The sequence below is a fragment of the Lunatibacter salilacus genome (genome assembly GCF_009797935.1).
GTDB classification, from domain to species: domain Bacteria; phylum Bacteroidota; class Bacteroidia; order Cytophagales; family Cyclobacteriaceae; genus Lunatibacter; species Lunatibacter salilacus.
In genome coordinates, this window is the sequence record NZ_VOLC01000022.1 from 57672 (window position 1) to 113180 (window position 55509).

At 42.1% G+C, this 55509-nt stretch carries 54 protein-coding genes and 1 pseudogene (1 of these 55 cut by a window edge); 33 read left to right on the forward strand and 22 right to left on the reverse strand.

Annotated elements, in window-relative coordinates:
- On the forward strand, positions 1 to 90 hold the final stretch of the coding sequence (locus tag FQ608_RS23160) for a hypothetical protein (RefSeq protein ID WP_158860877.1). 345 nt of this gene lie to the left of the window's left edge; the window shows 90 of its 435 coding nt (coding positions 346–435); the start codon falls outside the window, past its left edge; it ends in the stop codon at positions 88 to 90.
- A gap of 6 nt (positions 91 to 96) precedes the next feature.
- Positions 97 to 738, forward strand: a complete 642-nt coding sequence (locus tag FQ608_RS23165) for an AlbA family DNA-binding domain-containing protein (RefSeq protein WP_158860878.1) — start codon at positions 97 to 99, stop codon at positions 736 to 738.
- Here the strand turns inward: FQ608_RS23165 and FQ608_RS23170 are convergent.
- Positions 719 to 1231 (reverse strand): regulatory protein RecX, encoded by a 513-nt coding sequence (locus FQ608_RS23170; protein WP_158860879.1) that lies wholly within the window; start codon positions 1229 to 1231, stop codon positions 719 to 721. The two genes, FQ608_RS23165 and FQ608_RS23170, sit on opposite strands and share 20 nt — an antisense overlap.
- A 73-nt stretch (positions 1232 to 1304) precedes the next feature.
- Here FQ608_RS23170 and tpiA point away from each other — a divergent pair, with 73 nt between their 5' ends.
- Positions 1305 to 2066 (forward strand): triose-phosphate isomerase, encoded by a 762-nt coding sequence (gene tpiA, locus FQ608_RS23175; protein WP_158860880.1) that lies wholly within the window; start codon positions 1305 to 1307, stop codon positions 2064 to 2066.
- A gap of 99 nt (positions 2067 to 2165) precedes the next feature.
- Entirely contained in the window at positions 2166 to 2999 is an 834-nt protein-coding gene (prmA, locus tag FQ608_RS23180; RefSeq protein ID WP_158860881.1) for a 50S ribosomal protein L11 methyltransferase, read from the forward strand.
- Between the two features lie 17 nt (positions 3000 to 3016).
- Here the strand turns inward: prmA and FQ608_RS23185 are convergent, their stop codons facing one another.
- Positions 3017 to 4417 (reverse strand): DUF4270 domain-containing protein, encoded by a 1401-nt coding sequence (locus tag FQ608_RS23185; protein ID WP_234364353.1) that lies wholly within the window; start codon positions 4415 to 4417, stop codon positions 3017 to 3019.
- Positions 4356 to 5171: a glycogen/starch synthase gene (locus FQ608_RS23190; protein ID WP_158860882.1), complete on the reverse strand. Its 816-nt coding sequence runs from the start codon at positions 5169 to 5171 to the stop codon at positions 4356 to 4358. The genes FQ608_RS23185 and FQ608_RS23190 overlap by 62 nt, the downstream gene beginning before the upstream one ends.
- Before the next feature lie 127 nt (positions 5172 to 5298).
- Here FQ608_RS23190 and panC point away from each other — a divergent pair, with 127 nt between their 5' ends.
- From panC to FQ608_RS23220, 6 genes are all read left to right on the forward strand, one after another.
- Entirely contained in the window at positions 5299 to 6147 is an 849-nt protein-coding gene (gene panC / locus FQ608_RS23195) for a pantoate--beta-alanine ligase (RefSeq protein WP_158860883.1), read from the forward strand.
- A 21-nt stretch (positions 6148 to 6168) separates the two neighbouring features.
- Positions 6169 to 6516 carry an aspartate 1-decarboxylase gene (panD, locus tag FQ608_RS23200; RefSeq protein ID WP_158860884.1) on the forward strand — a complete coding sequence of 116 codons (348 nt, stop codon included), beginning with the start codon at positions 6169 to 6171 and terminating at the stop codon, positions 6514 to 6516.
- Between the two features lies 1 nt (position 6517).
- Complete coding sequence (locus FQ608_RS23205; RefSeq protein WP_158860885.1) at positions 6518 to 7519, forward strand: lysylphosphatidylglycerol synthase transmembrane domain-containing protein; 1002 nt, start codon at positions 6518 to 6520, stop codon at positions 7517 to 7519.
- Between the two features lie 33 nt (positions 7520 to 7552).
- Complete coding sequence (locus FQ608_RS23210; protein ID WP_158860886.1) at positions 7553 to 8245, forward strand: zinc metallopeptidase; 693 nt, start codon at positions 7553 to 7555, stop codon at positions 8243 to 8245.
- Positions 8246 to 8338: 93 nt separating this feature from the next.
- Positions 8339 to 9487, forward strand: coding sequence for an acyl-CoA dehydrogenase (locus FQ608_RS23215; protein WP_158860887.1), 1149 nt, complete (start codon positions 8339 to 8341; stop codon positions 9485 to 9487).
- Positions 9488 to 9617: 130 nt separating this feature from the next.
- Positions 9618 to 10550, forward strand: coding sequence for a helix-turn-helix domain-containing protein (locus FQ608_RS23220; RefSeq protein WP_158860888.1), 933 nt, complete (start codon positions 9618 to 9620; stop codon positions 10548 to 10550).
- Here the strand turns inward: FQ608_RS23220 and FQ608_RS23225 are convergent.
- The 5 genes from FQ608_RS23225 to FQ608_RS23245 form a co-directional block, all read right to left on the reverse strand.
- Positions 10530 to 11306, reverse strand: coding sequence for a phosphoglycerol geranylgeranyltransferase (locus FQ608_RS23225; RefSeq protein WP_234364355.1), 777 nt, complete (start codon positions 11304 to 11306; stop codon positions 10530 to 10532). The genes FQ608_RS23220 and FQ608_RS23225 overlap by 21 nt on opposite strands.
- The gene (locus FQ608_RS23230; RefSeq protein WP_158860890.1) at positions 11293 to 11619 is read right to left on the reverse strand and encodes a hypothetical protein; all 327 of its coding nucleotides are present in this window, start codon (positions 11617 to 11619) and stop codon (positions 11293 to 11295) included. Before FQ608_RS23230 ends, FQ608_RS23225 begins: the two co-directional genes overlap by 14 nt.
- Positions 11620 to 11973, reverse strand: a complete 354-nt coding sequence (locus FQ608_RS23235) for a phage holin family protein (RefSeq protein WP_158860891.1) — start codon at positions 11971 to 11973, stop codon at positions 11620 to 11622.
- 317 nt (positions 11974 to 12290) lie between these two features.
- Positions 12291 to 12869 carry a GDP-mannose pyrophosphatase NudK gene (gene nudK, locus FQ608_RS23240; RefSeq protein ID WP_158860892.1) on the reverse strand — a complete coding sequence of 193 codons (579 nt, stop codon included), beginning with the start codon at positions 12867 to 12869 and terminating at the stop codon, positions 12291 to 12293.
- A gap of 49 nt (positions 12870 to 12918) precedes the next feature.
- Positions 12919 to 14493, reverse strand: coding sequence for a serine hydrolase domain-containing protein (locus tag FQ608_RS23245; RefSeq protein ID WP_158860893.1), 1575 nt, complete (start codon positions 14491 to 14493; stop codon positions 12919 to 12921).
- 249 nt (positions 14494 to 14742) lie between these two features.
- Here FQ608_RS23245 and FQ608_RS23250 point away from each other — a divergent pair, with 249 nt between their 5' ends.
- Positions 14743 to 16062, forward strand: a complete 1320-nt coding sequence (locus tag FQ608_RS23250; RefSeq protein ID WP_158860894.1) for a DUF5690 family protein — start codon at positions 14743 to 14745, stop codon at positions 16060 to 16062.
- Positions 16063 to 16149: 87 nt separating this feature from the next.
- Here the strand turns inward: FQ608_RS23250 and FQ608_RS23255 are convergent, their stop codons facing one another.
- Positions 16150 to 17250: a lysylphosphatidylglycerol synthase transmembrane domain-containing protein gene (locus FQ608_RS23255; protein WP_158860895.1), complete on the reverse strand. Its 1101-nt coding sequence runs from the start codon at positions 17248 to 17250 to the stop codon at positions 16150 to 16152.
- An 85-nt stretch (positions 17251 to 17335) separates the two neighbouring features.
- Positions 17336 to 18091, reverse strand: a complete 756-nt coding sequence (locus FQ608_RS23260; RefSeq protein WP_158860896.1) for a segregation and condensation protein A — start codon at positions 18089 to 18091, stop codon at positions 17336 to 17338.
- Positions 18092 to 18273: 182 nt separating this feature from the next.
- Between FQ608_RS23260 and dxs the strand changes: the two genes are divergently transcribed.
- From dxs to FQ608_RS23275, 3 genes are all read left to right on the forward strand, one after another.
- Positions 18274 to 20184 carry a 1-deoxy-D-xylulose-5-phosphate synthase gene (dxs, locus tag FQ608_RS23265; protein WP_158860897.1) on the forward strand — a complete coding sequence of 637 codons (1911 nt, stop codon included), beginning with the start codon at positions 18274 to 18276 and terminating at the stop codon, positions 20182 to 20184.
- 130 nt (positions 20185 to 20314) lie between these two features.
- Positions 20315 to 21478: a cellulase family glycosylhydrolase gene (locus tag FQ608_RS23270; protein WP_158860898.1), complete on the forward strand. Its 1164-nt coding sequence runs from the start codon at positions 20315 to 20317 to the stop codon at positions 21476 to 21478.
- Complete coding sequence (locus FQ608_RS23275) at positions 21471 to 22241, forward strand: alpha/beta fold hydrolase (protein WP_158860899.1); 771 nt, start codon at positions 21471 to 21473, stop codon at positions 22239 to 22241. The genes FQ608_RS23270 and FQ608_RS23275 overlap by 8 nt, the downstream gene beginning before the upstream one ends.
- Positions 22242 to 22252: 11 nt before the next feature.
- On the opposite strand, the gene FQ608_RS23280 is transcribed toward FQ608_RS23275, so the two are convergent.
- Complete coding sequence (locus FQ608_RS23280; RefSeq protein WP_158860900.1) at positions 22253 to 23125, reverse strand: UbiA family prenyltransferase; 873 nt, start codon at positions 23123 to 23125, stop codon at positions 22253 to 22255.
- Positions 23126 to 23213: 88 nt separating this feature from the next.
- On the opposite strand from FQ608_RS23280, the gene FQ608_RS23285 reads away from it, so the two are divergent.
- From FQ608_RS23285 to FQ608_RS23295, 3 genes are all read left to right on the forward strand, one after another.
- Positions 23214 to 24293 carry a type III polyketide synthase gene (locus FQ608_RS23285; protein ID WP_158860901.1) on the forward strand — a complete coding sequence of 360 codons (1080 nt, stop codon included), beginning with the start codon at positions 23214 to 23216 and terminating at the stop codon, positions 24291 to 24293.
- Entirely contained in the window at positions 24290 to 24994 is a 705-nt protein-coding gene (locus FQ608_RS23290) for a methyltransferase domain-containing protein (RefSeq protein ID WP_158860902.1), read from the forward strand. The genes FQ608_RS23285 and FQ608_RS23290 overlap by 4 nt, the downstream gene beginning before the upstream one ends.
- A 72-nt stretch (positions 24995 to 25066) precedes the next feature.
- Positions 25067 to 25915, forward strand: coding sequence for a mechanosensitive ion channel family protein (locus FQ608_RS23295; protein ID WP_158860903.1), 849 nt, complete (start codon positions 25067 to 25069; stop codon positions 25913 to 25915).
- 242 nt (positions 25916 to 26157) lie between these two features.
- Here FQ608_RS23295 and FQ608_RS23300 read toward each other — a convergent pair whose 3' ends face one another.
- The 3 genes from FQ608_RS23300 to FQ608_RS23310 all read right to left on the reverse strand — a co-directional run bounded on the left by FQ608_RS23300 (position 26158) and on the right by FQ608_RS23310 (position 28919).
- Positions 26158 to 26943: a hypothetical protein gene (locus FQ608_RS23300; protein ID WP_158860904.1), complete on the reverse strand. Its 786-nt coding sequence runs from the start codon at positions 26941 to 26943 to the stop codon at positions 26158 to 26160.
- A gap of 334 nt (positions 26944 to 27277) precedes the next feature.
- Complete coding sequence (locus FQ608_RS23305) at positions 27278 to 28471, reverse strand: GTP-binding protein (protein ID WP_158860905.1); 1194 nt, start codon at positions 28469 to 28471, stop codon at positions 27278 to 27280.
- Positions 28464 to 28919 (reverse strand): hypothetical protein, encoded by a 456-nt coding sequence (locus tag FQ608_RS23310; RefSeq protein ID WP_199856457.1) that lies wholly within the window; start codon positions 28917 to 28919, stop codon positions 28464 to 28466. Before FQ608_RS23310 ends, FQ608_RS23305 begins: the two co-directional genes overlap by 8 nt.
- A 235-nt stretch (positions 28920 to 29154) precedes the next feature.
- On the opposite strand from FQ608_RS23310, the gene FQ608_RS23315 reads away from it, so the two are divergent.
- The 4 genes from FQ608_RS23315 to purE all read left to right on the forward strand — a co-directional run bounded on the left by FQ608_RS23315 (position 29155) and on the right by purE (position 32978).
- On the forward strand, positions 29155 to 30912 hold the full coding sequence (locus FQ608_RS23315; RefSeq protein WP_158860906.1) for a MutS-related protein: 1758 nt from the start codon (positions 29155 to 29157) through the stop codon (positions 30910 to 30912).
- A 66-nt stretch (positions 30913 to 30978) separates the two neighbouring features.
- Entirely contained in the window at positions 30979 to 31131 is a 153-nt protein-coding gene (locus FQ608_RS23320) for a lmo0937 family membrane protein (RefSeq protein WP_158860907.1), read from the forward strand.
- A gap of 189 nt (positions 31132 to 31320) precedes the next feature.
- Complete coding sequence (locus FQ608_RS23325; RefSeq protein ID WP_158860908.1) at positions 31321 to 32463, forward strand: 5-(carboxyamino)imidazole ribonucleotide synthase; 1143 nt, start codon at positions 31321 to 31323, stop codon at positions 32461 to 32463.
- Positions 32463 to 32978: a 5-(carboxyamino)imidazole ribonucleotide mutase gene (gene purE / locus FQ608_RS23330; RefSeq protein ID WP_158860909.1), complete on the forward strand. Its 516-nt coding sequence runs from the start codon at positions 32463 to 32465 to the stop codon at positions 32976 to 32978. Before FQ608_RS23325 ends, purE begins: the two co-directional genes overlap by 1 nt.
- A 148-nt stretch (positions 32979 to 33126) precedes the next feature.
- On the opposite strand, the gene FQ608_RS27840 is transcribed toward purE, so the two are convergent.
- Complete coding sequence (locus tag FQ608_RS27840) at positions 33127 to 33258, reverse strand: hypothetical protein (RefSeq protein ID WP_262885536.1); 132 nt, start codon at positions 33256 to 33258, stop codon at positions 33127 to 33129.
- A gap of 122 nt (positions 33259 to 33380) precedes the next feature.
- Here FQ608_RS27840 and FQ608_RS23340 point away from each other — a divergent pair, with 122 nt between their 5' ends.
- Positions 33381 to 33527 carry a hypothetical protein gene (locus FQ608_RS23340; protein ID WP_158860910.1) on the forward strand — a complete coding sequence of 49 codons (147 nt, stop codon included), beginning with the start codon at positions 33381 to 33383 and terminating at the stop codon, positions 33525 to 33527.
- Positions 33518 to 34241: pseudogene (locus FQ608_RS28225) on the forward strand (transposase); the annotation flags it as partial. The gene FQ608_RS23340 and the pseudogene FQ608_RS28225, both read left to right, overlap by 10 nt.
- A 261-nt stretch (positions 34242 to 34502) precedes the next feature.
- Here FQ608_RS28225 and FQ608_RS23355 read toward each other — a convergent pair.
- Entirely contained in the window at positions 34503 to 34856 is a 354-nt protein-coding gene (locus FQ608_RS23355) for a DUF3127 domain-containing protein (RefSeq protein ID WP_158860912.1), read from the reverse strand.
- Between the two features lie 292 nt (positions 34857 to 35148).
- On the opposite strand from FQ608_RS23355, the gene FQ608_RS23360 reads away from it, so the two are divergent.
- On the forward strand, positions 35149 to 35727 hold the full coding sequence (locus FQ608_RS23360; RefSeq protein ID WP_158860913.1) for a YqaA family protein: 579 nt from the start codon (positions 35149 to 35151) through the stop codon (positions 35725 to 35727).
- A gap of 10 nt (positions 35728 to 35737) precedes the next feature.
- Here FQ608_RS23360 and FQ608_RS23365 read toward each other — a convergent pair whose 3' ends face one another.
- The 3 genes from FQ608_RS23365 to FQ608_RS23375 form a co-directional block, all read right to left on the reverse strand.
- Complete coding sequence (locus FQ608_RS23365) at positions 35738 to 37309, reverse strand: FG-GAP repeat domain-containing protein (protein ID WP_158860914.1); 1572 nt, start codon at positions 37307 to 37309, stop codon at positions 35738 to 35740.
- A 147-nt stretch (positions 37310 to 37456) separates the two neighbouring features.
- Positions 37457 to 37897: a nucleoside deaminase gene (locus FQ608_RS23370; RefSeq protein WP_158860915.1), complete on the reverse strand. Its 441-nt coding sequence runs from the start codon at positions 37895 to 37897 to the stop codon at positions 37457 to 37459.
- A gap of 14 nt (positions 37898 to 37911) precedes the next feature.
- The gene (locus tag FQ608_RS23375; protein ID WP_158860916.1) at positions 37912 to 38670 is read right to left on the reverse strand and encodes a metallophosphoesterase; all 759 of its coding nucleotides are present in this window, start codon (positions 38668 to 38670) and stop codon (positions 37912 to 37914) included.
- Between the two features lie 113 nt (positions 38671 to 38783).
- Here FQ608_RS23375 and FQ608_RS23380 point away from each other — a divergent pair, with 113 nt between their 5' ends.
- Positions 38784 to 39386 (forward strand): hypothetical protein, encoded by a 603-nt coding sequence (locus tag FQ608_RS23380; RefSeq protein ID WP_158860917.1) that lies wholly within the window; start codon positions 38784 to 38786, stop codon positions 39384 to 39386.
- Positions 39387 to 39438: 52 nt separating this feature from the next.
- Here the strand turns inward: FQ608_RS23380 and FQ608_RS23385 are convergent, their stop codons facing one another.
- Together FQ608_RS23385 and FQ608_RS23390 are read right to left on the reverse strand one after the other, a co-directional pair.
- Positions 39439 to 41826, reverse strand: a complete 2388-nt coding sequence (locus tag FQ608_RS23385; RefSeq protein WP_158860918.1) for a ribonucleoside-diphosphate reductase subunit alpha — start codon at positions 41824 to 41826, stop codon at positions 39439 to 39441.
- A gap of 30 nt (positions 41827 to 41856) precedes the next feature.
- On the reverse strand, positions 41857 to 42837 hold the full coding sequence (locus FQ608_RS23390; RefSeq protein ID WP_158860919.1) for a ribonucleotide-diphosphate reductase subunit beta: 981 nt from the start codon (positions 42835 to 42837) through the stop codon (positions 41857 to 41859).
- Between the two features lie 607 nt (positions 42838 to 43444).
- Here FQ608_RS23390 and rplU point away from each other — a divergent pair.
- The 8 genes from rplU (at position 43445) to FQ608_RS23430 (ending at position 54370) form a co-directional block, all read left to right on the forward strand.
- Positions 43445 to 43756 (forward strand): 50S ribosomal protein L21, encoded by a 312-nt coding sequence (rplU, locus tag FQ608_RS23395; RefSeq protein WP_158860920.1) that lies wholly within the window; start codon positions 43445 to 43447, stop codon positions 43754 to 43756.
- A gap of 33 nt (positions 43757 to 43789) precedes the next feature.
- Entirely contained in the window at positions 43790 to 44050 is a 261-nt protein-coding gene (gene rpmA, locus FQ608_RS23400) for a 50S ribosomal protein L27 (protein WP_158860921.1), read from the forward strand.
- 156 nt (positions 44051 to 44206) lie between these two features.
- Complete coding sequence (locus FQ608_RS23405; RefSeq protein WP_158860922.1) at positions 44207 to 44515, forward strand: HPF/RaiA family ribosome-associated protein; 309 nt, start codon at positions 44207 to 44209, stop codon at positions 44513 to 44515.
- A 764-nt stretch (positions 44516 to 45279) separates the two neighbouring features.
- Positions 45280 to 46311, forward strand: a complete 1032-nt coding sequence (locus tag FQ608_RS23410; RefSeq protein ID WP_158860923.1) for a DUF4421 domain-containing protein — start codon at positions 45280 to 45282, stop codon at positions 46309 to 46311.
- Between the two features lie 431 nt (positions 46312 to 46742).
- Positions 46743 to 50174 carry a SusC/RagA family TonB-linked outer membrane protein gene (locus tag FQ608_RS23415; RefSeq protein ID WP_158860924.1) on the forward strand — a complete coding sequence of 1144 codons (3432 nt, stop codon included), beginning with the start codon at positions 46743 to 46745 and terminating at the stop codon, positions 50172 to 50174.
- 31 nt (positions 50175 to 50205) lie between these two features.
- Complete coding sequence (locus tag FQ608_RS23420) at positions 50206 to 51864, forward strand: SusD/RagB family nutrient-binding outer membrane lipoprotein (RefSeq protein ID WP_158860925.1); 1659 nt, start codon at positions 50206 to 50208, stop codon at positions 51862 to 51864.
- Positions 51865 to 51942: 78 nt separating this feature from the next.
- Positions 51943 to 53220, forward strand: coding sequence for a hypothetical protein (locus FQ608_RS23425; RefSeq protein ID WP_158860926.1), 1278 nt, complete (start codon positions 51943 to 51945; stop codon positions 53218 to 53220).
- Between the two features lie 88 nt (positions 53221 to 53308).
- On the forward strand, positions 53309 to 54370 hold the full coding sequence (locus FQ608_RS23430) for a DUF6340 family protein (protein WP_234364357.1): 1062 nt from the start codon (positions 53309 to 53311) through the stop codon (positions 54368 to 54370).
- Between the two features lie 462 nt (positions 54371 to 54832).
- On the opposite strand, the gene FQ608_RS23435 is transcribed toward FQ608_RS23430, so the two are convergent.
- A partial coding sequence (locus tag FQ608_RS23435; RefSeq protein WP_158860927.1) for a hypothetical protein occupies positions 54833 to 55509 on the reverse strand: 677 nt, incomplete at its 5' end.

Below are 55509 nucleotides of genomic sequence, written 5' to 3' on the forward strand. Positions count from 1 at the left end.
TACCGGGTGAGGTTGGAAGGAATGTCAGATTACTACTTGGTATCCAATGTTGTTGGCTTTCGTATAGGTATAGCGGTATTGATAAACTAGAACTGTATGACACTTCAGGAAATTTCCAAACTTGCCCAGCAGGGAGAAGGTCTTCATATTGAGTTTAAGAAAAAGGCGGCGCATCCCGAAAAAATCGTCCGTGAGATTGTAGCCATGGCCAATACCGATGGGGGCTATTTGCTTATTGGCGTGGATGACAATGGGACAGTAAGCGGGCAGCGGTTTATAGAGGAGGAGGTGTTTGTTATGGACAAAGCAATTAATGAGCTTATATTTCCTCCCATCGTACCTGAAAGGCACCTTTTGCATCTAAATGCCAAAAAGGGAATTGCCGTTTATCAGGTTAGGAAGAGCAGCCAACGGCCTCATTTTATTGTGGAAAATGCCAAGAGAAAAGCTTATGTCCGAGTCAGTGACAAAAGCATACAGGCCAGTAGGGAGATGTGGGAAATTCTCAAAAGAGAAAAAAAACAAGAAGATGTTGTCTTTCAGTATGGAAGAAAGGAGGAAATCCTTGTGAAGGCTTTAGAGAATCAACCTTCAATTACTCTGAAAGAATATATGCAGCTTGCTAAGCTTCCCGTTTACGTGGCTTCTAGAACTTTGGTGAAATTGGTATTGGCAAACGTTCTTCAAGTCATCCCCCAAGAATCGGAAGATATCTTTGTCAGGAAGGGTCTTTCGTGATTTGCTCGATAACGTCCCGAATCAAATCATTTTCGAAACCTCTAAATACAAGAAAACGCTGCACTTTGGCCCTCTTTTTCAACTCATTTGTTTCCTGGGTTAATTTCCATTTTCGTTCGGCCAAGAATTGCAGAACGGCCCAATATTCGTCACTATCAATTAGATTCAGCGCCATCTGAATGGTATCCTCCGGAATATCCCTCATTTTCAACTCTTGCCGTATGCGCACCCTCCCCCATTTTTTAAGCGTGAACCTTCCTCTGACAAATGCTTCGGCAAAGCGGTTTTCGTTGAGGAAGCCTTCTTCGGCGAGTTTCTCCAAAATCGGGTCAATTTGGGAAGGGTTTAGCCCGAATTCCTCAAGTTTGTTCCTGACCTCGGAAATGCATCTTTCCTGATAGGCGCAATATGCCGCAATCCTTTCTTTTGCTTTGGCAAGAGAAATTTTCTTTTTAGGTACATGACCTGAATTTTCTTTTTCTGAGAGTGACATTTTGCCTATTTTTGAGATTCCTTAGAAAAACGGGAATTTGTGTCCAAATATATAAAACCTAACAGAATTTATCATGCGAAAAAAAATAGTAGCTGGAAACTGGAAAATGAACTTAACCTTGGAAGAAGGGCAAAAGCTCACTTCTGAAATTGTACATATGGTCAAGGATGAATTGAATCAGCCTGTCACTGTGGTGATTAACCCGCCATTTACCCATTTGCAATCAGTAAAAAAACTGATAGAAGGGGCAAAAGATATTTTTTTAGGCGCACAAAATTGTTCCGATAAAGCTTCCGGTGCCTATACAGGAGAGGTTTCTGCGGGTATTTTGACTTCATTCGGAGCTTCCTATGTCATTATTGGCCACAGTGAAAGACGGGAGTATTTTAAAGAAACCAATGAACAGTTAACAGAGAAGGTCAAGCTGGCTCTGGCTAATGGACTGACCCCAATTTTCTGCTGTGGCGAGCCGCTTGAAATCCGTGAAGCCAACACGCAAGATGCCTATGTCACTGAGCAACTTACTGCCAGTTTGTTCGGATTAAGTGAAGATGAAATCAAACAACTTGTTTTGGCCTATGAACCCATCTGGGCAATCGGAACCGGCCGAACTGCTTCATCAGATCAAGCGCAAGAAATGCACGCCTCAATTAGAAAGCATTTGGCATCCAAATACGGGCAAGCCATTGCAGATGGCATATCCATTTTATACGGTGGAAGCTGCAAGCCGGACAATGCCCAAGAAATATTTAGCAAAGCAGATGTGGATGGTGGCCTGATTGGCGGAGCATCTCTGAAATCCAGGGACTTTGTGGATATTGTCAAATCCTTTTAAATTCAGTAACTAGCTTACAGGCTTGGTAGGTGAACTCTCACTAATATGTAGGGATTACTATCAAGCCTTTGTTCATTTTATACAATTCAATCCGCTCCTATGAATTACCTAGTTTGTAAGATTACCTGTTTGCCGGAATATGGGGAAATTTTAATGGCTGAATTGGCTGATATTGGGTTCGATTCCTTTATGGAGTCTCCACAGGGCATAGAGGCCTATATACAGGAGGGGACCTTTGACCAGGCAGCATTGGATGAGGTGATCGCTAAATATGCCGCTCAGACAGCGCTTTCTGTCGTAACGGAGTTGATGCCCCGCATTAATTGGAATGAGGAATGGGAAAAGAACTATGATCCTATCATGGTGGGTAAGCAAGTTTACGTGAGAGCCTCCTTTCATCCGGAGCGAACCGATTTCGCCCACGAAATCATCATCAACCCAAAAATGTCTTTTGGTACCGGCCATCATGCGACCACTCATCTCATGTTGGAGTTTTTATTGGAGCTAGATCTCGCTGGAAAAACGGTACTGGATGTAGGCTCGGGAACAGGTATCTTGGCCATTATGGCGCATAAGATGGGAGCAACTACTGTGGAAGCTTTCGATATAGACGACTGGTGTGTGGATAATGGCAATGAGAATTTTACCCTTAATGGGTTACACGACCTCAAGATGGGTTTAGGAACTATCAGGGAAGTTTCTCCTTCAGGTCCTTATGATGTAATATTAGCCAATATCAATAAAAATGTATTGCTCGATGAAATGGGACAGTATGCCAGCATATTGAGCCCAACAGGTATGTTGTTAATCAGTGGATTTTATGAACATGATATACCTGATATTATGCAAAAAGCCCAATTACTTGATCTGAAGATTAATCACCAACGAATCAGAAATAATTGGGCTGCTATAGCACTTAAGAAAACGGTATAATAGTTTTTTACTTAGAGTTATCGAATTCGGGTATAGTAGACTTTAAGCATAATCCGATCTTGATTCACCTTATATTGACGTAAGGTTCTTTTGGATTCATCCGAGCTTACAGCGTTGTTTGGTGCGCTGGGGAAGTTCGGGTAGAGAAACAAATCTGTTCGGATCAGGCCATTTCTGTAGATGGCATTGATATACGAGGTTATCTGATTTCTGAACAGCCGGGTTTCCGGATTTATTGATAAAGAGTTTTGGCTGCCCGAAGAAGGAACGACATTCCCATTCGGATCAATACTTGTTTGGCTTGCATTTTCGGCTTGTACCGCAATCACAGCTCCGTCAAAGCGGGTGTAAAGTTTATTATTCTCAGAAGCAAAATACAAGACCATATTACCGGGCGGGCGTTTGAATTCGGGGAATTCTTGAATAGGACCAACTTCCATCAAAATTTGATTGAAGGTTATATTTTCCAACGTATCAAGAAAGGTTTCAAGGGGACTAGTGTCGATTTTTACAAACATTCCCAAATTAGCCTTTCCGCCAACTATATCTCCTGGAATTTCATAGGAAACTCCCCGCTCAGTGATAACAGAGGTGGGTGTACCCGTACGGTCATTTTTGACCTGATTAAAATGCCGGGACTGAATGGTGTTAATGGGATAGGCCCTTGACAATGTATCATCTGTGTAGTGATAATAGAGAGTCATTCCTGTTCCGTTACCCACAGCAGCCGAGATATTTGCATTGTCGGTTGCGTTTCCGGTAATTGCGATACCTGGAAAATAGTCCCTAAAGGTAAAGATATTGGTAAAGACGGGGTCGTTGGTTGTAAGTTTTTCAAAAATTTCCGCCGCCAAGTCAGCCTTCACATCCATGGTCAACAAGTTGGCAGTGTCAGGCTGGATAATAAAAGAGCCCTCTGCTATTGTTTCATCCGAAAACCGAAGTTGGCTGAAGTTATAATAAGAGGTGTCTAAGATAGGTTCCATTAGACGATGCACCCTATAGCTTTTTGGAGCATCGAACCCAATTCCGTCGGTAGCTTGAACATTGATGGTGAATTTCAAGGAGTCAAAGATAGCTTCGCTGTTAGGCTTGGCCGCATTGGGATTGTAGGAAAGCCTGCTATAGCCTATTGACTCTGTAGTGCCGAAAAAATCATCCACATCGCCTCCTATTACCAAACGTCCCTGACTAGTGGTATTGAAGGAGTCATATAGAACCATAGAAGCAGAAAGGGGTATTTCTGCATAGAAAACCCCTATTTGATTGGTACTGGGATCAAGAACTAGTCCGATTTCTGATGGATCTGAGCAGGAACCTGCCAAATGTAAAATAAGAAATAACGAACCTGCCAGTTTAACCGGCAAGCTCTGTATAAATATTGTAGTAACTTTCGAAAAGTTGATCCTCTTCTTCACTGTTGATTTCAAATTTCTTGTCATTATTTGATGATTCCTCTATTAAATGAGTGAACGTGCCGGTGGTATCTTCACCTCTGATGACTACATCAGCATAAGCAGTTCCCAGCTTCAAGAATCCTTCGTAATCCCTGGATTTCAATGGAGCCAATAATTTGTCATCGATATCGACCATTTTGATCTTTTCGAACAAATCATCGCCAAATTTATGACTAAATCCGTTATTATACATAGCGAACACGGATTTTGTGTCCTTAAATAATGGTTCGTTTTTATAGGTAGTTTTAAGGTACAAGGGTATTAGGCTGGTCATCCAGTCGTTACAGTGTACTATATCCGGTGCCCACCCCAACTTTTTGACGGTTTCTATGACACCTTTGCAGAAGAAAATGGCTCTTTCGTCATTGTCTTCATAAAACTTATCCTGCTTGTCGAAGAAAACGCTTTTACGTTGAAAATAGTCTTCATTATCAATAAAATAAACTTGAAGCTTAGCATTGGGTATAGATGCCACTTTGATAATCAATGGCTTTTCTTCCTCACCAACGGAAATATTAATTCCAGAAAGCCTCACCACCTCATGTAATCTGTTCTTACGTTCATTGATTAATCCAAATCTGGGGACTAGAATACGGATTTCCATACCTTTTTCCTGCATGGCCTGAGGTAGGGCCCTTACAAAGTTTGCAACCTCAGAAGTTTGTAAGAAAGGGTTGATTTCGCTTGCTACGTATAGGATACGAAGTTTAGACATATCGTGTGTGTTTTGTTAAGGGATATAACGGGACTACAAATTTACAAAAAAAATTGCGAAAAGCCATTGTTTTTATTTTTTATAATATACTTTTGCAGCTATTTTGCTAAAATGAAACCACCTGAAATTGGACATTATCAAGCTAATTCCTAGTTTAAAATCATTTTTGAAGCCATTTTACCTGGCAGATAAGAAGATTGGACTTGTACCTACCATGGGTGCATTGCATGAGGGGCACCTGGCATTGGTAAGACGGTCCAAAGCCGAGAACGACCTGACAGTTGTCACCATTTTTGTCAATCCCGCCCAATTCAACAACCCCGACGACTTAGATAAATATCCAAGGTCACTTGATGCGGATCTGGCATTACTTAGGGATGAGGGCGTTGACCTAGTCTTTGTTCCTGAGGTGGAGGAAATCTATCCGCAGCCAATAGGCATATCTATTAATTTCTCACTATTGGAAAATACCTTGGAGGGTAAATTTAGGCCAAACCATTTCGGCGGGGTAGCAATTATTGTCGCTAAACTGTTTCACCTAATAGCACCGGACGTTGCCTACTTTGGACAAAAGGATTTGCAGCAGGTAAGTATTATAAGCCGGCTTGTCTCAGATCTACATTTTGATTTGGAGATAGCGATGATTGCATCTGTCAGGGAAAAGAACGGTCTTGCTCTTTCCTCCAGAAACCAGAGACTAAATGAAAGAGAAAGAGAGCAGGCTACGGTTCTATATCAAAGCCTTCAATTTTCGAAAACTGAACTTTTATTGGGCACCTCTTGGTTGGATATCGTGGAAAGGGCGGCATCTTTGATCGCAGAAAAACCGCTGGTTCGCCTTGAATACCTTGAATTGGTCAATGTCCATGATTTTACGCTTGCCAAAGAAATTAACTCGCAAATCCCTCAGGCTATATGCATAGCTGCTTACGTGGGTGATATCCGACTCATCGACAATATTCTGCTAAGTGATTGATTATATTTGTTCCAAATTAATATGCACATCCAACTTCTTAAGTCTAAAATACATCGTGTTAAGATCACTCAAGCCGAACTGCATTATGTAGGCAGTATTACCATCGACGAAGATTTGATGGATGCGGCTAGTTTGATAGAAAACGAAAAAGTTCAAATCGTAAACATCAACAATGGGGAACGTCTTGAAACTTATGTTATCAAAGGAATAAGAGGTAGCGGCCAGGTATGCCTCAACGGGCCTGCGGCAAGAAAAGCACAAGTAGGCGATATTGTTATAATTATTTCCTATTGCACTATGGATGCTGTAGAGGCCAAAAGTCATCAGCCAGTTATAATTTTTCCGGACGAAAAGAACAGACTGAACTAAGGTGAAGCTCTCCGTACGACAATTCGTACAATTGGTGGCTTCCCTCTTGTTGGGCATGGGGATCTTCTGGCTGCTGTACAAGGATATAGCATTGGACCAGTTAAAGCAGGCACTAATCCAGACTTCCTTCCTATGGATTGCGGTGTCTGTTGTTGTTTCTTTATTAGGATACTGGATTCGGGCTTGGCGGTGGAAGATGCTCATTGAGGCCGGAGAAAAGCAAAGCTTTACTACTATCCGCATATTTTGGGCGTTGATGTTTGGTTATCTGGTAAACCTCATCATACCTAGGGCGGGCGAAGTTGCCAGATGTGGGGTGCTGAAGCGAACGGATAGCATACCTATGGGAAGCCTTTTTGGTACAGTAGTGGTTGAGCGTACTGTTGACATGCTTTGTATGCTAGGCACAATTATATTAGCTTTTCTGTTGGAAAGAGCGGTTTTTCTGGAATTGTTGGAAAGCTTGGTGGATTTGGAAAAACTGAAGACAGGTTTAATCGAATGGTTGCCATATTTGGTTACGATTCTGTTAGTGTTTTTTGGCTTTTTATATTGGCTTTATCTTAGATTTAGGTCCAGCGGTAGGTTTCTGAAATTTCGTCAATTTTTAAGACAATTTGTCCGTGGGATTAAAAGTGTGTCAGACTTGGAACACCCCGTGGCATTTTGGATTTCAACGATTTCAGTTTGGGTCATATATTATGCAATGATGTATTTTGTGGCCATGGCCATACCAAGCACAGCAGGCCTAAATGCTTCTTCTGTGCTGATGATCATGGTGATGGGAAGCATAGGAATGGTCGTGCCTGTCCAGGGTGGAATTGGAACCTTTCACGCGCTGGTTGCTTTTATTCTGTTATTTTATGGCATTGCGGAGGAAGAGGGCAAGATTTTTGCCATGATCGTTCACGGATCACAGGTTTTGACCATTTTCATTGTCGGACTAGTCAGTTCAGTAATATTGGCTAAATTAACGTGGAAAGGTAAACCTAAAATCCGGTAGTTACGTACAGAGACTTATTAAAAACAAACAGCGATGATACTGATTCTAATTGTAGTAGTATTCGGCATACTTGGATATGTCGTAAGTAACAAGTTAAAAAGAAAATTCAGGGAATACTCCCAAGTAGCTTTAAGGGCAAACCTATCCGGAAAGGAAATTGCAGAATTGATGCTTGCGGATCATAATATCGGGAATGTTCGGGTAAATTGTGTTGAAGGAAAATTATCTGACCATTACAATCCAATGGATAAATCGGTCAATTTAAGCCCGGATGTCTATTATGGCAGAAATGCGGCTGCAACTGCTGTAGCGGCTCACGAATGTGGACACGCCGTACAGCATGCCAGTTCTTATTCATGGTTGCAACTAAGATCCACACTAGTGCCAATTCAGAATGCGAGTGGAAAGATTTTGAACATTGTACTCATAGCGGCATTATTTGGAGGAATAGCCTTATTTGGACTGCCTTATGAAGTCGTAGGAATTATCGTCGTAGGCGCATATGGGGTGCTGACCTTATTTTCCCTTGTGACGCTTCCTGTTGAATTTGACGCAAGTCGTAGGGCCCTTGCTTGGGTGCAACAACGCAATGTCGTAACTCCCCAAGAGTATGGTATGTCAAAAGACGCATTAAAATGGGCTGCAATGACCTACGTGGTTGCCGCAATAGCGTCTCTAGCTACATTAGCTTATTATGCCTTTATCTTCTTCGGAAACAGAGATTAAATTTTCTAAACCAACTAGTAGTTACCGATAAAGGAGCAAGAAATTGCTCCTTTATTTTTTTTTTACTATTTTGATTTTTTAAATAAAAAAACGATGACGTTTGATCTAACCGAAGAACAAGTAGCTGTCCGGGATGCTGCTAGAGATTTTGCAATTAACCATTTATTACCTACTGTAATCGAAAGAGACTCCAAAGGCATATTTCCATATGAACAGGTAAAATCCATGGGGGAGTTGGGTTTTATGGGAATGATGGTGGGTCCGGAATTTCAGGGGGGAGGAATGGATACCCTTTGTTACGTGCTGGCGATTGAGGAAATTTCCAAGGTTGACGCATCGGCTGGAGTCATCATGTCAGTCAACAACTCACTTGTCTGTTGGGGCTTGGAGACATATGGTACGGTGGAGCAGAAGGAAAAATATCTTACCAAATTGGCAAATGGACAACTTCTAGGTGCCTTTTGCCTCTCAGAGCCTGAGGCGGGGTCAGATGCCACATCCCAAAAAACTACTGCGAGGGAAGAAGGTGATTTCTATGTCATTAACGGGACAAAAAATTGGATTACTAATGGAGGAACTGCGGATGTCTACCTGGTAATAGCGCAAACAGATGCCAGCAAAGGCCACAAGGGAATTTCAGCCTTTATTTTAGAAAAAGGTACACCCGGATTTGAAGTAGGCAAAAAGGAAGACAAATTAGGTATACGGTCCTCCGATACCCACTCACTGATGTTTACAGAAGTGAGGGTTCCGAAAGAAAACCGAATTGGGGAAGCTGGCTTTGGGTTTAAATTTGCCATGGAGACCCTGAATGGAGGCAGAATAGGCATTGCTGCACAGGCTTTGGGTATTGCGGGAGGCGCCTATGAGTTGGCTGTGGCCTATTCCAAAGAACGCAAAGCCTTTGGAAAACCCATATGTGAGCATCAGGCAATACAATTTAAATTAGCTGATATGTTAACTTCCATAGAAGCAGCGCGACTGTTGGTAATGAAAGCCGCCTGGCTGAAGGATCAGGGAAAGGACTATTCTGATGCGGGAGCCATGGCAAAATTATATGCATCACAAGTGGCTATGGATGTGACCATTGAAGCAGTGCAGGTGCATGGAGGATACGGTTATGTCAAGGAATACCACGTTGAACGCATGATGCGGGATGCCAAAATCACCCAGATATACGAAGGCACCTCCGAAATTCAAAAAATAGTTATATCCCGAAGTCTATTAAGTAAATTGAACTGAAAGGGGTATTTAAAAAAAATATATAAATTTTTTTATCGTTGTTTAGTTTATTCTAATTTTTTCTTTAATATTGTCCCATTAATGCAAGATGAATCTATACTTTTAACAAAAACAACCTAAAGCCCCCATCATGGAATATTACAATAAAGTAATAGAATCGGTAGGTGTACGATATTTACGTGGGAATAATTACAAAATTGAACGACCCGTAACTATCGTTGACTACGTAGACAATGAGAACACTGTAATTTTGTTGCACCGTGGTAGCCTTCACTTTGGTGACGATCAAGAAGTCGTAAATGAAGGTGAAATTCTTTTCGTCCCGGCTGGCAGATCGTCAAAGGTCTCCTTTGGAACGGTCACCAAAAGAAATGAAACAACCAACGATACTTTCATTGAGAACAAGAAGAAATACCTTCAAACCATCAGTTTCAAAGAAATAAAGAACCTCGAAGATGACTGTGTTACCTCGGTGACGTTTGAAGCCAAAGTATTTGATGTGGTGAACTTTTTCAACTCACTTGGTATTCCGCCTTTTGTAATCCGCTTCAACGACCGCATTGCGTCAATCGTAGAAGATATCGTGAAAGAATCGGAACAAATTACTCCCGGCAAGGAAAGGGTGATGAAAATTTACACCGAATTACTTGTCGTAGAGATAGTACGCCATATATTGAAAAACAGGCTATTTGTGGAGGAACTTTCTACCAATAGTACCTATTTCAAAGATCCTCGACTTATAGATATGTTCAATTATATTAAAAAGAACATTGGTGGAGATCTTTCAAATAAAGTATTGGCCAAAGTTGCGAATGTATCCGAAGATTATGTGGGGCAATATTTCAAAATGCTAACCGGCATCAATCCGCAGGACTATATAGAATATCAACGCATGGAAGCTGCCGTGGAATTACTGCGAACTACCAAAAAAAGTATTCGGGATATTGGAAAAGAAGTGGGTTATAAAGATACTGCGTATTTCTGCCGTAGATTCAAAATGATGTACGGACTTCCTGCTGGAAAAATGAGAAGGAGAGAATCTTTAATTAACGTTCAGGGATAGGTTATACATTTCACTGTATTGCAAAACCTCGATCAGGAAGTCGGGGTTTTTTTCTGCCCGGCTGCCTATTACCACGATATCCGCTCCTGCCTGCCAAGCGGCTTTGGCTTTCTCAGTGGTGTCAATTCCCCCTCCTACAAGCAATGGTGAATTAATGCGGGCACTTATAGCCTTAATCAATCGGCTGGAAACCGCTTGGGTGGCACCACTTCCAGTGTCTAGATAAAAGTAACCCAGTCCCAAATAATGACCGGCTAACGCCGTAGCCAAGGCCAACTCTGGCTTGTCGTTGGGTAAAGGTATACTTTGACTCATGTAGTGGGCGCTGGTGATACCTCCACCGTCCACAAGCATATATCCTGTCGGCAATATTTCCAGGTTGGTTTTTGCCAGGAGCGGTGCGGCGACTACCTGTTGTCCAATTAGCAATTCTGGGTTCCTGCCGGATATCAGCGACAAAAATAAAATTCCGTCAGCCTTGCCAGAAAGCTGGATTACATTTCCCGGAAACAGCACAATGGGTATTGGACCTATCATTTCTCTGATACTCCTGATGGTAAAGTTTAGCTTTCTGGTAGTCATCAGGCTCCCCCCCAGGAGGATCATCTCCAAGGGATAATGTATTGCTTCCGCCAACACCTTCTTAAGAAGCTGGTGATTTTCAAATTTATCAGGGTCCACCAAAAGGGCAACAGCCTTTTTCCCAGACTGATGAATTCCCTTTAAGCGCTTCCCAATGGAATTATTCCTTTTCACCTGCTGCCTGCATTTTTTCTCCCATTTTTTGAATAAACAACTTTTTGCCATAGTCCATTGCCATCCAAAAAAGCCTTTGCCTTATATTGGACACAAAAGAATATCCTTTTCTCTTCCTGGATTTCTTTTTAAGTTTTTTAGGGGCAGATTTGCCCCTAGTCAGTCTGTATGCGGAATACGTTGCCAATCCTGAAACAAGGGCAATTCCTGCTATTTTAAGGAAGACATCCGAATCATTTTTAACTAACTCAAGCTGCTTTTTTAAAGTTTGTTCCAATTCTTCGGAATCTCTCTCTAGATCTAATAACGACATCTATTTTACTGGTTTGGATTTGAATAGGAATATAAACTTGGTCAAGCTGGTTTTAAGACTAGTCTGGAAGGTCAGTGTGTTCCTGATTAAAAAGAGTATCAAAAGGAGAAGTAAGTAAATCCCCCCAACACTCAAAAATCCCAAATACACACTTTCAAACAGAGTACCCAGATAGAATGCCAGAGAAATACTTCCAAAAAGTAGAACAAACATGCCAGCCATTACCATCATAATCAACACAACCACTCTAGTGACGGCGGTACTTATGTCATCAGTGATTTTATTGATAGCAATCTTAATGCGGAGCTCTATAAGTTTCTTGACCGTATCTAAAATTTCGGAAATGTTCATCATCGCAAAGAAATTTAAAATTATGTTTTATCGATAGTAGTAATTCAACACAATTTACACAAAAACCTTGCTTAAAATTTCGAATCTCTTCCAAAAAAAAGAAAATAGGTATTTTTACTAATGGTCCCGCCTAAAAACCCTATGCAGAACAACCTGCTACTTTCCATAATTGCTGTCGAAAGTCACCCCGGGGGAAAATTCTCCCCAAAAAGAAACGTAATGGTCATTCTATTGGCTTATCTATACTTGATTAACCATCCAAGGTGGTTAGTTCGCTACAAGTCAATTTAAAGCGGACCGGTTTAAGAATACCAGCCTTTTCAAAGTATCCTGTTCAATTTCACGAATTGCAATAGCATTATGGTTTTGGCGTCTTCAATTTCTCCGTCTGAAATCATTTTCATACCCTTATCAATGTCCATTTCGAGGACTTCAATATTCTCATGCTCGTGATCCATGCCGCCGCCTTCACCTTTCTTCATGGCACTGGAATATGAGGCAATGAAGAAGTGCAACTTTTCTGTCACTGAACCCGGAGTCATGTAGGCCTCCATGACCTTTTCAACCTCTTTGATTTCATACCCAGTCTCCTCCATAGTTTCTCTGCGGATGCAATCTTCTGGATTATCTTCATCCAAAACTCCTGCACAAGCTTCTATCATCATCCCTGAGGAATTGTCATTGATGTAGGTAGGAAGTCGAAATTGACGGGTAAGGATGACCGTTCGATTTTCCCGATTATACAATAAGATCACTGCTCCATTACCCCTGTCATAGGCCTCCCGGCTTTGAACTTCTACCTTCCCGTCTGGCTTCCTATATTCGAAGGTCACCTTTTTCAATATATACCAGTTGTCGGAAAGTATTTCTGTTTTTAAAATTTTAATTTTTGGATCCATCGCGTATTCTTAATTCAGAATTGGTAATGAAATAATTTCTTTCTAAAAATCATGGTTTGTTCACAAGATCGAGCTTTACCTGCTGTATAAATGCGTCCTTTTGTGGATTTAAGGTAAAGAAAACCCGGATATTATTCTTTTGCCCAATTAAAATAAAACTACCTCGCAACTGGTTTAATGGAGTCAGTTCAGAAATTTCCAAAATAGTCCCTGCCTGCTCAAAGAGACACTTGGCATTGGTTTTACGTTGTTCCAGTGCTTCGTCCAAGAAGAAATTGTCAGCAAATATTCCCAATTTTCCTTCCTCCCAACCAGTCAAAACTTCTACAAGTTCGGATTTTCTCTGCTCTAAAATTTTGGATGCAGGTAAACTTCGTGGCTTCAAGTCAGCTATTGCAATCAACGTATCTAACGCAATAGCGTTTATACTGGTGGGAGCTCCATAGGTCCGGTTGCTGAATGAAACTATGCCAATGCCATAGTCAGGATATATTCGCCACTCACTTCCAAACCCAGGTAGTCCGCCACTGTGGGCGATGCGGACGATTCCCCGACAATCCTTTTGCCAACTTACTCCGTAGCCGTAGGCAGTTACTGCGGGACAGTCCGCACCTCCTGGAGTTTTTGCTTCTGTTAGAAGGGCGTTCATTCGTGAGGGCTGATGCATTTCACGGATCGAGCTTCGCAGTACAGGACCAGTCTCCGGATCGTCCCGAGGTGGCCATGCATCCAAATGTAAGGCAATATATTTGCCGAAATCCTCAATAGAGCTAATAAGGCCTCCCATTGCCCCATAGGATCCGTCATGCAAATACGGGACAGCCTCCCATTCACCCTCCTGCCAAAGGTAGCCAAGAGCGAGTGATTCCTCTGGGATTTCACTGTATTCCCATTCTGTACTCTCCATCCCCAAGGAAAGTAAAATTTCCTCTTTGATGTATAGTTGATACGGTCTGCCACTGACATTAAATATGATTTTTCCTAAAAGAGCATAGCCTAAATTGCTGTATTCATAATTGATGCCGGGCACATTGGAAAAGGAAACCCCTTGCCTTAGAACATCTAATAATTCTTCATCCGTCGCATCGAGTTGCCGATCCCCCCAAGGATTGTCTTCCGGAAATCCGGCTGACATGGTCATTAGATGTTGAAGCGTTATTGCGGGAGCGTCAGCTGTGAGTTGGCCCGCAAGGTTCATTTCCGGGATATAGTTGGATACCGGATCAGTAAGGTTGAGCTTCCCTTCATCCCGTAGTTTCAAGATAGCCATGGAAGTGAAACTTTTACTCATTGAGGCAATTCTATACAAGGTATTTGTGTCGGCTTTTGTTCCGGTTGAAAGATTGGCGGTCCCGTTGCTGCTTGCGTACATCAGTTTCCCATCCGCCACAATCCCAAAACTGATAGATGGGAAATGATTGGTATTGGCATAATCCAGATAAAGCTGCTCGATAAGGGGAAATGCCGCACTCATCCGATTAACGGCGTCTGGGTCATTGAATATTGGAGCCGAATAGGGGTGGGTGGATGTACTATTTTTCTCGGTTGGTAGTGCAGTTTGGGGGAAGGCCCTCAAGGATAGGCAGCCGAGCAGAAAATAAAGCACTATCGTATGTTGACGCATCTTCTTTGAAATCAGTGTACAGGGTGGAACATTGGAAAATAACCACCCCAAGATAATTCAATCTTTCAAAAAAAACCTTATCTGCCACTGCATATGTTGAACTAACGCGAATAGGTAATTATGAAGAAATTATTAATTGTTTTTCCGATGGATTGTTTGTTGTTCAATTTGATTATTTTAGCCCGTCGTTGGAACGCTGTCAAACCTTAATGCAAGACGGTTGTCACTGATTTAATTTAGCCCCCACCTATGTTTCATATTCCGTTTGTCTCTAAAATCCTTTCTAGAAGCGGACCTTTCGGTATGAGCTTGTTTGCTGCAGGCATGGCGTTCCTGACCTACAGCAGCATGTATGCATTTCGGAAGCCCTTTGCTGCGGCCACATTTGACGGGGAACTACTCTGGGGGATGGATCTGAAAGTCTGGTTGATATTGGCACAGACATTAGGGTATATGGCCAGCAAGTTTTACGGGATCAAGATGATTTCCGAACTGACCAAAGAGCGCCGTGCGTTGTTGATTTTTAGCCTGATAGGTGTTTCTTGGCTTGCCCTGTTGGGTTTTGCCATGTTGCCTGCTCCCTATAATGCGTTTTGCTTTTTAATAAATGGATTTCCCTTGGGGCTAATTTGGGGCTTGGTTTTCCATTATCTAGAGGGTAGGCGATTTACTGAAATGATGGGCAGTATTCTTGCCGTAAGTTTTGTTTTATCCTCCGGATTAGTCAAGACGGTAGGAAAGTTTCTTTTGGACGACTTTGGAGTGGACCCCTATTGGATGCCTTTTTGGACCGGTGCCTTATTTGTACCATTACTGATTTTTGCGGTATTAATGTTAAATCAAACACCCGAGCCGAATGAAGCCGATATTGCGCTAAAGACCCAACGCCTGCCCATGACAAGGAATGAACGACAGTCCTTTTTTAAAAGCTTTAAACCGGGGATCTTGTTGTTGATTTTAGTCTACATGATGCTAACAGCACTCCGGGATATTCGAGACAATTTTGCCGTGGAAATTTGGGGTGGCCTAAACATTCCAGTCAATCCCGAGTTGCTTACCCAGACAGAGATCCCCATCACGCTCTTACTACTCTTGATGATGAGCCTTTTGGTGGTGGTAAAAAGTAATCAAAAAGCACTCTTTATCTATCACGGGATCATCATTGCGGGTCTTGGCCTATGTGTTGGAAGTACACTACTGATGCAGGCTGGATTTGTAGATCCTTTTTGGTGGGTGGTGGCAACAGGTACGGGAATATATATGGCCTATATTCCGTTCAATTGCCTGTTGTTTGATAGGTTGCTGGCAGCATTCAAATATGCGGGGACCGTGGGTTACCTGATGTATTTGATTGACAGCTTCGGCTACCTGGGTTCAGCGGGTATTATGATTTTTAAGCAGTTTGGCAATGTGCAGGCACTCAGCTGGCTGCAGTTTTATTCCAATAGTATACTCATGCTACTAAGCTTGGGTATTTTATTCATGGTGATAAACGGACTGTATTTTCACAAAAAATTAGCGAAAAACCAGAAAATGATGGAATCAAGTGTTGAGGTTCCTCAGCTATGATCAATTTTCAGGATATCCCGATTTAAGTGAACGTAGACCAATCGTCCACAGCTTCCTCTTGGGTTTAATCATTTAGGTCCTATGGATTCAGATTTTGCTGTTTCCTTTCTGGCCTTTTACTTCTTTTTTCTTGTTTTCATTGGGCTTTTTGAAGAAGACCTGTCTGATCCATTTTGGGAGGAAGATGGCACCTAGAATCAGATAGGGATAATAGGAAAACATCCTCCACAAAATACTGGTGACGAAGGTATACCCCACCAAAAATTCCTTGAAAAACTGAGAAAAGAAAAACTCCGCCGTACCACTGCTGCCCGGAGTTGGTGAAATCATCATGACCACCCACATAATGATCTGACGGGCAAAGACAATTACATGCTCGAACATATCCAGTATGTTGAATGCCGATACCAGTGCGTTGAGCATAAAATACCGGGACGACCAGATAAAAATAGTTGCCGATATGATGATGAGCCAATATTTAAGAGGCTTTCCTCGAATTTCTTTGGAAGCTTCAATGATTTGGTCACCGTACATGTTGGCGTTATATTTCCATTTTCGAATCCATCTAATGGAGAAAATTTTCAAAAGGATCCATTTAAACACCCGGGGTCTGTAAAATAAAGCTCCCGCCATTAAAATGGAATAAAAGGCATAAAGGGAATAACTTGCCCAAAACAGGTATTCCATACTGGACCCCAACCTCATCTCCAGAACCCTACTAGTAGGAAAAATATGTCCTTGGGCAAAAAACAAAATAATTGGAGCACCTATTACAAAGAAAAGATTGTCCATAATTGCGGTAAGCATGGTAAATGCCAACGCTTTTCCTAGAGGAATCCCTTCCTTTTGTAAGATAAATGCCGCCACTGCTGTTCCCCCAACTATGGATGGGGTGACCGCAGATGCAAATTCCCACAGGATAATAACATAGATCGCCCGTGTCCATGTAAGGTGTTTGTCCGTTACCTCACGGATTCGGTACATGTACCCTATGTCTCTCATGACAATGAATAGAACTGCCAGAAGAAGGTAGGGAATAGAAGCGTCGAAAACCCCCCGGAGAGTTTGGGCGTTGACATTGGGGTCGAGGTAGAACATCAAAAAGACGATCAGCAATCCAATGAACACGGGCACCCACACTTTGTTGGGGTTTAAGGTCCTAAAAATTTCCTTATTGTCTAATTTCATCTGTTCGTAATTGTTTTTTCAATGGCCAGATGGAATCTCGCGACAATAATCGTCCCTCCGTGTGAAGTTTTAGTTAAGCTCGATTTCATAGGGTTTCTACAGGTATCGACTCCAGTTTTTCTACCCAAAAATTATTGAAACCATCTCCAATCTTGATAGTAACTAAGGATAACTGCAGCAACTCCAAAATGGCCAAGAAGGTATAGATGACAAAGATCTTATCGGGTTTCATGGCGATGAAGTCAGTAAATGGGATTATTGGTTGATTGTTAAGTTGATCCAGAACTAGTGTTTTTTGTTGCTCGATGGTGTATGGATATTGGATGACTGTATGTGTGGTATCATCACTTCTCGAAGCAAATTTAAACATTACTTTTTGATATATCTTTAAAAGTTTGAAAAGGTCCAGGTCCTGCATTTCAGCATCGACATCATCTACCCGGGACATTTTCTTCAGTTCATCCACCACATTGCCCCTATTCCACTTGGACATGCGTATCTCTTCCATTTCTGCAAGTTGCCCAATTACTGATTTGTATTTTTTATACTCCAGTAAGTGACGGATCAATTCCTCCCTGGGATCTATTTCTTCCCCTTCTTCGTTGAATTCAGGCCTTGGAAGAAGCATTTTAGACTTGATTTTCATCAGAGTCGCAGCGAATAAAATAAACTCACTGGCAACCTCTATCTCCATTTTTTCCAATGTATGAATATATTCCAAAAAGTCATTTGTGATTTTGGCAATGGGTATATCATAAATATCCAGTTCATCCCGCTCTATGAAAAAGAGCATCAGGTCAAAGGGACCCTCGAAAAGCGGTAATTTGATTTCAAAACTCACTGGTTACGATTTTATTTTGTTAAATTTGCGCGGATATTAGAATTCAAAGATATTACTTATCTATGTATTTCTTTAAACGGAGAAGTAATTTCCTGATGTATCTTTGGTATCGTTGCCTTTTATTGCTAATATTAAACATTATCAGGGTATGAAGGTTAGATATTTTTATATAGAAAAATAAAATGCGCATACAACCCGGAAAGCTACTTGCTCAAATACACACCCCCGAAGACCTTAAAAAGTTTAAGAAGGACCAACTGGTACAAATCTGCGATGAGTTAAGGCAATTTATTATCGATCAAGTCTCGGTCTATGGAGGCCATTTTGGAGCTGGATTAGGCGTCGTGGAACTTACAGTTGCACTACATTATGTCTTACAGACTCCTGATGATCAACTGGTTTGGGATGTGGGCCACCAAGCTTACGGACACAAAATTCTTACTGGAAGAAGAGAACAGTTTCATACTAACAGACTATACAAGGGTTTGTCGGGGTTTCCGAAACGCAAAGAATCTCCCTATGATTCCTTTGGGGTAGGGCATTCAAGTACCTCCATTTCCGCAGCCTTGGGAATGGCTATGGCTTCGAAGTATAAGGGAGAAAAAAACCGACAGCATGTCGCGGTCATAGGTGACGGTGCGTTGACGGGAGGGATGGCATTCGAAGCAATGAACCATGCGGGAGTCTCTGACAGCAATGTGATCATTATTTTGAACGACAACTGCATGTCTATAGACCCCAATGTAGGCGCTCTAAAGGATTATTTAACGGATATTACCACTTCACGCACTTATAATAAGGTGAAGGATGAGGTGTGGAATCTTTTGGGTAAAATAAGCAAATTTGGGTTCAGTGCCCAGGATGTTGTTTCTAAACTTGAAGGAGGCATAAAATCCGCACTTCTAAAACAAAGTAATCTCTTCGAGTCGCTTAATCTGAGGTATTTTGGCCCTGTGGACGGGCATGACGTTAATCACCTAGTTGAGATACTCAATGACTTGAAAAATATTCCCGGTCCAAAAATTTTACATTGTGTAACCGTAAAAGGCAAAGGGTATGGCCCTGCCGAAAAGGATCAAACCAAATGGCACGCACCGGGAAAATTTGACAAGATTACGGGCGTTATCGCAAAAAAAATACCCGTCACTCCACAAGCTCCCAAATATCAGGATGTCTTTGGTCACACCTTAGTGGATCTTGCAAACCAGGACGATGCCGTTGTAGGAGTGACCCCAGCCATGCCATCCGGTTCGTCTATGAACATTATGATGGAAGCCTATCCGGAAAGATCCTATGATGTTGGCATTGCCGAACAACATGCGGTCACCTTCTCCGCTGGATTGGCGACCCAAGGTCTTAAGCCTTTTTGCAACATATACAGTACCTTTATGCAACGGTCTTATGACCAAGTAATTCATGATGTCTGTTTGCAGGATTTACCCGTGATTTTTTGTCTGGATAGGGCCGGATTTGCGGGTGCTGACGGACCAACCCATCACGGGGCATATGACCTGGCTTTTTTCAGGTGTGTCCCTAATCTCGTTGTCAGTGCACCGATGAATGAGGTGGAATTGAGGAACATGATGTACTCGGCGACAAAACATAACGGACCCTATTCGATCCGGTATCCACGTGGCCAGGGAGTTTTGCCAGACTGGCGTCTTCCTTTTGAAGAGATTCCTGCTGGACAGGGTCGATTAGTTCAGGAAGGTGAAGATGTAGCTATTCTTACCATTGGTCACATTGGAAATTACGTCGCTGAAGCGAATGAACTGCTAGAAAAAGACGGAATACAGCCTGCCCACTACGATATGCGCTTTGTTAAACCGCTTGATGAAGTCCTCTTGCATCAAATCTTTAAGAAATTTAAAAAAGTTGTCACCGTCGAAGACGGTTGCTTAATGGGTGGGTTTGGAAGTGCCGTCCTTGAATGGATGTGCGACCACGATTACCAAGCCCAGGTTACACGGTTGGGGATTCCTGATCGCGTGGTGGAACACGGCGAGCAGCGTGAACTTCATCAAGAGTGTGGATTTGATCCAGTTGGCATTGCCCAAACGGTCCGGAAAATGGCATCTGTGATTTATAGTTAAATCAATTCAATGTCCTGGATTCTTTCGGGACATTTTTGTTTCATATTTTTATAGATACAAGTTTTTACCGACCTTAAGCAAATCGCTATATTTGCAGGAACTTAGTATTTTTGACAAACCCAATTTCATCATGGATAACCTACATCATCCACATAGGAGAGATTTCATAAAAAAATCAGCTTTGGCAACGGCAGGCCTTGGCATGGGCTTAACTGCGCAATCTGAAGCATTTATTTCAAAAAAGCGTAAAAATAAACTCCCTCAATGGAGGGGGTTTAATCTGCTTGATTTCTTTTCTCCGGAAATGGACAAGGGAAGGAAAAATAAAGAGGAAAACCTCAAGTGGATGGCGGATTGGGGGTTTGACTTTGTCCGAATACCTATTTCCTATCCCAGTTATCTTCAATTTGACAGATCTAAACCTATACTTCCGGAGGAAGTATTGAATTTTGACGAAGCAAAGTTGGAGGAAATCGACAAGCTTATTTATCAGGCCCATTCCCATGGGCTACATGTCAGCCTTAACTTGCACCGGGCCCCCGGTTTTTGTATCAACGCCGGATTTATAGAGCCTTATAATTTATGGGAAGACCAAGAAGCTTTGGACGCTTTTTGTTCACATTGGGAAATGTGGTCTAAACGATACAAGCATATTTCTTCTAAAAAGTTAAGCTTTGATTTGGTCAATGAGCCCTTTAAGCGCCAAGATCCCAATGATCAACATTCCCCCGGAGGCCCCGTACCCGTGGAGGAATATCACAAGGTGGCCAAAGCAGCTCTGCAAACCATCAAGGGAATCAATAAGAAAAGGTTGGTAATTGCAAACGGAAATGGAGGTGGTGGAATTGCCGTCCCGGAATTGGCAGATTTGGAGTTGGGGCAAAGCTGTCGGGGTTACTTTCCGGGCCACATTTCACACCATAAAGCTTCTTGGGTTCATAAGGATCCCGATTCCCTTCCTGAACCCAGTTGGCCGGGGACCCATAATGAGTCATATTATGCAAGGGAAAATATCGAAAAGCATTATGCACCCTGGATAGAACTTCTCAAAAAGGGGGTGGGCGTACACTGTGGAGAATGCGGTAGCTTTAATAAGACGCCCCATGATGTTTTTTTGGCTTGGTTTGGAGATGTACTTGACATTCTTCATGAAAACGGCATTGGATTTGGAATTTGGGAGTTTTCAGGAACTTTTGGAGTAATGAATTCAGGACGTGTAGATGTGGAATACGAAGATTGGTATGGCCAGAAATTGGACCGGAAGATGTTAAATTTACTGATGAAATATGCCTGATATTGCGTATACGGATATGGGATCAGGAAACCCCGTTATTTTGCTTCATGGCTTTTGTGAGAGCAAAGAGATGTGGGAGTTTTTTCAAACCAATTTATCCACCAAGTACCGCGTACTTTGCCCAGATCTGCCGGGTTTTGGAGATTCTCCTTTACCTGAGGGAATAATTCGCATAGAGACGATAGCGGAAGCGTTACGCAACTGGATGAAAATGTTAAACGTAGTGGACCCGGTTGTGATCGGTCACTCATTGGGAGGATATGTCACCCTGGGGTTGGTCGATCAGCTCGGAGAGACTTTAAAAGGAATTGGATTGTTTCATTCAACCGCAATGGCCGATGATGAGGATAAAGTTGGCGTTAGAAATAAAACGGTTACTTTTTTGAAAAAATTTGGTACAGAGCCCTTTGTCAATTCATTTTTGCCACAGTTGTTTCCTGAAAAAAAACAGGAGGAAGTAAAAGAAATCATAGATAAGCTCTTGCACCGGGCCAGAACAATTGCGCCTGAAACGGTCATCGCTTATACAGAGGCAATGCGGGACCGGTGTGACCGTAGTGATGTCTTGGAGCGCTTTGCGGGAAAAAAGTTTTTTATCGCAGGGGAACTTGATAGCGCAATACCGATTAAAAACAGCAGAAAACATTTCAATTGGGTGACAGACTATTTGGAATTAAAGGAAACCGGGCATATGGGCATGTTCGAAAAACCCAATGAGACTTTGGTGTATGTCGATCAGTTTCTAAGAAAAACCTTCAACTGACGCGGGTAATATCAATGACCTTCTATCAGGTAGTATAAAAAGAAAAAATTAAGCGCAATAGCCGAAATCCTGTTCATCCACATAGCCCAATCGTAAGTTGCATATTTAGTAGGGTTACTTCTGACAAGAGAAAACCACGTAAAAAAATATAAGATAACAGGCAACATGGCTCCTAAAAATATCCAAATGGCCCAAATTTCTCCCATCCATTTGAAATAAGAAACGAACGCTATTCCAGAAAAAATAAACCATACCGAGGCAAAAACAAAGGTTCCCAGAATCCCCAATGAAAGACTCAGTGTTATGTCACCTCTTTTTTGATCCTCCCGATGCTGATAGACTTGTGTAAGTGGATACGAACCCATAAGAATAATGGTGGTCAATATACCCGGTATATACACGGATTCTTTCAAATACACCCCCCAACCACCACCCGTAAGACCTGCATAAGCCATACAAAAAGTAAAATACCCCTGAAAATAACCCGCAGTTACCCAGCTTATATAAGGGTATTTTTTGAGGCGAACGGAGGGATGACTATACGCCATGGAAACCAAGCCATAGACTAGCATCATTATGCTATATTCATAATTAATACCTAATCCGACGAGCAACGCCATTAAGAAAAACACCATCGATAAGAAATAAAGGCCTTTTGTTACCTTTGGAGGGTGCTTGAGACCGCCAATACTTTCCTCGTCCTTATCGAAGTAACTGTTATATCCGTTACTTGATGGATAAAGGAACAAATGGAGAGTAATAAAAACCAGTATAAGTCTGGATATTTCCACCTCTCTTGCCACAGCCCAAGCAAAAATAAACACAGGCAATAAATAGAAAGAAAATGGTATCCTGAGGTGTTTCCAAGATGAAATATCAAACATAATTTAGGGCAACGAAAAACTTTTGTGGATAGGTTCTGTTTTTTACTTACCTTGAAATTTACAATAATTTTACCCGAAAAAAAAGCGGATGCACAACCATATAGTTAGTATAGGCACAGCAAATCCCGGTGAGCCGATTCCTCAACACCGTATCGGTGAATTTATGAAATTGGCACATGGATTGTCACCGGAAGAGGCTAGGAAATTGAGCTTTGTGTACCGCGTTTCTGGTATTAAAACCAGGTACAGTGTATTGACGGATTTTAATTTTACAGACCCCTTATCTTTTAAATTCTTTCCAAAAAATAAGGACCTCGAACCTTTTCCCACTACCAAAGAACGGATGAAAGTGTTTGAGGAAAGAGCGACAGAATTGGGGATTGCGGCAATTTCCAAATGCCTTGAGCGATCAAAGGTAAAGGTTGGGGATATCACCCATTTGATATTGGTGTCCTGTACAGGCATGTATGCACCAGGTGTGGAAATGGAAATCATTGAAAAGATGGGCTTTAAATCAACCATAGAACGATACTCTATTCATTTTATGGGATGCTACGCTTCTTTTAATGCCATCAAATTGGCAGATCGAATTTGCGATAGTGACCTTAAGGCAAACGTGTTGGTGCTTTCTGTGGAAATCTGTACGATTCATTTTCAAAAAGAGTATACTGAGGACAATCTAATTGCCAATGCACTATTCGGAGATGGGGCTGCGGCAGCTTTGATCACCAAGTCTCAGCATGGTCTTCGTATTAAAGATTACGAGAGTCAGATCTTCAGGGAAGGGGAAACTGATATGGCTTGGCATATTGGCGATTTTGGCTTTGAGATGAAATTAAGCAAATATGTTCCCGAGTTACTTGAAAAAGGTATTCGAAAATTTAAACTAAGTTTGGAAAACCGATTTGGATTAAGCAAAATCAGGCAATTTGCCATTCATCCAGGTGGATCTCAGATTTTAAATAAAGTAGAGCAGGTCATGGGCATAGACAAAGAACAAAACAGTCATTCCCATCAGGTACTTAGCAATTTTGGAAATATGTCTTCGGCAAGTATCTTGTTTGTATTAGAGGCTGTCTTGCAGGAAGCCGTTGATAAAGGTGAGATGTTGGTTATGGGATTTGGTCCAGGACTTACCTTGGAGACACTCTTGGTAGAACGGGTATGATTGATTTCACAAAAAGGAGTTACGAACCCGAATTAATGGATGATTTGTCCTGCGATGGAGAAGTATTGAAGCAGACCTTGGCAGAGCTAAAAACAATAAACAGACTTTTGGGGGGCAATAATGTAACCACAGATGGATTAAAAAAGCTCTTAAAAAATCATTCATCAGGCACTATTCGCATAGCCGACGTGGGCTGTGGAGGAGGAGATATGCTACAGGTCATGCAGACATGGGGTAATCATACAGGATTGGATTTGGAATTTCTTGGAATAGATGCCAACCACCATACAATCCAACTTGCAAAGGAGAAATTTTACGGAAATCCCAGAATTTCGTTTGAGGTGGAAAATGTTTTGTCGGAATCATTTCACCGAACACCCATAGACATAGTGACCTGTACGCTATTTACCCATCATTTCACTGATAAGGAGTTGAAGCAAATGTTTTCCAGTTTTATAAAGAAGGCTAAGGTGGGTGTAGTTGTAAATGATTTACACAGGAATCCTGTCGCCTATTACAGTATAAAATACCTGACAAAATACTTTTCCAAATCTCCAATGGTCATTCACGACGCCCCCCTATCTGTACAAAGGAGTTTCACTAGAAGGGAACTTTATGGGCTGCTAGACGGTTTAGGGTTCAAAAAAATTGAAATCTCCTGGCACTGGGCCTTTAGATGGCAGGTGGTATGTTGGGTGTAGTTGAAACCCTTGATTGAACAATTCAACTTATTATTTGAAAATCTGTTTAACTTTAACTTTAAACTTCAGACCATGGAATCAATAGATTCGAATACAATAGAAACTTTAATAAATGCAGCGATCGCTTTTGCCATGATTGCAATTCCCAAGCTGATTTTGGCAATTCTACTTTATTTTTTGGGTACTTATGTGATCAAGTTTGTAAAGAGGGCCATAGACAAGATATTTACAAAATATGAGTTAGACCCCTCTCTAGCCACCTTTTTGGGAAGCTTTTTACAGGGTGTACTTTATGTTTTATTGGCACTCGCCATTCTCCCAACGCTAGGCATACAAGTTACTTCATTTATAGCCGTATTAGGTGCTGCCGGCTTGGCAGTAGGCCTAGCGTTGCAGGGCTCCTTGGCCAACTTTGCCGGGGGAGTGTTGATTTTGGTATTTAAGCCCTTTAAAGTTGGGGATACCATAGAAGCTCAGGGAACCCTGGGTTCGGTGGAAGCCATCGACATTTTGTATACGACGGTTAGAAATTTCGACAACAAAGTAGTGACTATCCCAAATGGCAGTTTGGCCAATAATAACATTACAAATTTCTCCGACAAGCCGACCCGACGGGTGGAAATGCCGGTGGGTGTGGCTTACGGAACTGACTTAAAAAAAACCAGACAAGTGGTCCTTGATGTCCTGGCCTTGGATGATCGGATCCATGCCGAACCGGAACCGGTGGTCAAGTTTACTAATTTTGGTGACAGCTCCCTGGACCTTTCTATCCGTTGCTGGACTGATACATCTAATTTATGGCCGGTATACTGGGATAATATGGAGGCAATCAAAGAAGCGTTTGAAGCTAATGATATTGAAATTCCGTTTCCCCAGCAGGATATACATCATTATTATCCCGAAGGAAAAAATGTAAAGTAAAAAAATGCCGGAGCCTCTTACCACTACCACGCACAAGAGGCTCCGGACAAACCCTACATTAAAAAAATTAACCAACTATCAAACTAACTCCAACCCTTCAAGTGCATCAACATCACTTTTCACGCTTCAACTTCACTTTCTCTCTTCCAACTTCACGTTTGCACAATCCAACTTCACCTAGTTTTAAAAAAATTGTATTTAAAAAATTTAAAAATTTAGCTGTTAATTAAATTATTAACTCTCTACGCACACTTAGCACTAAAATTCACCACCAAAGTTTCTGCCTGCCTTCTGATAATTGCCAGGCTACCGGAAGAAGCAGTAGGTGTCCCATGAAGTATGCAAGATTCCTGAAAAACCATTGGTTTGACGATTTCAGCCAATAGTGAGTTTCCGTTTTGATCCGTTAACTCCGTTTTCCCGACTAGACTGAAGGTAAATCCAGATTTTCCCGTCGGTAAAGAAATCGTTCTGTCATGCACATATTCGGTATATAGTGCCGATTCCATCGGCCAGGTAACCTCGCCCCGGCGCATAACGGACTCAAAATTCAAATTGCGGTTATCTTGATCAAATCCTTTGTTGGTCAATGTCCGAATTCCGGTTACTTTTACACCATCAATGTAAAAACTATCCAAAACAATCTGAGTCACACTTCCCTTGGACCAGAAATTATCTGAGCTTATGACTTTAATTGAACCGGCTCTTTTGACCCCCTTGGAACTATCACATCCATCTCCGAAATCAGCAGTTATCGATTTTTCATTTATGTTTTTTATTAGTGACGTTTCTTGGCAGAAATCCTCAACTGTAAGTGTCATTGCGCGGTTGTTGACGGACTCATGTTGAATCATTGCTAAAGCAATCATGTCAATTTCTTCAAATAAAGAAAGTACTGCCGTACCTTTGGATGCATCGATTTGACTTTGTATTTCCAATGGGTTTTCATCAAAAGACTGGCACGATCCAAAAGCTAATATTTGGAAACCAAAAGCAAATTTTGCGATATATAATTTTAGGTTTTTCACAGCTTTTGCCGATTAGCTTAGTCTTTGTCTGAAAGATTGAAATAAAAGTAAATGGGTAAAAATTGGATTCAAAATATAAATTGCAATATTTCACTTTCAAAATGAACAAAGCAAAATACTAAATTTCAACTACAATAAATGCCATTTGTAAATCACTAAAATTCGATAAAGTGACTTTTATCTCCTTAAAAATGAGGTTTGTAAAAAGCATTGTTGTAAAATTTAAGGTCATAATCTGGAATTACCCCGAAAAAGATAAGAATTTGACGAAATTATTAAATAAAATAAAAACCTATCTAATCTAGAACGATCTAACTGCAATTAGGTCAGCCCATTAAATAGGCCAGTTATCTGTAAACCTTAGGTCATCTTGATAATCCAAAATTTCATCTGGGGATAAAAGGCAATTTTTAAGTTCTAATTCTATATCTTCCGTTTCTAGGTCCTGACCAATGATAACCAATTCATTGATTCTATCCCCAAAGGTTTTGTCCCACCTACTTTCAATAGATGCTTGGTTTTCGACATAGGAAAGAAAAGTGATCCGCTTTCCATAAGGCATACTCGCCCACCAGATACCTGCTTGCTCGGCTTTTACTGAGCCTCCAGCCTGAGACCAAGAGATAGCTACGTCTTTGCGAGATGCTAAATATATAAGTCCCTTACTCCTTATGATATTGGAAGGCCAGTTTTCTGTGATGTATTTCCATAGCCTGTCGGGATGAAAAGGATGTTTGTTGCGGAAAACGAAGGAACTGATGCCATATGCTTCCGTTTCGGGTGTATGTTCTTTTGCTAATTCTTCCTGCCATTCGGCTGAACTTGCCGCTTCCTCGAAATCAAAGAGACCTGTATTAAGAATCGTTTTGGGGGATACCTCACCATTTTGAGTGGGAATTATGGTGGCGTTTGGGTTTAGCTTGCGCAGGATTGCGGTAAGTTCTTTTGTCTCATGCTCGCTTACTAAGTCAATCTTGTTTACTATGATAACGTTGGCGTATTCTATCTGATCTGTCAACAAATTGACAATGGCCCGTTGATCATCTTCATCGCCATTTAAATTTTTGCTGTAGACCGTCTCCGCACTGCCAAAATCCTTTAAAAAATTTTTGGCATCAACCACGGTCACCAACGTATCCAGCTTGCTATACTTGGAAAGGTCGATCCCATTTTCCTCGTCTACAAAACTGAATGTCTGAGCTACTGGAAGAGGTTCCGATATACCGGAACTTTCAATGAGTAGGTAATCAAATCTTTTTTCCTTCGCCAACTTTTCCACCTCAATCATCAAATCCTCCCGAAGTGTACAGCAAATGCAGCCGTTGCTCATCTCGACGAGCTTTTCCTCGGTGCGGGATAGCGTATTACCTCTTTGGATAAGTTGGACGTCCACATTGACTTCACTCATATCATTGACGATAACCGCCACCTTTAGGCCTTCTTTGTTGTGTAGGATATGGTTCAACAGGGTTGTCTTCCCGGCACCTAAGAAGCCGCTTAGGACGGTAACGGGGAGTTTTCTAGTCATAGCTGATAATTTTTGCATTCTTTAAAATAAAATTTAATTCATCAACGTCATTTTCATTTAGTATCAACTTGCCGCTGACGGTGATAATATCGTCCATCTTCAATCTCTTGGAGGGCTTTTCCCGCAGATACACTACAGCCACAGATTCCGGCCCGGATCCCCCGCAAAAAAAGCACTCCGCCATCGGGAATTTGGAAAGAATAATCATTTTAGTATCATTTATTTCCAGTGGAATATAAAATCCCGCAAGCTCTACTTCTTTTCCTTCAAGGGCTTTTAATTCAGGTGGAAAGGCCGGATACAGAAAATACATGGATAATTGCCTATTCAATTTTTCCACGAACCTCGTTTTCGCAAATAACCCCCAAAGATCCAGTGGAACAGGATTGGCAATTGCAATAAGAGTTACTAGGGTTAAGGGAAATATAATAGAAAGGTATTTTTTCATGGAGATTATTCATAATAAATGAGACTCCGGAACCACCCGGAGTCTCTGTCTGTCAACCAACTTTTCAACCTTAAAATAGAAAAATTGATAAGGCAAAACTAAACTATCTATATATTAAATGCAATAATGTTGCATTATAAAATTTGTTATTACTCATCTGTATTGAAAAAAGCGAAAGGTTATCCCGAGAAGATTTATGTTATCTTTACCGGCTGTTTACCGACCGAAATTTTCTATGAAGATTGATTTTGATTTTTCCGACCCAACCTCTCTTTTGAATTTATGCAAAAAGCGTCTGGCAGGCTTTTCAGTTACCAGGCTGGCTATATTTGTTTTGATGGTAGTTGTAGTGATTGTCGGAGTATCCGATAGCAGTCCCGTTGCCTTACTATTTTTTCCCCTATGCTTTTTATTTATTTTTCTGATCAAAAAATTCAATGAGGAAAAGGATAAACAGCAATTTTTGGAGGCAATTCTTGCTATGAAGGAGGATAATATCCTCCGGAAGAATAGAGAATTAACTTCATTTGAAGAAGGAGGTGAGTTCTTGGACAAAAACCACTCATTTGCCAGTGATTTGGATCTTTTCGGCCCACACTCCTTGTTTCAGTTGATCAACCATACTGTAAGTGTTGATGCAAAAAAATTGTTAGCCAATTGGCTGATGTCATCCACCGACGTTGCTCTTTCCGACAAGCGTAGAGCAGCTGTTCGGGAGCTAGTAGGGAAAGGCCAATTGCTGGAGAAGTTTGAAGGAATTGGGAAGGCATTCCTGAAAGAAGAAAAGTCAAAAACTAGCTTCTATAGCTGGCTGCCGACACCGGATGCATGGCGGAACTGGTATTGGGTTCCTGCGTTGATGGGGCCAGTTTTGGGATTGATATTACTTTCAGGAGTCTTATTCGGTTGGATTCGGTTTGAATTTCTGAGTATTTTTATTCTTGTCGGAGTTTTTTTCTTGAGTTTCGTCTTTAAGCCCTTGCTGGCTGCCATGAAAGCGATGCCCAACGAGGGTGATCTCAAGACCTATAGATCTTGGGCAATGGTGATGGAAAGTCAGTCATTTGAAGACCATTATTTGAAAGCGCTACACAAACCGCTTGTGGATACGGGTTTTGAAGCTTCCATCGCCTTAAAGGCATTGGAGTCACAGACCTTTCTGATTCAAAACCGGGCAAATCTCATGTATCTCATTTTCAATTTGCTCTTTTGGATAGATTTTTTAGCATTATTTCGTATTGAACAATGGCGCAAAAAGTACGGCCGCAAAATGCAGGTTTGGGAAAGCACTTTCGATGAGTGGGAGGTGCTGGTATCTCTGGCTTCCTTTGAGCGGGAAGAAAATGTTAGCTGCGATTTTCGATGGCATGCCGATTTGACTATAAAAGTTGAAAATCTCCGGCACCCCCTTATCCATCCTCAAACCTGTGTAAGCAATGATTTTCAGTTAGGCAAAAATCTAAAGCTCGGTCTTTTGACCGGTTCTAATATGTCCGGAAAGACAACCTTTATGCGAACCTTGGGAATTAACCATGTAATGGCAAATATTGGTCTCTCCCCTATGGCTACCAAGTATCATTCCGGTCCCTTTCTGTTGTATACCAGCATGCGGAATACGGACAATTTGGGAGAAAGTGTCAGTTCATTCTACGCGGAATTGAGTCGGATAAAAGGGTTACTGGCATTAACAGAATCCGGAACTCCGGTATTTTTCCTTTTGGATGAAATCCTAAAAGGGACAAACACTTCGGACAGGATTATGGGAAGTGAGGCCTTGATCCGACAACTGCTTGCTACCCCCGCAAAAGGAATCATTTCTACCCATGATATCGAACTTAGTGATTTGGCGGCGAGCATTCCTGAATTGTCTAATTTCAGCTTTCATCATGATATCCGTGACAATGAAATTAGTTTTGATTACAAAATAAAAAGCGGTCCCTGCCCAAATTTTAATGCCCATAAATTGATGGAACTTATGGGTATTCGTTTTTAGCGTTAGTTTTTTGGCATAAATATTGTCTTAACACAATTATCTTTTAATTTTAAACTAATTTCAATTATGGGTTCTTTATTATATTTAATCGCAATTATCCTAGTAATAGGATGGATTGTTGGGGCTTTTGTTTATACCGTGGGAGGCTTAATTCACATACTCCTAGTTTTAGCAATTATAGCGGTATTGTTTCGAGTGATTTCAGGCCGTCGGATTTAAGTTGCTTACCAACTATTATTCGGTATGGTAATATGGCTCATTGCACGATGATTTTAGCACAGTAGAGTTTCCTTTATCAACGAATAGCTTTAAAATAAATACATTCAAAAGGACCACAGAAGTATTTCTGTGGTCCTTTGATTTTATATATGTATTTTTGTATCCATTCAAGCCAAGTGAATCTCTTTTATGACGCAGGAAAATTATCAATCAAAGACATTGGGAATATTGGGTGGTGGACAATTGGGTAGGATGGTCATCCAAGCAGCTATCAATTATAACCTAACTATCCATATCCTAGATCCGGATGAAAACGCTCCCTGTAGGGATATATGCAAGAAATTTACACAGGGTGACCTCAAGGATTTTGATACTGTTTATGCTTTTGGAAAAGAATGTGATGTGATCACCATTGAGATTGAGCATGTCAATACAAAGGCCCTGTACAAATTGCAGAGTGAAGGGAAAAAGGTATTTCCCCAACCCCACATCATTGAGTTGATTCAGGATAAACGCAGCCAGAAGCAGTTTTATAAAGACAATCTAATTTCTACCTCTGATTTTATTTTGACCGAAAATAAGGCTGATGTGTATGCACAAGAAGATTTTTTACCGGCAGTGCATAAATTGGGGAAAGAGGGCTACGACGGACGGGGTGTCCAACTGCTGAAAGAAGCATCCGATATGGAAAAAGCATTTGATGCACCCGGGCTGTTGGAGAAATGGATAGACTTTGACAAAGAACTTGCTGTGATCGTTGCAAGAAATGAAAACGGAGAACTCAAAACCTTTCCTGCCGTTGAATGTGCCTTTCATCCCGAGCATAATATGGTGGAATTCTTGTTTTCTCCAGCGGACGTGTCTGATGACATCGCAGAAAAAGCAGAAAAGGTAGCAATTGACGTTATGAAAAAATTAAATATGGTGGGCATTCTTGCTGTTGAACTATTTGTCACAAAGGACGGTGACGTTTTGGTCAATGAGATTGCTCCCCGGCCGCATAACAGCGGACATCATACCATAGAGGCGAATTTCGTCTCGCAGTTTGAGCAGCATATCCGGTCTGTCATGAATATGCCTTTAGGAGCAACAGATGGCCGATGTCCCGCCGCAATGGTAAATTTATTGGGAGAAGCAGGCTTTACAGGAGATGCGATCGTGGAAGGAATGGATGAGGCATTATCCGAGAAGGGGGTCTATATCCATCTTTATGGTAAAAAAATAACCAAACCATTTCGGAAAATGGGTCATGTTACCATTTTGGAGGAGGACCTTTCCGCATTAAAATCCAAAGCAACGAAAATTAAAGACACCCTTAAAATAAAGGCATAATGAGCGTACAAGTTGGAATAATCATGGGGAGTAAGTCAGACCTACCAATTATGGCAGAGGCTGCAGAGGTGTTGGAAGAACTGGGAGTTGACTATGAATTGACCATTGTGTCTGCCCACAGGACTCCGCTTCGGATGATTGAATATGCCGAAAGCGCCAGAGAGAGGGGGTTAAAAGTAATCGTAGCGGGGGCGGGCGGTGCGGCCCATTTACCCGGTATGGTGGCTTCCTTAACTACCCTGCCAGTGGTGGGTGTACCAGTAAAGTCATCCAATTCGATAGACGGCTGGGACAGTATATTATCTATACTACAAATGCCCTCAGGAATACCAGTGGCAACGGTGGCACTAAACGGAGCCAGAAATGCAGGGATTTTGGCGGCTTCTATTGTTGGAGCTTATGATACAGAGGTATCAAAAAACCTTGCAGCATTCAAAAATAGCCTTAAAGAAAAGGTAGAGACTACCGCAAGTGAAGTTGAGGGCAAGGGATGGAGAAAGACATTGGGAAAGTAGACGCTAAACGGAAGTCCATCAAGCAACTTATCGTTCAGGGCTACCCGGCCTTTTTTTGAAATCAGGCGTCGGGACTACATGATAGCTCATTGAGGAAATCCTTGGCAGTTTGTTTAGGAATTTTACCTTCCTGAATATGCGTTACCTGTCAGAGACTACTTTGTAATTCTCCCACAGCATTTTCTTCAATGTCTTCCACGTTGGCATAATTCGGGGTTTTAATGAACTCTAGAAAAGCTTCGAACATACTGTCTGCGATATTTAGTGTAATCTGTTTCATAAAGCATAAAATTTTTGTTTTACTCAATCTCAATCTGGGGCTGTCCGAAAAGTCGGGCAGCCTTCTTTTTGTTGTTTTTTTTCTCCAAAATATGTATTTTAGAGATGTAAACAACAGCGACTATGGCGAAAGTAGTTTTTAAAAACCAAACCGGCAACAGCCCCGAACTTTTTCCGATTAACATTTTTGACAGGATTGCCGCCGACCATCCCGTACGTCTGGTGGATTCGGTGGTGGAAGCACGGGATATCAGTGAGATATGCGGATGAAGGACGACCACATGAAAAACGGGCAGTTAAAACCCGCTTACAACCCGCAGATATCGACTGAAAACCAGTTTATCACACAATTTTCCGTCCATCAGACACCGGGGGATACCACTACCCTGGAATCCCACCTGGAAGGGTTTGAAAAAGCCTACGACAGACAAAGCGCCGAAGTGGTGCCCGATGCCGGTTATGGCAGCGAGGAAAACTATGAAATGCTTGAGCAAAAGGGTGTTGATGCTTATGTGAAGTACAATTATTTCCACAAAGACCAGAAAAGCAAATCGAAAAACGACCCTTTTCTTCCCCAGAACCTGTTTTACAACGCGGAGCAGGATTTTTATGTATGCCCGATGGGGCAGAGGATGGAAAGGGCAGGGACAGGCAAACGGGCACGAATCCCAAACGACATTCTACCAGGCAAAAAGGTGTGGGGACTGCCCGCTCCGGGGGATGTGCCACCAGGCGCAGGGGAACCGGAGAATAGAAGTCAACCACCGGCTGAACGCGCTGAAAACAAAAGCAAGGGAGCTGCTGACGGGCGAGAAGGGAATTAGACACCGAAGCAGACGCCCGATAGAATCCGAAGCCGTGTTCGGCCAGCTAAAAAGCAACAACAAGTTTAACCGGTTCACATTCAGTGGAATGTAAAAGGTAACCATGGAATTTCTGCTGATGGCAATCGGGCATAACTTCAGAAAAATGGCGGCGGCATCCTCCTCCCCGGCTAAACCAGACCCTACTACCCGAAAACCAAGCTCTGTAACGGCTGTTATATGCGAAAACTATCTTACTTATTCGTTTGTCAGTAACCCGGAATAGCCGAAAATCAAACTTTATCAAATTATCCGGAAAATTAGCCACATTAAAAAGGCTGCCCTTTTCGGACAGCCCCATTTATCAGCAGTTTTCTTCACACAACGATTTATTAAAGGCCATTTGTAATGGCCTCCACGCTTAGGTACAGAGCAAATCAAACTAGAACGGCAATATATCATCACCACTCTCTTCGCTGAACGTACTGACATCAGGCTGGTCCCCTGCGGAAGGTGCCGGAGCAGTGCCGTTGCCCTCCTTATTTACTTTCCATACTTTTACATCTGTATACCAGCGGCCGTTAAACTCCCTGCTTTCTATTTCTATGCCTGCGTTAACCTGATCTCCGGCTTGCAGATTAAACTGGTCGATTTTATCGCCCCACACCGCAATGCAGACTTTTTTAGGGTATTGCCCACCGGTTTCTAAAATATACTCTCTTTTTCTCCAAACACCGTTTCTTCCATTGCCCGATTGTTCATCCTGCACCTGTACGATTTTGCCAGTGATTTCCATAAATGCTTTTTTTAAATTTTAAACGAAGATAGCTAAAACCTGCGGAAAGTTAAATGATTCGGGCACTTCATGGAAAACCTACCGAACTTTTCAGGAATTTATACGTCCAAATAGGAATAGATGGACGTACCAGGTAACCCAGCAGTTGAACCAGAAATGTCAATTGCAATTGGTAAGAATCCAAGCGAACCCTCAGGAACTGTTGACTATTTTAGTCCGGGATTACGAAAATGATTCTTGACAAATAGAATTTGAAAATATATTTTTATACTTAATTATATAGCTTTACCTTATGGAAGTTAGCCCAACCGAAAAAAGAATTTTTTTGATCAGACAATTGTTGAGAGGTCTTTTGTTTCTGGCGCTTTTGATTGGACTTTTTTTGGTTTTCAATAAAATCTTTCCCGAAGAACTGCGGGAACGCTGGTTCGGAAGTATCTATGACAATACCCAACTTGTAATAGCAGTGTTTGTTGGGTCCGAAATTCTCTTTGGAATCATTCCCCCTGAGGTTTTTATGCTTTGGGCATTTCGGACAGGTCACCTGGGAAGTTATTACCTAAGCATAGCTCTCTTGTCTATCATTTCGTATTCGGCGGGAGCATTCAATTTTTTCTTGGGTAGGAGGATAAAGGACACCCTTCTTTTTACTAAAATCCGTAGACTCTGGCTAAGGAAATCGCTGTTGCTTTTTGAAAAATATGGGGAGTATTTGGTAATAGTAGCTTCCGTAACCCCCATTCCATTCTCAGCAATCGCCTTGCTTAGCGGAGCGGGAAACCTTGACCCCAAAAAGTATTTGAAATATAGTCTTTGGCGGATTGTCCGGTTTTTTGTCTATGCTTTTATCCTTTATCAGGCGTCAATTTGATTAAGCTGATTCACTTGGTATTATTTTCCAGTATGATATATGGAATCCCATTTTTTGACCAAGTATTGAAGTAATCAGTGTAATCTGTTCCAAAAATCATTGATCCCAAGATCAAATCCATATCCCCATCGCCATCCACATCACCTATGTCCAAGGCGATCCACCGTCCATCTGCCGACTCGGCAAAGGTTGAAGCCTCGAATTCCATTTCTCCTTTATTTTCCAAATAAACGAAACTCTCCTCCGGCGAATTGGCATAATCCGGGAAAAATGAGATAGCAGCAATATCCAAATCCCCATCCCCATCGAAATCAAAGGGAATAGCCTTATAGGCACCGTTCAACTGATAGAAGAAGGTTTCGGAAAAGTGGTTGGTGCCATCATTGGTAAATACCCGTATGCCGTGATAGTCTTTTATGATGGGATCATAGTCAGCATTGTCACCTGCTGTATAAATTATATCCAAAGATCCATTTCCATTAAAATCGACCAATTCAAAATAACTTGAGCCATAGCTCGGGGGGAAAGCCATTACCTTTTCTTCGATAAAGTTTCCGTTACCTTGGTTGTGGTAAATAAAAATACCCTCTTCTCCTTGTCCAAAGAGGGCTATGATATCCATTTTCCCATTGTTGTTTAAGTCCCTGATGTAAGCTTTGGTAGCGCCCGGTTTGTTTCTAAGAATCTTTCGGCGGTAGGTACCCGAGTTATCCTGCTTCCACCAGGAAAGTGAACCGGTATGTTTGCCATATTCGCAAATCACCACTTCCATCTTTCCATCCCCATCCAAATCTCCCAGATCCATATGCACTGGGCGCTGCAAGTCCGACACTAAGATACGTGCATCTCCGCCCCTGTTTTGCGGCAGCGTCATAAGATATCCGATATTCATATCAGTGGGATTGAAGGTCCCCATGACTAAAGCCATACTGATCCCATCTTCTTCATAAATCCACGAAACACCTTCCCGAGTTGGTGCATTTCGAATCACTTTAAACTGGCCATCCAGTATGGACAGGCTAGATGTGCCCACATCACTTACGTATATTTTGTTTTGAGCGGCAATTTTCACCAAGGATGTCATTGGGTTGCTTGCTCTATAAGGAGGGGTTACCACATTAAAATTTTTCAAGCCAACACTGATCACCTTTTTTTCAGGCCTAGGCAAGGCATCGGGAGCTTCTGCCAAGTAGTAGGCCATTATTTTATTGAAAATGGCCGTATCCAAGGTTGCATTCTTCGGAAAAAGGTATGCTCTTTCCACAAATTGTCCAGCCCTTCCGCCTTCAATAAGTCCTTCACGGGTATCCTCTGACTCATAAATCCCATAATAATGGCCCATCCGGTTGAGGATATAGTTTTCCCAAGTTTTCTTGTCCAATAGATCGGGCTTGGGAAACAGGTGACAACCGATACAATAAGATTGAGCTAGCCGTGCACCGGAAAGATCAGATTCTAGTTCAGGAATTTCCTCATCAAAGGCAGTCCTTATAACTTCCCTTTCTTCTCCCACCTTGCTGCCCGAAGTACAGGCATGTAGCACGAAAATCAAGAATATGGGGAACGCAATAAGATTTCTCATTTTTGTAGGATTGTCTTTGGTCCAGATGAAAAGGATCGAACAAATATATTGAACCTTTAGCCTTTCCCCTAAGATATTTTGATGAAAAGCATGGTTAAACTAGTACAATATTAACAATGCCTACATCTTGAAAAATTCATTTTCTAATTAGGGTTCCCCAATATCTTCATTCCAAAGTCCAGGTTTTTCGGCAATAAACCATTGCATTAGCTGAATGCTTTCCGCATCCTGCAACACGGTCACCTCAACGCCACGACTTCTTAGATGATCTTCTTCCCCCATAAAAGTGTTGTTTTCACCAATCACCACTTTGGGAATCTTATACAATAATATGGCTCCCGTGCACATAGGACAGGGAGAAAGAGTTGTATAGAGGGTGCTTTCTTGGTATACCTCTGCGGATAACCTCCCCGCATTTTCCAGAGCATCCATCTCACCATGCAGAATTGCACTGCCCTTTTGTATTCTTCGATTGTGTCCCCTTCCGATAATTTCCCCACGGTACACCAACACTGATCCAATGGGAATTCCTCCCTCTTGATATCCTTTTTCAGCTTCCTCGAAAGCTGCTTGATAGAATTTGTCCATTTGGATATTTTAGGTTACAATGTACAAGTTTTTCCTGGATCAAAGCCCGTATGTTCTCCCGACTGGACATAACCCAGTTGATTGGTAAGTAGGTGGGTTTGTCCAATTCGGAAAGGTGTGGTATTGTCGTGGTGATGGCCATAGATCCAAGCAGCTGGTTGCCTTTGACTGATCCAGTCAAAGAGTTCCACGGCAAAGCAATCATTGAGTGCATCCCCTTTATACCGGGCTGGGTATTTCATCATGGTAGGGACATGGTGTGTGATGACCACTTTGTTAAGTGAATCATTCCAATGTTCTTCCTGTTGAAGGAAATCCAAACAGTCTTGATGTAGCTGATTAAAATGTTCTGATGTGAGTCTTTTTCCCTCATTCGCAATGACCCGAAAATCACTTAATCCCCGCTCTACAAGCCTTTTATTACTTGGATGGATTTTAGACCACATGGTGGAAAATAGAAAACGGGTATCTTGTAAAGTGATGGCCTTATTGTTCAATAAATGTACGTTTGGACGGATGTTTTCTAAAAAGCTACTTGGCCAATCCGAGATGTCAGAGCGGTAATATTCATGGTTTCCCGGAATCCAATACGTGTGTTCAAAATGATCCGACAAGTAATCCCAAAAATCTCCAAACCGGTCCATCAAAGCAAAAGTCACTATATCACCCGCCAGTATAAGTATGGATGCGGCTGGCTTAAGGGGGTTTTTTCGGACAAATTCCGCATTCAGGGGAAATTCCAAATGAAGATCTGAGGCGTATTGAAATATCATTTTATTTGTTTTTTAATTAACTAATTGGCTGTTTATTGACGGACACCAAAATTCAAGTGATAAATTTGGAAACCTATTTGTTTTTATTTTAATTTCACCGTTAAATTTGAATCATGCTAAAATTTTTCTTCTTGTTTGCCTTTGTATTACTGTGTTCGTTTCGCTCCTTTGCACAACAGCGTATTCACTGGAGTCCGGACTATCAACTAGGTATACAAGATTTTGCCTCACCGAAAACTAAAGTAGGAGCGCAAAGTAATTATATTAATTCATCTGCTCAAATGGATTTTTCATTCCAGATGAGTAATGCGGAGTTTATGTTTTCTAAAAATTTCAACACAAAAGTAAATACTATTTTTGTACCAGAAGCGGCAGTGATACTTGCTGACAGTGAGTCTTCCATGAAAAAGTTGTTGAATTTTGCCCGATACGAATTTGATTTAATAGAATTATACAGCCGGAAATTCAGAAAATCTATGTACGATAACAAGGGGGCATTTTCTAGTATCAGTTTTTTTGAACCTTTGTACTACGAATTACAGAAGGAATTGGCAGGGAGGCATTCAGATGCCGCGGAGGAAACTAATTTGGGATTTGTGGAGGATCGTCTGGTTACATTACACGGTGAAGTTAAGCGTGAACTGCATGAATTGGCTGATTTCTGTAAAGATTGTAAACCACCCAAAAAGAAAAAATTAGCTAATTCAGTTGATTAAAAAAAAGCCCTGCAGATAGCTACAGGGCTTTTGTTATTTTTAGATGTTTCAATTAACTTCCGCACATTTCGCAATCGTCGGGATTGTCCAGCGAACAGGCGATGGCTTCCTGGTATTGCTTTTTGGCTTCCGTAGGTTTTTCAGCCGGGTTCTCCAATTGACTTTTGTCTACGGTAAACTGGATAGCACTCGTCGCAGCTTTGGACCTTAGGTAATAGATCCCTGTTTTGAGGCCTTTCTTCCAAGAATAGAAATGCATGGAAGTCAGCTTACCGAAGTTTGGTTCTTGCAAAAAGAGGTTCATACTTTGGGATTGACAGATATAGGCACCTCGGTCTGCAGCCATATCAATAACTGTTTTCTGGGAAATTTCCCAAACCGTTTTATACAGGTCTTTTAGGTTTTGCGGTACACCCGGTAGATTTTGAACCGATCCATTGGCGGCTATAAGCCTGTTTTTCATGTTATCATTCCAAAGCCCAAGTTCGATGAGATCTTTGAGCAAGTGCTTGTTCACCACGATAAATTCGCCGGAAAGTGTCCTTCTGGTATAAATGTTTGATGTATAAGCTTCGAAACATTCGTTATTCCCCAGAATTTGAGAAGTGGAGGCCGTTGGCATAGGCGCTACGAGTAGTGAGTTTCGTATACCGAATTTGTTCACTTTCTCTTTCAGGCCAGACCAGTCCCAGCGTCCTGATTTCGGAGTAACTCCCCACATATCGAATTGGAAGACACCCTTGGATGTTGGAGAACCATCGTATGTTTCGTATGTTCCCTGTACTTTGGCAAGCTCCATAGATGTCTCCATGGCGGCAAAGTAGATTGTTTCAAAAATGTCTTCGTTTAGTCCTTTGGCCTCATCCGAATCAAAAGGCATGCGCAAGAGGATAAAAGCATCGGCCAATCCCTGTACACCTAGCCCAATTGGGCGGTGACGGAAGTTGGATTTTTTAGCTTCCTCTACGGGGTAGTAATTCACATCGATTACCTTGTTTAGATTGCGGGTCGCTACCTTTGTTACTTCGTATAGTCGTTGATGGTCGAAGTGCTTTTTCCCATTTTTACCTTCCACTACAAATTTGGGAAGAGCCAAGGACGCTAGGTTACAAACGGCTACTTCGTCAGGCGAGGTGTACTCAATGATTTCAGTACACAGATTGGATGATTTGATGGTCCCCAGGTTTTTCTGGTTTGATTTACCATTGGCGGCATCTTTGTAGAGTATGTATGGTGTTCCTGTTTCTATTTGGGATTCCAATATTTCGAACCAAAGTTCCTGTGCTTTGATGGTTTCCCGGGCACGGCCTTCTTTTTCATATTTTTCATAAAGCCTCTCAAACTCCGCACCATGGCAATCGGCCAATCCCGGAGCTTCATGAGGGCAAAATAGGGACCACTCTTCATTTGCTTCAACCCGTTTCATGAATAAATCGGGAACCCACATGGCATAGAAAAGGTCCCTGGCTCTCAGTTCCTCTTTGCCGTGATTCTTTTTCATATCAAGAAACTCTTTCACGTCGGCATGCCAGGGCTCTAGGTAAACCGCAAAGCTGCCTTTGCGCTTTCCACCACCCTGATCCACATAGCGGGCTGTCATGTCAAAATTCCGAAGCATGGGTACGATTCCGTTGGAAACGCCGTTTGTACCGCGGATATACGATCCTTTAGCCCTTACATTGTGTATGGACAGACCAATACCACCCGCAGATTGGGAGATCTTGGCACATTGCTTCAAGGTATCATAAATCCCGTCGATGCTGTCTTCCTTCATGGTTAGGAGAAAGCAGGAGGAAAGCTGGGGCTTTGGTGTACCTGCGTTGAAAAGCGTCGGTGTAGCGTGTGTAAACCACTTTTGGGAAAGTAATTGATAGGTTTCAATGGCGGAATCCAAATCTTCCTTGTGAATTCCAACGGCTACCCGCATCAGCATGTGTTGTGGTCTTTCCACAACTTTCCCATCCAATTTGATCAGGTAACTTCTTTCTAAGGTTTTAAACCCAAAATAGTCATAATCAAAATCCCGGTTATAGTCTATGACCTCATCCAGCCGGGCAGCATGCTGCTTCACTATGCCATAGACATCTGGAGCTATCAGCGCCGCATTTTCATTGGTGATGGGATTAATATACGTGTACATCCTTTTCATGGTATTTGAAAAGGACTGACTAGTCGTCTTGTGGAGGTTTGAAATAGCTATCCTTGCAGCAAGGGTCGCATATTCGGGGTGCTTGACCGTAAGGGAAGCACATACTTCCGCAGCCAAGTTGTCGAGTTCAGTGGTTGTGACCCCATCATATAGCCCATCGATTACTTTTTTGGCGATTTCTATGGGGTGAATATACCGAGAGTCAAGCCCATAGCACAGATTTTCAATCCGTGCGGTGATTTTGTCAAACCTTACCGATTCCCTTCGGCCGTCTCTTTTAATTACTAACATATACTTGTGATTTAATGGGTTGGGAAATTTCTAAAAATCTTCTTCTATGGAGAACTTACTTCCGGAAGTTACTTCCTTATTTTTCATAACGCCGGCCTTTTGATAGTCACCTACTCGTTTTTCAAAGAAATTGGTTTTCCCTTGCAGTGAAATCATGTCCATGAAATCAAAGGGATTGGTACTGTTCCAAACCTTCGGGCAACCCAATTCCACCAATAACCTATCCGCCACAAATTCAATATATTGGCACATAAGATCCGCATTCATGCCGATTAACTTTACTGGAAGGGCATCGGTAACAAAATCTTTTTCTATCGCTACGGCATCTGTAATGATTGCCATAATACTTTCCTGAGGGAGCTTATTTACCACATGTTTGGTATATAAATGGCAGGCAAAATCACAGTGTAGACCTTCGTCCCTTGAGATCAACTCATTCGAAAAGGTAAGCCCTGGCATTAAGCCCCGCTTCTTCAGCCAGAAAATGGAACAGAAGGATCCGGAGAAGAAAATTCCTTCCACAGCGGCAAAGGCAACCAAGCGTTCTTGGAAATTCCCCTGGTCAATCCATCGTAATGCCCAGTCAGCTTTGCGCTTTACGCAGTCCAAATGCTCAATGGCATTCAATAGTTTATCCCGCTCTACCGGATTTTTGATATAGGTATCTATCAGCAAACTGTACGTTTCACTGTGGATGTTTTCCATGGCAATCTGGAAGCCATAAAAGAATTTAGCTTCCGTATATTGGACTTCAGAAACAAAATGTTCTGCAAGATTTTCATTGACGATGCCATCGCTGGCCGCAAAAAAAGCCAAAACATGCGATACGAAGTGCTTTTCTCCGTCATTCAAGTTTTTCCAGTCCTGTAGATCCTGTCCCAAATCTATTTCTTCCGCAGTCCAAAAACTTGCCTCTGCTTTCTTATAGTATTCCCAAATGTCGTCATGTTGAATGGGGAATAATACAAATCTGCTACTGTCTCCTTGCTCTAAAATTGGTTCTGCTCTCATGGTATTTTATTTTTTTAACTGGTAATTCATTCTTGACTTGCCCAAAAGACTTTTAGAAATGAGTAAAAGCATTTAGTTTAAGACTAATAAGCAATACCAGCGGTATTTTTGTTCCATTATCTAGACAAATAACGGCAAGAAAAATGGAAAAGAAAAGTTTAAAAAACGGTTTTGGGCCAGATATTTGACTGATAGTCAAAGTATGTTATAGCTTTGTAAACAAATGTATTAAATGCTTTTAATTAAAGTTAATAATTAATTAAATTTTGCCTTTCAACGGTAGCGACGCAAAGGGAAAAAAACTGAAAAAAAATTTAAAGTTGAGATTTGGCTAAAAAACTGACCGGTAGTCAAATAAAATGAAAGATTGTTGGCTAAGTTTTTTTCGTATTTTATTGATAATCAAATAGTATTTTAAAAAGAATTGCCAAATATTATTTCCTATTCATTAAATATGTTAAATTCCCCATTGGCCTATCAAATTTGGTAACACTTACTGTTTATCAATCACTGATTTACGCATAAATTGGGGTTAAATTTTTTATCTTTCAGAAAGATATCTATATTTGCACCTCATTTTGATAATTCGATTTATATCAACCAGTTTATGTACGCAATAGTAAACATATCCGGTAAGCAGTTCAAAGTAACTAAAGATCAACAAATCTATGCTCCATTAATGCAGGCAGATGTTGACGCTTCCGTAGAATTCGATCAGGTGTTGTTAGCAGATGACAACGGTACTGTATCGATTGGTGCCCCTTTGTTGGCGGGCGCTGTCGTATCCGCAAAGGTACTGGGACACGTAAAAGGTGACAAAGTAATTGTCTTCAAAAAGAAGCGACGAAAAGGTTACAAAAAGAAAAACGGTCACAGACAGGATTTCACCAAAATCCTAATTGAAGGCATAGCCTTGTAAGAACTGAACAGATAATCTAAAAATTTTAAAGTTATGGCTCACAAAAAAGGTGTCGGTAGTTCCAGGAACGGTAGAGATTCAGAAAGTAAGCGTCTTGGAGTAAAGAAATTTGGTGGTGAAGCGGTTATCGCTGGAAACATCATTGTTAGACAAAGAGGAACCAAGCATCACGTAGGAACAAACGTGGGAATCGGAAAAGATCATACGCTGTTCGCTTTGTCTGATGGAACTGTTAGTTTCGCAAAGAAATATGACGGTAAGTCCTATGTATCTGTGCTTCCTGTAGAAGCTTAAAGGGTTATTTAGGGTTTGCACGTATTATGATTTTAGAAAAGGCCTATAGTTAATAGGCCTTTTTTCATTTTATCACATCAACCGAACTCAGTTAGCCCAATTATTGCGATACGAAATCAAACAGGTATTTATTCTTTCAACCAATAACCAAAATTTATGAATTACACGGAAAATTATAAGGGCATTAAAATCGATGTGCAATCGGTAAACTTGGACATCAGCGATGCAGTACAGCAGGAAGTCAGAGCTTCGATAGACAAGCTTTCCCGTTTTACGCAAAACATCAACGCCGTTGACATCTATTTCAAGACCGAAGGTCAAGGCGCAACCGCCACCAATGTAATCGGCTTTAGGGTAGCGATCCCCGGTCCTGATACGTTTGCCGAGGTGAAGGGCGAGAACTGGGTTCCCATGTTAAAAGATGCCGTGGAGAAATTAATCCGTCAGTTGCAGAAGAACAAGTAGGGGTATATTAGTTTTTTGCAAGGGTTACTCCTAAGTGAGTTGGACATACTCATTAAAGCAGTAAGAAGCGGGATATGCTCATAAAAAACTCCGGTAAGTTCCGGGGTTTTTTTATGCCCCTATTTTTAAAAGAAATCAATTGATTGGGCAGGTAAAGTAATGAATTTTTCTATTACGGGAGAGAATCAGGAGGAATTTACAAATTTAGGAATTCCATTGTGATACTGTTTGTAGGAGCTACTTGAAAATATCAGAATAATTATTCTCGGAAACCGATCCAGCTAGTTAGTTGGATCGGTTTTCCAATTTCAGGGAAATCCAATCCCACTAGCATATATTGACGTTGAACCAATTCTAATTGATTTTTTTGAACGTCCGAATCACAAATAAGCTGTCTGTGGCGAATTTCTTTCCGACTGACCCCTAAATTTTTCTTTTTTCCAAGAAGCTACCAAATCTTTAAATAAAATTTAGTAGAATTATAGATAAATTTAAAATATTTTCTAGCTATTATTTGTAACTATTTCTCTAATTAATCAAAAAATTTCTAGAAAATCCTTTTGTATTGTAAGGAAAAATATTCGTACATTTGTATTGGGTGATTAAGCAACTTTTTCTGCTTTTTATTTTTACAAGATAATGGAGGGAGGAAATATTCAATTAATTTTTTTTACCTCCTAGTACTTTAATTCATATAGAATGTTGTTAATTGTTGATTAGGTAATTTTGTTGTTCTTAATGAATTAGTCTTTAATTGTACATTGATGAAAAGAATTTTTCCCCATTTACTTCTTGTTTTATCCTTATTCTGTACGTTCGAATCCCATGCACAGGACGTAGCTGACAGTGCCTATTACATTAGCTTTCCGGAGCAGTTGACTACTAGATTTTATTTCTCAAGGAAATATACCTCCGTCCGGTTTAAGGAAAGATCAGGTGCATATGACCTTACCTATATGCCAAACACTACATTGAACTTGGGCATAGGCGCAACCTATCAAAATATCACCCTTAACCTCGCATACGGATTCGGTTTTTTGAATCCGGAAAAAGGCCGGGGAGATGGCAAATTTTTGGACCTCCAAGCCCATCTGTACCCCAAAAATTTCGTTATTGACTTCTTTGGACAGTTTCACAAGGGTTTCTACATTCCCATGCCTGAGCAACTTTCATTGTCTGGGGACAGGTATCTTAATTTTCCAGATATGCGGACCCGAAAAATCGGGGCTTCGGTCCAATATCTGTTTAATCCAGAGAAATTTTCGTTCCGTGCCGCCTTTTTGCAACATGAATTACAACAAAGGTCCGGATCAACCTTTTTATTGGGTTTTGAAATGTATGGCGGTCAGGCCATAAACAAATTTGGGATAGTACCCACTGCTCTGCTAAATTCCTTCGATGATAGATTTAACCGGATTCGATTTTTCGAATTTGGTCCAAATGTAGGATATGCGGCGACGCTTGTCATTAAGAAGCATTTTTTTCTAACGGGTTCACTTTCCAGCAACTTGGCCTTCGGGTACTCCACGCTGGATAAGTTCGGGTATCATGTGACCTCATGGGGAATAAATCCAAACTTGTTTGCCCGTGTTTTTGCAGGGTATAATTCCGAAAGATGGTCCGTAAACACCAATTATGTGCTAAATACGGTGAATCTTCCCACGGTGGATCAGATGGACCCGGCCATTATGACTGGTAATTACAGATTAAACTTTGTTTATCGCTTTATGCCTGGGCCAAAATTAAATAGATACCTCCGGATTATTGACGACACCAAAGCGAAATATGGAATCTGATCCGATATTATAGGTATGCACTTTTTAAAATTAACTTCGGCCAAAATAATTCGTTACCTCTTAATGAATTCTCTTTCTACCCCCCCTTTTAGGTCAATGTAACTTTCATTTAATCCGTGACGGGCTATTGAATAAATGTTTTTTTCTTTGCATAGCTTTTTTCATAAAATGAGAATAACACAAAGTTAATCTTTGGGCGAAAATTGCAGATCATCTATGTTTATTCTACGTTTTTTATTAAATATTTTCTCCAAATAACATTTTGGTATCAAATCCATAACAATAGGTAAATCTACTATTGATCCTAAAAAGGGCTTAAACAGGCTACCAGTATATAAAACTCAAAATTTTTATCAGTTATTAGTGGTATGATTATTTTGTTTTCAAGTATTCTCTTTAAATCAATTGTTAAATTTTATTAAATCAAATCTATGGGGATATATTCTACTTTAGCAAGAAAGCCAACCTATGCGTTGCTTTTTGCGGTTTTGATGATCTTCTGTATGACGGACACCATGGCCCAAAGTCGAAGGGTAACGGGCAATGTCACCTCTTCAGAAGACGGACTTGGGGTTCCCGGGGTCAATGTCTTGATCAAAGGCACTCAAGTGGGGACGGCAACCAATGTGAACGGTGATTATGCATTGGACGTACCTGATGATAATGCGGTGCTTATTTTTTCCTATATCGGGTTCAGGTCCCAAGAGATAAGTGTAGGAACCCGTTCGGTAATTAGCGTGGAGATTTCTCCCGATGATTCCGCATTGGGAGAGGTAGTAGTAACCGCATTGGGTATCCGTCGGGAGGAAATTTCCCTTGGATATTCTATCGAACGGGTCGGTGGCGAAGAGATGGTCCGGGTAGCCCAAGAAAGCTTTCTGAATGCAATGGCAGGCAAAGTCGCAGGTGCTACGATTAGTAGTACAGGAGGAACAGGTTCTTCGGTAAGTATGGTAATCCGTGGAGCTACCTCGTTAAGCTCCGACAATCAGCCCCTCTTTGTTGTGGATGGTGTGCCCATTGCTAATACGCTAAATAACGTATCTTCTATAGGAAGTGACAATCGGGTGGATTATGGTAATGCCATCTCTGGAATTAACCCGGATGATATTGCGGAAATCACTATCCTAAAAGGTCCGAGTGCTGCGGCCCTTTATGGATCCCGGGCTGGTAACGGTGTGGTATTAATTACGACCAAAAGCGGCAAAGTGGACCGAATGACGGTCACCGTATCCTCCAATACTGTTTTTGATGTCCCCTTTAAATATCTGAAATGGCATAGCCGATTTGGTTCGGGCCAATTTTCTGCCATCCCGCCTGATGTTAGTGGGAACCCGTTAACCAATCCATTTGGTGCTTTGGTGCAGGAAAACGTAAATGCTGCATTTGGTGCCGAATTGGACAGAGGCTATATGGCGCCTCAGTGGAACAGCCCCTTGGATGAAAACGGACGGCCCATCCCAATGGAATTGGTATCCCATCCAAATAATGTGCAGAATTTCATGCAGACAGGTATTACCGCTACCAATGGATTCTCTGTTTCCAACAGTACCAATTTAATGAATTATCGGATATCTTATGGAAATATGCAAAATAGGGGTATAATACCCAACGCTGATTTGTTTAGAAATACACTGAATATCAACTCATCGGTTAAAATGAACGATAAGTTGACCCTGAGCACTAATTTGGATGTAAGTAGAAACAATTCAAATAACAGACCTGCGGGTGAGCGGGGTACCAATCCCTTACAGTGGGTATATGAAACTTCACCGCACATTAATATTCTTGATTTGAAGGAATATTGGATGCCCGGACAGGAGGGATTGCAGCAGAAAACACCAGATGTAACTTTTCCAACCAGAACTCTGAATAACCCCTATTTTTTAGCGAATGAGGTAAACAATAGTTTTAATAGGGACAGGGTATATGGTAATGTAAAGGCAGATTGGCAGATATCGCCTTCTTTTACATTTTTTGCCAGATATGCGCTAGACAACTATAGTGAGACTAGGGAAAGTAAAATAGGGAGAAGTTATACCCAGGAGCCTGAGGGTGCCTATGGGATCACTGAGCTACATGGGTTTGAAAGCAACGCCGACTTTTTGGCGTCCTACAACAAGGATGTCAATAATTTCGGCATCACACTCTCTACGGGAGGAAATATGCGATATCAAAATGGCAGCAATATGACTGTAGCTTCGCGGCCTGGCGCTGGCCTGATTACTCCCGGTGTGTACACCATTCAAAATATAGCACAGGACAATGTCCAATACAGCAATTCCAGGTTTGAGCGAGGGATTAATAGTCTATATGGACTTGCGAACCTTTCTTATAAGAACATGCTTTACTTGGACCTGACTGCTCGTTCGGATTGGTCCAGTACCTTGCCGAATGCAGAAGCGTATTTTTATCCCTCCGCTTCCCTGAGTTTGTTGGTGAACGAAATGGTTGACATGCCTAGCTCTGTTAGTTTGTTCAAGTTTAGAGGAGGATATGCGTCCGTTGGTAATGACGCCAACCCCTACCAGTTGATAGCGGCCTTGGGCAACGCAGGTGCTTGGGGCAATTTACCTCGATTATCCTTGCCTGGGACGCTACTAAATCCTAACCTGAAGCCCGAAATTGCAACTTCCTATGAAGGGGGCTTGGATTTGAATTTGTTCAATAACAGGGTCAGATTCAGCGGTACCTATTATGTGATGGAAAATCGGAACCAGATTTTTAGCACCGGACTTCCACCATCCACCGGATACACCTCCAAGCAAATCAATGCCGGCTTACTCGAAAGTAAAGGTATAGAGCTGACCCTAGGAACCACCGTAGTGGAAAACCGTAATTGGCGATGGGACTTGAATTTTAATTTGACTAGAAACAGGACAAGGATATTGGAACTTGCGGATGATTTGCCTTACTATACCCTTTGGACTGATGCACGGGGCGGCGCTTGGACCTATGTAGGAGATGAGATAGGCGACATCTATGATGCGCAAGTCATCACCGTGGAAGATCCAAATTCCGAATACTTTGGCTTTCCCATATTGAATCAAACCGGGAAATGGCAGGATGTAGACGCAGTGAACAGCCGAAACAAAATCGGAAATTTCAATCCTAAATTTATCTTAGGTGGTCAGAGTTCACTGTCCTACAAAAACTTCCACCTCAATTTCACCTTTGACTGGAGAAATGGCGGAGACTTTGTTTCGCAGACCTACCGATGGGGTGAAGAACATGGGCGTTCCCAGGTATTTTTGGACAAACTCATCAATCCGGGAGAAATGCAAGGCCGTGAGCTAAGGGATTATTTGATAGCCAATAAGGACGAAATGATCCTTATCAATGGCAACAATTTTCCATTGGTTGGTGGACCAACACCTGATTTTAACGGATACCCCTTTACTTTTGGACCATTTACTCTGCCGCATGGTGGCGTATTTATTCCCGGTGTGTATGCCACAGCGTTTGATGAAAATGGCAATCCTACGGAGTTTGCGGAAAACCTGGGAGAAAATGTAGGACAACCGGGAGGCACGGTCACCATGCCTTATGCAGGCAGTACTGCTTGGAGCTTTACCCGGGCCTTTATTTATGACGCATCTTTTATCAAGCTACGTGAAATATCGCTTGGATTTGACATGCCAGAAAGGATCACCAGTCAACTAAGAATGCAGAACCTGAATGTCTCCGTATATAGCCGAAATATTATTCTATGGACTGCAGCAAAGATCAATATAGATCCGGAGATGGCCTTCCAGCCTCAAGGTGGAGTTCAGGCAGGAACGCAGTTTAAGCAGGGAATCGAAAGATGGAACGTAAATCCTTGGGTAATGCCTGTCGGGTTTAAAGTAAATGCCACCTTCTAATCATCGGTCAAACAGGAAAAAGAAATTCGCTATGAAAGGATATAAATTAGTTACTTTAATGCTTGGGGCTGTCATTCTCACCTTGGTTTCTTGCCAAGAAGATCTGATGCAGATGAATGAAAACCCCAACGGAGCCAATCCGGCAACTGCCAACCCCAATCTGGTGTTGTCTACCGTATTGACAGAGGCGGGCAAAACAGTTGTGAATCTTGGCTACGGCGATATTGCCGGGGTAATGCAGCATACCCAAAAGGACGGCTGGGCAGGTGGTCATAACCTGTACGACTGGAATAGGAACAACAGCTGGGCTGGCTATTATGGCATCTTGCGCAATAATCAATACGTCTACGAACGTGCCGTGGAATTGGATCAGGAACTACAACAAGGAGTCTCTCTGGTTATAAAGTCGATGATGTTCGGTTTGATCACGGATCTCTGGGGAGATGCTCCCTATTCGATGGCGCTGAAAGGGGCCGAAGCTTCTCCGGAGGCTACTTTTCCCGTGTTTGATACCCAAGAAAATATCTATCGGGGAGTTTTGGACGAGCTGGAGCAAGCCAATCAATTACTCTCCAAGCCTAGGGCGGAATATAACAGTACCATTCAAGGCGCAGATGTTTTTTACAATGGGGATCCTGCTAAATGGAGAAAATTGGCCAACTCGCTCAAGGTTCGCTATTTGATGCGGGTATCGGACAAGCTGCCTGATTTTGCAAAGCAGGGTATAGAAGCAATTATTGCCAACCCCAACCAATATCCAATCATTACAGCCCCTGCGGATGATGCATCGATGGGTTTTGCGGGAATAAGTAATGAATCCTCATGGCCCGCCAATACCCGCTTTGACGCCAGTCAGAGTAATTATAGACGGATCAAAATGTGTGAAACGCTCGTGGAGGCACTTAGGGAGAGAAGTGATCCCCGGATTACTGTTTGGGCCAACAGGGTTCAAGTCCCCTTGGTGGTTGACGAGAGTTTACCTGCGGGCACAGACCGAATTGAGAACAACCGAAGGCTGTTGTCTCCGGATGTACTCGTCGAGCGGGGAATAGATATCAACGATATCAGTCAAAATCCAGATTATGTAGGTATTCCACCGGCGATTCCGGGTCCCCAAGTATATAACATGAGTCCAGATGCCAACCAAGCTGCCTTCAACCCGCATGTTTCTTGGGTAAATGACATCTACAGAGAAGCATCTGGCCCCCTATTACGTTCCAGAATATTCTCAGCTTCTGAGATGAATTTCATACTTGCGGAAGCAGCTTTGAAAGGCTGGTCAGTCGGAAATACCGCCGAAAATTATTATAATGCAGCGATTCAATCGTCATTTACCACCTGGGGATTAAGCAATCAATTTGCCGGATATATTGCCCAAGAAAACGTGAAGTTTGACGGCACGGTGAAGCAAATTATTGAGCAGAAATGGATAGCCTCTTGGACTGCGGCTGCCGAAGCTTGGTTTGACTACAGAAGAACTGGATATCCGGAGTTACAGGCGGGCCCCTTTGCCATCCGCAATGTACTACCTGTAAGGTTTTACTACATGATTGATGAGAGAAATCTTAATGCTGCCAATACCGAAGCGGCTATGTCCCGTCTTCAGCAGACCAACTTCTCAGAAGTGGATGGTGAAAACAGTGCCTGGTCCAAGCCATGGCTCGTTCAAGGAACCAACAAACCTTGGTAAACAATAGTAAAATCAATAGTGGTGAAGGTGTGGGGAAATCCACACCTTCATTTTTTCGACCCATTTAGCCTAATGTTTATGAAAATCGTATTAAAATTTACCACCGTTTGTTGCATTTATATCCTTTTCGCTACCCAAATCGGGTTCTCCCAAGGACTCCAAGTGGGGGTGGCTAAACGTGTCATCACGCCGGATCCGCTTCTGCCTGTTTCAGGTGGAGTAGGAATTCCGAAGCCTGCAAGCGAAAAACAGGGCGAACTTTATGTGAGGGTGGCAGTATTTGAGGAGAGTGGGGAAAGGATGGCAATAGTCGTAGTGGATAATTTGGGCTGGCCTGCCACATTGGGAGACCGCTCCAGAAAGCTTATTCCCGGAATTAAACCTGAAAATATTCTTATTGCGGCAACCCACACCCACAGTGCTCCGGATGCCTATGCCTTTGCGGATGAAAATGGAAACCACGGTGCCGATTTGGAATACTTGGATTGGTGTGTGGAACAACTGGCGGATGCCGTCAATGAGGCCTTGGAAAACCTTCAACCGGTAAACCTTAAAGTAGCTATGGGCGAAGCTACCGGCAAAATCGCCTATAACTATTACGCCCCCCAACTCTATGATCCAGCCGTTGGAGTTATTCAGGCTTTTGCCATGGATGGCCCAAGTAAAGGACAAGCGATCCTAACACTCGTTAACTATGCGATTCATCCCGAAGTAATTGGCAATGGCAGGGGCATCTTAAGCCCAGATATGTGCGGTCCGCTTTATGATAGGATTGAGTCCAAAGGTAGCGGCATGGCGTTGTTTGTCAACGGCGCACTCGGAGGCATGGTCACAGCAGATAATAGGCGGGAGGAAGGGAAAGAGGCCAATGACTACGCAGAATGCACACGCATTGGGTATTTGCTCGCAGATGAAGCGTTGAGAATTGTTACAGATGCGCCTTTGATTGGCGATCCGAAATTGCACGTATATAGCAAAACCATTAATTTGCCGATAACGTCCGAACTGATGAAAGCCATCCTAGTCAACTCCCCGCTTCATCAGGAATACGTAGGCTTGGACTCTATTCCCACCCAGCTAAACGTGGTCAACATTGGTCCGGCACAACTGATTACCATTCCCGGTGAAGCACTTCCCAATATAGGATTCTATCTTAAGAGAAATATGCCGACTGCATTTCCCTTTCTGCTAGGCCTTTGCAATGATGCGTTTGGCTATTTGCTGACCAAGGTGGATTTTAACAGTTTCCAACGCTATGAATACATCAGCCGTACCAGCTTGGGAGAAATGGCGGGCGAGATCTATATGGAGGAAATTTTGAAGATGGTCAAAGATAGCGATGTACCTGACAAATAAAAGGACTCAATGAAATAGTTAAAAATGAAATTTATACTTTTTCTTCAAAATTTATCCCAATTTTGCAATAAAGCTTTTTCTTTTCATCATGAATACACCACATAAACCATCCATGCTTTGGATGCTGTTGAGTTTGGTAATCGGGGTCTCCTGTACCAAAAATGTTTCCCTGACGCGTCTGGCACCGGCCGAGATCAGCATACCTTCCCATGTGCAGCGGTTGTTGATCGTAGACCGCACGGAGCCCGAAAGCCAGGGTTTTGCCATCATCGAAGGGATTTTGACTGGGGAGGCTCCTTTTGAAGTGAAAAATGCAATTGAAACCACCCTTGCCACCATTCAGCAGGAGCTAAATACCTCACCCCGCTACGAGGTAATTCGGGCTCGGGGGCGGTTAAAAGGAGGATTATTTAGCCAGACCTTTCCGCAGCCTCTTATTTGGAGCCAAATTGAGAGCCTTTGTGCCAGCTATGATGCGGACGCGGTACTTGCTTTGGAAAAATTCAGCTCGGATTTTATTGTTACGGACAAGAAAGCACTGATCAAAAAAACCGTTGGAACGGGAAAGGAGGCAAAGGAAATCGAAGTGGATGGAATCTATGCAGAAGGTGTGGCTTCTGTTCAGGTAGGTTTTCGGTTTTATGATCCGGTAAACCGTAATATTGCTGACCAGATTGATTTTAACAAAACCAACCTGTGGTCTGCGGAGGCCGAGACTCGGACTCAAGCTTTGGCTTTGATGATTGACAAAGTACGGGCTACCCAAGTGGTGGGGCAGATGGCCGGCGCTTCCTATGCCCGAAGAGTAGCTCCGATGTATTTGACCGTAAGCCGATCCTTTTTTCCCAAGTCCAAAACAAATCCTGCTTTGGGCCACGGGGCAAGACTGGCGGAGGTTAACCAATGGGAACAGGCAATTGACACCTGGATAAAAGGATTGGATGCACCAAATGATGAAAAAACCGCAGGAAAGTTAGCGTACAATATCGCCATTGGATACGAAGTTTTGGGCAATTTGGTCCTTGCGCAGGAATGGGCGGGAAAGGCATATACGAACTACGGATTCAAAAAAGGTCGTTCCTATGCCCTAAACCTAACCCAGCAAATCATGGCAGATGAGCTGGTAAGAAGGCAATTGGCGGTGGAATAGTCCGATTTTTTTGCCTTTCAATTAATGAAATATTGGGTGAAAAATTTATCACAGAGGACACGGAGGTTTCACAGAGGACTCAAAGATTTTTTTTAAAATATTGCTGTCTATGGTGCCTGTTTTGCGTATTTCTTGGTTTTCTAAAACGGGTTTTCGCTTGCCATTGCAAGTGGCTTAATAAAGATTTTGTTTCTCTAAGGAATGAAGAGATAGGAGGGTGTAGTGGATACTACAGCGAGTCGGGGAAAAAGAATTGTCACAGCAAAAAACCCCACGAATGCACGAATGGACAACGAGACTTTTTGGAAACCGTTGTCGGCGTTGCGTGAAAAACGAGTGACCACAGAGAATTCATCGTGGACTTTTTTGTTTTCAGCCTTTAAATTCTCAAGGACTCCCCAATCAACTTTTCATATGATATCAAGGCTTCGCCCCTAGTCTTGCTATGAAATCTATCTTTGGTCAAAATATTCGTGAAAATCCGTGCCATTCGTGGATAAACACACCCGTAGCGTCAACCATTTCTCGCAACGCCCGCAACGGTAGCGCAACGAAGACGACGATTTTTGTGAAATAACTCACGTGGCTTCCTTCGCGTCCGTGGCGTGAAACCCTTCTCGCAGCGACCGCAACGATAACGCGGCGATCGCAACGATTTTTGTGAAATAACTTCCGTGGCTTCCTTTGCGTTTTCTTTGCGTCCGTGGCGTGAAACCATTCTCGCAGCGACCGCAACGATAGCGCAACGTCCGCAACGATTTTTGTGAAATAACTTCCGTGGCGTGCTTTGCGTTTTCTTCGCGTCCGTGGCGTGAACCATTTCTCGCAACGGCCGCAACGGTGGCGCAACGTCCGCAACGATTTTTTTGAAATAACTTCCGTGGCTTCCTTTGCGTTTTCTTTGCGTCCGTGGCGTGAAACCATTCTCGCAGCGACCGCAACGATAGCGCAACGTCCGCAACGATTTTTGTGAAATAACTTCCGTGGCGTGCTTTGCGTTTTCTTCTTTGCGTCCGTGGCGTGAAACCTTTCTCGCATTGCCCGCAACGGCAGCGCGGCGATCGCAACGATTTTTGTGAAATACCTTCCGTGGCGTGCTTTGCGTTTTCTTCTTTGCGTCCGTGGCGTGAAACCCTTCT

Coding starts and splice junctions, on each gene's coding strand:
- FQ608_RS23165 (WP_158860878.1), top strand. CDS start 97: ATGACACTTCAGGAAATTTCCAAACTTGCCCAGCAGGGAGAAGGTCTT.
- FQ608_RS23170 (WP_158860879.1), bottom strand. CDS start 1,231: ATGTCACTCTCAGAAAAAGAAAATTCAGGTCATGTACCTAAAAAGAAA.
- tpiA (WP_158860880.1), top strand. CDS start 1,305: ATGCGAAAAAAAATAGTAGCTGGAAACTGGAAAATGAACTTAACCTTG.
- prmA (WP_158860881.1), top strand. CDS start 2,166: ATGAATTACCTAGTTTGTAAGATTACCTGTTTGCCGGAATATGGGGAA.
- FQ608_RS23190 (WP_158860882.1), bottom strand. CDS start 5,171: ATGTCTAAACTTCGTATCCTATACGTAGCAAGCGAAATCAACCCTTTC.
- panD (WP_158860884.1), top strand. CDS start 6,169: ATGCACATCCAACTTCTTAAGTCTAAAATACATCGTGTTAAGATCACT.
- FQ608_RS23210 (WP_158860886.1), top strand. CDS start 7,553: ATGATACTGATTCTAATTGTAGTAGTATTCGGCATACTTGGATATGTC.
- FQ608_RS23215 (WP_158860887.1), top strand. CDS start 8,339: ATGACGTTTGATCTAACCGAAGAACAAGTAGCTGTCCGGGATGCTGCT.
- FQ608_RS23220 (WP_158860888.1), top strand. CDS start 9,618: ATGGAATATTACAATAAAGTAATAGAATCGGTAGGTGTACGATATTTA.
- FQ608_RS23230 (WP_158860890.1), bottom strand. CDS start 11,619: ATGTCGTTATTAGATCTAGAGAGAGATTCCGAAGAATTGGAACAAACT.
- FQ608_RS23235 (WP_158860891.1), bottom strand. CDS start 11,973: ATGATGAACATTTCCGAAATTTTAGATACGGTCAAGAAACTTATAGAG.
- nudK (WP_158860892.1), bottom strand. CDS start 12,869: ATGGATCCAAAAATTAAAATTTTAAAAACAGAAATACTTTCCGACAAC.
- FQ608_RS23245 (WP_158860893.1), bottom strand. CDS start 14,493: ATGCGTCAACATACGATAGTGCTTTATTTTCTGCTCGGCTGCCTATCC.
- FQ608_RS23250 (WP_158860894.1), top strand. CDS start 14,743: ATGTTTCATATTCCGTTTGTCTCTAAAATCCTTTCTAGAAGCGGACCT.
- FQ608_RS23255 (WP_158860895.1), bottom strand. CDS start 17,250: ATGAAATTAGACAATAAGGAAATTTTTAGGACCTTAAACCCCAACAAA.
- dxs (WP_158860897.1), top strand. CDS start 18,274: ATGCGCATACAACCCGGAAAGCTACTTGCTCAAATACACACCCCCGAA.
- FQ608_RS23270 (WP_158860898.1), top strand. CDS start 20,315: ATGGATAACCTACATCATCCACATAGGAGAGATTTCATAAAAAAATCA.
- FQ608_RS23275 (WP_158860899.1), top strand. CDS start 21,471: ATGCCTGATATTGCGTATACGGATATGGGATCAGGAAACCCCGTTATT.
- FQ608_RS23280 (WP_158860900.1), bottom strand. CDS start 23,125: ATGTTTGATATTTCATCTTGGAAACACCTCAGGATACCATTTTCTTTC.
- FQ608_RS23285 (WP_158860901.1), top strand. CDS start 23,214: ATGCACAACCATATAGTTAGTATAGGCACAGCAAATCCCGGTGAGCCG.
- FQ608_RS23290 (WP_158860902.1), top strand. CDS start 24,290: ATGATTGATTTCACAAAAAGGAGTTACGAACCCGAATTAATGGATGAT.
- FQ608_RS23295 (WP_158860903.1), top strand. CDS start 25,067: ATGGAATCAATAGATTCGAATACAATAGAAACTTTAATAAATGCAGCG.
- FQ608_RS23305 (WP_158860905.1), bottom strand. CDS start 28,471: ATGACTAGAAAACTCCCCGTTACCGTCCTAAGCGGCTTCTTAGGTGCC.
- FQ608_RS23310 (WP_199856457.1), bottom strand. CDS start 28,919: ATGAAAAAATACCTTTCTATTATATTTCCCTTAACCCTAGTAACTCTT.
- FQ608_RS23315 (WP_158860906.1), top strand. CDS start 29,155: ATGAAGATTGATTTTGATTTTTCCGACCCAACCTCTCTTTTGAATTTA.
- FQ608_RS23320 (WP_158860907.1), top strand. CDS start 30,979: ATGGGTTCTTTATTATATTTAATCGCAATTATCCTAGTAATAGGATGG.
- FQ608_RS23325 (WP_158860908.1), top strand. CDS start 31,321: ATGACGCAGGAAAATTATCAATCAAAGACATTGGGAATATTGGGTGGT.
- purE (WP_158860909.1), top strand. CDS start 32,463: ATGAGCGTACAAGTTGGAATAATCATGGGGAGTAAGTCAGACCTACCA.
- FQ608_RS27840 (WP_262885536.1), bottom strand. CDS start 33,258: ATGAAACAGATTACACTAAATATCGCAGACAGTATGTTCGAAGCTTTT.
- FQ608_RS23340 (WP_158860910.1), top strand. CDS start 33,381: ATGGCGAAAGTAGTTTTTAAAAACCAAACCGGCAACAGCCCCGAACTT.
- FQ608_RS23355 (WP_158860912.1), bottom strand. CDS start 34,856: ATGGAAATCACTGGCAAAATCGTACAGGTGCAGGATGAACAATCGGGC.
- FQ608_RS23360 (WP_158860913.1), top strand. CDS start 35,149: ATGGAAGTTAGCCCAACCGAAAAAAGAATTTTTTTGATCAGACAATTG.
- FQ608_RS23365 (WP_158860914.1), bottom strand. CDS start 37,309: ATGAGAAATCTTATTGCGTTCCCCATATTCTTGATTTTCGTGCTACAT.
- FQ608_RS23370 (WP_158860915.1), bottom strand. CDS start 37,897: ATGGACAAATTCTATCAAGCAGCTTTCGAGGAAGCTGAAAAAGGATAT.
- FQ608_RS23375 (WP_158860916.1), bottom strand. CDS start 38,670: ATGATATTTCAATACGCCTCAGATCTTCATTTGGAATTTCCCCTGAAT.
- FQ608_RS23380 (WP_158860917.1), top strand. CDS start 38,784: ATGCTAAAATTTTTCTTCTTGTTTGCCTTTGTATTACTGTGTTCGTTT.
- FQ608_RS23385 (WP_158860918.1), bottom strand. CDS start 41,826: ATGTTAGTAATTAAAAGAGACGGCCGAAGGGAATCGGTAAGGTTTGAC.
- FQ608_RS23390 (WP_158860919.1), bottom strand. CDS start 42,837: ATGAGAGCAGAACCAATTTTAGAGCAAGGAGACAGTAGCAGATTTGTA.
- rplU (WP_158860920.1), top strand. CDS start 43,445: ATGTACGCAATAGTAAACATATCCGGTAAGCAGTTCAAAGTAACTAAA.
- rpmA (WP_158860921.1), top strand. CDS start 43,790: ATGGCTCACAAAAAAGGTGTCGGTAGTTCCAGGAACGGTAGAGATTCA.
- FQ608_RS23405 (WP_158860922.1), top strand. CDS start 44,207: ATGAATTACACGGAAAATTATAAGGGCATTAAAATCGATGTGCAATCG.
- FQ608_RS23410 (WP_158860923.1), top strand. CDS start 45,280: ATGAAAAGAATTTTTCCCCATTTACTTCTTGTTTTATCCTTATTCTGT.
- FQ608_RS23415 (WP_158860924.1), top strand. CDS start 46,743: ATGGGGATATATTCTACTTTAGCAAGAAAGCCAACCTATGCGTTGCTT.
- FQ608_RS23420 (WP_158860925.1), top strand. CDS start 50,206: ATGAAAGGATATAAATTAGTTACTTTAATGCTTGGGGCTGTCATTCTC.
- FQ608_RS23425 (WP_158860926.1), top strand. CDS start 51,943: ATGAAAATCGTATTAAAATTTACCACCGTTTGTTGCATTTATATCCTT.
- FQ608_RS23430 (WP_234364357.1), top strand. CDS start 53,309: ATGAATACACCACATAAACCATCCATGCTTTGGATGCTGTTGAGTTTG.